The organism is Heyndrickxia sp. MSNUG, from assembly GCF_049532715.1.
Taxonomy (GTDB): Bacteria; Bacillota; Bacilli; order Bacillales; family Cytobacillaceae; genus Mesobacillus.
In genome coordinates, this window is sequence record NZ_CP150978.1 from 3,125,032 (window position 1) to 3,182,702 (window position 57,671).

Sequence of the window (57,671 nt, forward strand, 5' to 3'; positions counted from 1 at the left end):
ATGATTTCTTCTTCATACTGTTTCACATCTGGATAACCCACCTTACGATCATTAAGGAACGCAAAGAGTCTTTCTATTTGAATATGATCAGGCAGTTCTCCCTCAGCCAGCTGAAAAGCAAGCTGCTCATCTCCAGGAGAATATAGCAGCACGGCGATGGAATCCAATCCATCCCGTGCAGCACGGCCAATTTCTTGCACATATGACTCAATTTGCATCGGCATATGGAAATGTATTACATATCTGACATTCTCTTTGTTTATCCCCATCCCAAAAGCACTCGTCGCACAAATAACTTCCAGCTGGCCATGAATGAACTGCTGCTGAATCAATATCCGGCTTTCAGAATCCAGCCCCCCATGGTAAGCCATCACTTTTCTGATTCCCTGTTCTCTCAAATAAGCAGCTGTTTGCTCAGCTATCTTTTTACTGGAAAAATAAATGATGCCAGGCCCTTTCAAATATTTAACCAGCTCTATTGTTCGTTCAATTTTTTCCTGAAAATGACTGACATGTTCAACTGCAAGTGAAATCGATGGACGATCAACAGAATATACAACTTCCCTCCAATCGCTTAAAAGAAGTTTATCAGCAATATCCTGCCTTACCTCTTCTGTAGCGGTAGCAGTAAGTGCAAGCGTCAGCGGTTCTCCAATCTGCTTCCGAATGATACCCAGCTTTAGGTAATCTGGCCTGAAGTCATACCCCCATTGCGATATACAATGGGCTTCATCTACAACAAACAAAGATATATTCAAATCTTTTATCCGATTAACCACAATGTCTAAACCCAGCATTTCAGGAGAAATAAATATAAATTTGTAATGGTTTAGTCTTTCAATGGCTTTTCCCTTCTGCTGATGTGTCAAAAAAGAATTTAAAGCGATGACCCTTTTTTCCCCCATCGCCATCATTTGTTCCACTTGATCCTGCATTAGAGACAACAAAGGCGAGATAATGAGCACCTGCCCGTCAGACAAGTAGCCTGGAAGCTGATAGCATAGGGACTTCCCGGTGCCAGTCGGCAGCATCGCAATCGTATTCATTCCTCCAAGCACCGATTCGATTGCTTCTTGCTGCCCAGGACGGAAATGATCAAAATTAAAATATTTTTGTAAATAGTTCTTCAGTTCCATTCAACATCACCGTATTTTGCAAGAACAAGCCTGATCTCAAAATAAGAGACATCCACCACTTGTTCTCTGATTTGCTTTAATCTTTTTGCTCCAATTTTTCTTGCAGCTTCCAGAATCCTCTTTTGTTTCTCTGGCAAAACATATTTTTCAATTTCAAAATCCTTTACGGAGAGAACAATTTCAACAATATGGTCTTCAACCGTACTTTCTTTAAGGTTTCGTACAGCTGCTATCTCCTCAAGCGAATAACCTCTCTGAAGCATTTTAAACGTTTTTTCAGTAGATTGGGTTAAAGGAACCTTTTGTTCTGGCTGCTTGATCAATCCATTTAAAAGCGGAAAATTGGCAGGATCATTCATGATTTTGTCTAACATAGCATGTAAACTATTTAAAAATTCAAAATGATATCTTTCTGGCTCTAAACCAGTCAATTCAGCAGCCTGAACGGCGGTCAACCCAATTTTCTTAAAGCCCGTCAGCCTTAATACGATCAGCTCCGGCCTGCTTTCCTGATTTTCCAGAGTGGCAGTCAATTCCTGATACAGCCTTTCTGCAAGCTGGTATCTGTCCTCGCTCTGCTGCCTAATATATTGTTTAACCCAATGGAGAGTTTCCTTTTTATTGCGGACAGGAATAAAACTCCGTTCACGATGGACTAAATTTGAACTTACTTGAATAAGCAGAGTCAGTCTTTCCCAAAACGATTCTGTAACCTGGTGATACTTCCAGCCATTTAAAAAAATAGGTAAAGGACACTCAGCCAGCTTAAGATCCAATTCCTGTATCCCACTGGAGGTTAGAACAACTTTTGTTTCAGCTATCTCTTCAGTCAGCCCGGACTCAATGAGACTGTTTACTGCCTTTTCAAGCTGTCTTCTTGTTATTGAAGGATAAGAATAAAAAAAAGGTAAAAGCTGATATAGATGGGCATCTTGAATTGTTTGGGATGACCTCTTACCTTGAAAAAGATGAAATAAGGAATAAATAGTTCGTTCTCCATTAATTTTTTTAAAAGATATAGGATGACTGCCTCTAGGTATGTAATTTGCATAAAATCACCCTTGCTGAAAATAGAATTATTACCATGGAATTTCTTTTCTTTCCTATTGCAGGAAAATATTATAGATTTATTTTAACATGAAAATGAAGAAGAAAATGTTTTATTTTCAGCCTTAAAATCCCGCAATGCCTTATGTGATAAGCATTCTCAATACTTTTTTTATTGAAATGTTTGCGATACAGTTTTACAATAGGTATGAGGAATACGTTTTCACTTTTTCAGGAAGACGATTTATTATTGTTAAACATTTGGGAGGAATTAGATCATGGCTAAGTACACGATTGTTGACAAAGAAACTTGTATTGCATGCGGAGCTTGCGGTGCAGCTGCTCCAGACATTTATGATTACGACGATGAAGGCATTGCATTCGTAACACTTGATGAAAACGAAGGTATCGTAGAGATTCCAGACGTTTTAATTGACGATATGATGGATGCATTCGAAGGCTGCCCAACAGATTCAATCAAAGTAGCAGATGAGCCATTTAACGGAGATGCTACTAAATTCGAATAATCAATACATAATTCCCGCTTTCCGGCGGGAATTTTTTTGTCGGCAATTAGATTTCATTCTTTCTCCATGCATCTTCTCATAGAATGCTGCTGTACTTTAAGAATATGAGCATTGGAGTCATGGGCTAGTTATTAAGGCCATATAAAGACAAAAAAAGCAACGGTGCAGGCCGTTGCTTTTTATCTATTTAATCTCTGGTGAGATAAATTATGCGTTTTTAAAAGATCGCTGTCTTTCTATCCATGTTTTCATTCTAGTGAACATCAGCATGAATACAATCGACATTAAAATACCTTTAACAATATTGAAAGGCAAAATACCGGCCACAATAAGTTGTTTTGTTTCCGGGCCAGACATTGCCGGCATATTTAAAAATAAAGTATATGCAGGAAGAAAAACGAAATAATTCAATACGCTCATCAAGATTGCCATGCTGACTGTACCTGCAACAAGGGCAAATGTCATGCCTTTAGTAGTTTTCAGCCTCTGGTAAAGGTAATTGGTTGGAAGGATGAACAACACGCCTGCGACAAAATTAGCAACATGGCCAACAGGGACACCTGTTTCACTGCCAGTCATAAAATAATCAAGCATGTTCTTTAATAACTCTACTAAGATTCCCGCAGCCGGACCAAAGATCAACGCAGCAATCAATGCAGGAATATCGCTGAAATCAACCATTAAAAACTTGGGAAACGGAGGCAGCGGAAAGTTCAATAACATAAGTACATAAGAAATACTGCTTAACATCCCAATTGAAACCATTGCTTTAACACTAAACTTTTTCATAATCCTCTCTCCTTATAGAGATCCATCTCACATAAAGAAGAAAGATTCAGCATTCACACACCCATACACAAATAAATCCCCCAAGTTTTATTCTTGAGGGAGTAGTGTTAAAGGCATGCTTAATAAACGATCAAAACCTGCATTTTTTGAACGTCTGCAGAACCTCCATCTTCTCCCATCCAGACTATACTGTCGGCTTTGGAATCGCACCAAATCCTGCCCCTAAAGGCTCGCGGGCTTAGAGAAAAAAGATCTCATTACCGCCGATCGGGAATTTCACCCTGCCCCGAAGATAGACCATATTTAATTTTACAAACTTATTATACTGAAAAAAAGAATATTTGTGAAGCTGTTTGCTTGTGACGATTTTATGTCTGCTGCAATCTCCATCCTATTCTTCCATCATATTGAATATGATGAATTAAGTGCGATTAAAAAATAGCAATATCCGAACTTTTTAATCTTGTGGCCCTCTCCACATGAGAGCGTTTTCACAAAATCCTGAACATTTTTGTCATTTGACAAAAAAATATTCGTTTTGTAAAATAATCAGAATATTACATACTTTAGTTTAGGGAGTGAGTGCAGAATGTTTCAGATATTAGCAACGGATTCAATAAAAGAGGAAGGCCTCCAGCCGTTACTAGAATTGGAGAACGCACAGGTTCATATGGACAACATTGATTCTGAGAATATCGATTTAACAAAAATTGATGCCCTCTTGGTAAGAAGCGCTACAAAAGTCAACCGTGAATTGCTTGACCGCATGCCTTCGCTCAAAATTGTCGGCCGGGCTGGAGTAGGGGTGGATAATATAGATATTTCAGAGGCCACTAAAAAAGGGATAGTCGTTGTAAATGCTCCAGATGGTAATACCATTTCTACTGCTGAACATACTTTCGCAATGATGGCTGCACTTCTCAGAAATATTCCACAAGCACACTCCACTGTAAAAAATGGTGAATGGAAAAGAAACCAATATATCGGCAGTGAATTGTACGGAAAAACATTAGGTATTATTGGAATGGGGAGAATCGGTTCTGAATTGGCCAAGAGGGCTAGAGCCTTTGGAATGGCTGTAAAAGTTTTCGATCCATTTCTGACGCAGGAACGAGCGGGTGTATTGGGAGTACAACTATCTACATTTGATGATTTATTGCCACAAGCAGACATTATTTCCGTCCATACTCCATTAACAAAAGAAACGAAAGGGCTGCTAAACGAAAAAACTTTAAGTTTTACCAAAAAAGGTGTTTACCTGCTGAATTGTGCAAGGGGCGGAATTATTGACGAAATCGCTCTTGCTCAATTCATTGAAAAAGGTCACGTAGCCGGAGCTGCACTAGATGTTTTTGAAGTTGAACCTCCAGGGAATCACCCTTTGCTTAATCTGGATTCAGTTATTGTAACTCCTCATTTAGGAGCATCAACAAAGGAGGCACAATTGAATGTTGCCACCCAGGTCGCAAAGGAAATCAGGACCTTTCTTGAAAACAAACCAGTGGCCAATTCAATTAACCTGCCGGCAATGTCCAAAGAAATTTACGAAAAAATCCAACCTTTTCACCAGCTTGCCAAAGAAATGGGGAAAATCGTTTCAGAATGCCACAATAAAGGGATTAGCGAGTTGACGGTTACATATTCAGGCACCGCGGCCGAGCTGGAGACCACCTTCCTTACAAAAGCGCTCTTGTCTGGTTTCTTCCAAAACCGCATCGATGTAACTGTTAACGAAGTAAACGCCATCCATGTCGCTAAGGAACGCGGAATCATGGTTGGAGAGAAAATCACCGGCGATACATTCGGCTACGCGAATACAGTGACAGTTACAGCCCTTGGTGACGGAGAAACGTTTACAGCAAGAGGGACATACATTGAACATTACGGCCCAAGAATCGTTAATCTTGATGGTTTTAACATCGACTTCCACCCATCAGGCAACCTTCTTTATATCCAGCATATGGACCGTCCAGGGGTTATCGGGCATGTAGGGAAAGTTCTTGGCGATCATAATGTCAATATCGCAACAATGCAGGTAGGAAGAAAAGAAGCAGGGGGAGAGGCCATTATGGTCCTTTCATTCGACAAGCCGCTTCAAGAAGATATGATTGAAAAACTAAAATCATTAAAAGATATCGTTACAATAAACAGCATCATACTTCAATAATGGCTCATTAGTAATCTTTGTTGGTTTTAATAAGTTGATTTTTAGACAAACTATTTGGATAAAAACCTAAATAAAAAAACCTAATGAAATAACAAGTTCTTCCTATTTAGCCTGTTCAGACTGTAGATAAACTCGATAAAATTGGGTTTGTTTGCGGTCTTTCTTTAGGTTGGAGAAGTAATGGAACTGATATTCTTCGCTTTCCGCGGAAGAATTATTAAAAATTCCAACCATGAGGAATCAAGAAACCTAATTGGCGTCCTAATTTTCCAAATTTTATTCCATTCGGGTATCCAAAAAGCCTTATTGGCGCCTTTATTTTCCAAATTTTGTTCTATTCGGGTATCCAAGAAGCCTTATTGGCACCCTTATTTTCCATATTTTATTCTATTTAGATATCCAAGAGGCCTTATTGCTGCCCTCTTTTCCAATTTTACGCTCTTTCAGGTAACCAAGAAGCCTTATTTGCTTCGAATCAATTTACCTCTAGCCTCCGGGTCTGAGTTTTACACTTTCTGCTTTCGTTATCGATTTGTAAAAGTGGTTCGAAATATGACCATTTTGAACCACTTTTGTACACAAACAGAACAAGCCTTAGTTTAAAGACCTGTTTTGTGCAGCTACTATTTTTACCCTAATGGATAAGCCTTTCGTTCACCTTTGCTAAATGTCATAATTTCATTGTATCCCACTTCTTTAGCAAGCTTCAGCGCCTGGTCATAATCAGCACCCACATGCTCGGGTACATGTGCATCAGAGGAAAGCACTATTGGGATATTTTTATCATGGCACATCTGGAGGAGACGCTTATCGGGATATAAGGTTTGTGTTGGCTTCCTCAATCCTGCTGTACTGATTTCAACACAAGTTTTAGATTGCGCAAGAGCTGTTGTTGCTCTATCATATTGATCCAGCAGGAAATTTTCATCAGATGGAACATATTTAAAGATTTTGACAAGGTCAATATGACCGATAATATCAAATAGATTTGACTCTGCAAGGGTAACAACCTGGTCAAAGTATAATTTATACACCTCATTGATATCCCTTTTATCCCATTCCCGCCTGTATTCGGCAAGATCGATCCCAAAGTCGCCGATCCAATGGATTGAACCAATAACATAGTCGAAGTCATAGCTTTTTATGAACTTTTCCATTTCCTTATGTTTACTTGGCGTATAATCCATCTCTATCGACATCTTCACGTCAATATTATTTGACCAAGCATCTTTAAATAGCTGAACATAATCATCCATATCATAAAAGCGCCGTTCATCCACCCAGCTGTTCCGAAGAATATCTGCTGTCTGGTAAAAGTGATAGGCATGCTCAGAAATCCCAAAATGCCCAATCCCCTGTTTTTCGGCAGCAGTGGTGAATTGTTTTAAATAATCCAGGGTCAATGTTCCTCTTTCCAAATGGTTATGGTAATCCGTCAGCATTTCATTTCCATCCCCCTATAGGATCGTTTTCCCTATTATACTTTCACGAATTAAAGGGGACAAGAAATAACTATCTGGTGATCAAAATTTGCTGAGGCTGGATTACGTCTGTAGTTAAGTGATTCAAAGCTTTGAGCTCTTCAACGGATGTTTTGGTCTTTGCGGCAATCGAATGCAGAGAATCTCCTGCCGACACGATATAACGATCTTGTTCTGTAGCATTAATTAAGAGAATGTCACCAGCGGCAATTCGAAAATCTTTTATATTATTTTTCTGAGCCAAAGAATCCACCGAAGTCTGGTACTTTATTGCGATCGACCATAATGATTCCCCTTTTCGCACTACATGCTTCAAGGATTCCACAACTTCTGAAGATGGGGCTTTCACTGTTTCCTGACTTTCCCGTTTTTCCTGTTTTTCTGGGCTGCCTATTTGGATATCATCAGCCATTCGGAGCTTCGCAATTGTTTCCAGAGAGTATGCCTCCTGTTTTTCAAGGGCTGTGACTGGCTGTCCAATCGCTGCATCCCCAAGTGCGATGACTGGATTGACAGCATTTTCTTTATCGTAGGTCCACTTTTCTTTATGGATTTCAAAGTGGAGATGCACGCCCGAAGAATCACCGGTATTGCCCATCTCCCCAATAACATCTCCCTGTTTTACAGTTTGCCCTTCAATAACCTTCCTTTTATTTAAGTGAGCATAAACCGTCTCTAAATTATTCTCATGTTTGATAAACACAACATGTCCATATGTACCAGAGTAGTAGGACTTTGTGACCACACCATCCGCTACTGTATGTATAGGTGTCCTGAATTCTGAAGCAATATCAATTCCTTTATGGTGACCATGACGTGTACCATATACGTCTGATACTACACCTTCAGCTGGCCAAATCCAATCTGAAGTCAACTCCGGGATATCCAGCATTTCTGCTTGAGAGTGCTTTCCGCCGAGAAATAGCAAGCTGACACAGAGTGCCATTAACCCAGCAATGAGCAAACGCTTTATGTAATCCTGCATTTTCTTCCTCCTTAAATTTGTACTCCCTTTCCATCACTATGACAGGCTGTACGAAAAAAGAACTCCAATCGATGGAAAAGCAGCAGCTAAAAAAGCACATTCGTTATATTTGGTGATAATATGCTTTTTTATGCAAAAGAAGGAAAATTCATAAGCACAGTGTTTAAAATTTGTCAGTTAGTTTTAGAAGTTTCGTTAACGATGAACGATTAAAAAACTTAGCCGACTATTTCTTCGTGGAAAAAAATAGCCATAAAAAAAGAAAGGCTGGCTAGCCTTTCTTTTCTTTTATTCAATTACTTTTTTATTTGGAGCTACTGGTACGGGTATTGAATCGTTCAGTTTAAATGGACCAATCTGATTTGTTCCAGCATTTTCAAATTTCACAGATTGATATCCAAATTCTTTTGCAGTCATCAGAATAGCCTCGAGATTCGGTAAAAATTCGTTATTCAAAGCAATCTTATTATCTAAAATGATTTTGAGTTCAGTATGATTTTCTTCGGGTTCTATTTTTGCGGGCGAGAATTCTTTTGGCAATGATGCTGTTAGCTGCAGCTCTTCAATATCCCCACGCATTTGTTCAAATGCCAGCATGATTGAGTCAAATTGCTCTTTGGTTGGAACGAGGAACGGCTGTTTATTGCCATCCTGCTGGTAGAACATATATGCATGCATCTCATTTTCTGCCGGAGTAATGGGACCCTCTTTTAAAACACCATAATTACCCAAATCCATTCCTGGTTTTTGCTCAGTAGTAAAGGTCAGCTTATCGATTCCCTTCCCTGATAAATTCCGGGACATGGCATCTAGCAGAAGCGTGCTGGATGTGCTTCCATCCTTATAAGGGTGGTCAGCCTTTACATCCATGTTCAAAGTTTTGGAGGTTTCATTATATTTATAGGTAGCATCCACTGGATAAAATTCGCTTAACCCCCACTCTTCTTCTTTGAGCTTGGGCATTGTCTCAGTAAAGCTGTCGATCCAAGGTTTGCCCTCTTCTTTAGGAACAGTCGTGGTTATAGGAACAAGAATCTGTCCATTTTGATCAGGAATTGCATAGGTAAGGACTTCACTTTCCTGACCAACAAGCTCTTCCTTATACAAAGCATTCAGGCCGGCATATGGATTTTCAGCTACTTTAGCAGTAAACTCATTTTCCGTATTCTTTTCCTCTGTTGTAGTGTCCATCCTCAAATTTTGATCTGCCTGATCTGTTGTCTTTTTCGCGGCACTTTCTTTCTTGGACGTATCCATATCCATCGCCATATTCGACTCAGAAGATGACTTGCTGTTCATACTTTTATCTGCGGATTGGTTCCAATCCATCAACCCAGGCGAAAGAATGAATGTAAGGAAAAGCACAGCTGCCATGGCGGCACTTGGGATGACCCAGGCCGGCATCCTTCTTTTCTCGACTCTTTGGGCAATGTTTTGGTAGATGTCACGAGGGTCGCGATGATCTTTTATCTTAGGCATCTGGCCGAGGATTTCTTCTAGCTGCTTATCGCTTAACTGTGACTTTTTCACTAGTCATCCCTTCCTTTTCGATCATTTCTTCCATCAGTTTTTTTAACGTTTTTAAAGCACGGTGCTGTGTCGTTTTAACCTTACTTTCCGTCCAGGCTAACGCTTCAGCTGCTTCCGTAATCGTTAAGTCATGAATATACCGCATGATAATGACCATTCGCTGATCAACCGTACATTGATCAAGGCACTTGTACATCATCTGAATCTCTTCGCTTTGAAGCGCAAGTTCCTCAGGAAGCGGCTGGTCATCCTTTACCTGTCTTGCAGACATATCGAACGATTCGAGCAAGCGCTGTTTCCAGCCCTTTTGCTTGCGAAAATGGTCAATCGCTACATTTTTTGCGATTGAAAATAACCACGTTTTTTCACTGCTTTTGCCTTCGAATCGGTCATAAGCTTTCAAGACACGGATATACACTTCCTGGACAAGGTCTTCAGCCTGCTCTTTGCTTTTTACCATATAAAATAAAAATTGAAAAACGTCATGATGATATTTATTATATAATTCATCAAAAACGGAGTTCATTGGTCGCCTCGCCTCCGTATTCATAAGATTAGTCGTTATGTAAATAAAGAAAGTTTCATAATAACTATATTATTTTTAGATTGGAAATGAAAGGGTTTTTCGAAATCAAAGTTCTCATTTCACTGAATACAACGATCATGGACGAGAAAGATTTTTTCGAAGAGTATAGTTTAAATCAGTTTTTTGGCAGAACATTTTAGATTCTCTGTTCATTTGCCACATGTGCTTCGTTTTCTGCGGTCAGACAAGCGAAACTGTTCCTCGCTATGCACGCTTTAGGATAAAAATGCGAAAAGGCCCATCCCTATCAGGAATGAACCTTACATGAAATATTTCAACGAAAAATGTTCCTTGTGAATCAAGAATAGTCGGCAAGTAATCCTATTTTATTCAATATTTCGAGGGATAAAAAAGGAAAATGTCGTTCCATGTCCGAGTTTGCTTTTTACCGAGATATTTCCCCGATGAGCCTCGATGATATTCTTGGCAATCGCAAGCCCTAGACCAGTGCCAGATATGCCACGAGTCCTTGATTTATCAGCCTTATAGAATCTTTCAAACAGGAATGGCAGATCTTCTTCAGGAATACCGGGACCCTGGTCATTTACTTCAATATATAAACCGCGCTCATCGGTCCTTCCGCTGATCAAAATAGAAGCTGAATCTGGCACGTGCCTGATGGCATTATCAATCAAGTTAGTCAAGACCTGTTCAATTCGATCAGGATCAAAGCGGAAGTTTGACTCATCTGTATCGAGCTGTACGGATAAATCAATCCCCTTTTCCTTTGCGAGACCATGAAACTTTCGGATCACTCGGTTTACGTATGGTTCAATTTCAATTGATTCCACAGAAAGGAGAATATGTCCTGCCTCCATGCGTGCCAAGTCCAGCAGCTCATTGACGAGCCTGCCCATCCGGAGAGATTCATCATATATGACTTTGGCCATTTCCTTCTTTTCTTCATCAGTCTGGGCGATATCATCGACAATCGCTTCACTGTAACCCTGCATCATCGAAATCGGTGTTCTGAGTTCATGTGAAACATTGGCGATGAAGTCTTCCCTAAGTTTGTCCAGCTTCCGCTCTTCTGTCATATCCCTGACAACAGCCACAGCCCCACGGATAAAACGTTTATTATATAGCGGGCTGACGATGATAACCCACGTACGTCCCTGTGCCGAAATTTCTCCTACTTGCTCTTTTTCCGTATTTACTGCAAGCTGGAATAGCTCCATTACTTCTGATGGAACGGCATCATTATTCTCAGAACCAAGACCCTGTTCATAATACCAGTACCGCAGGAACATTTCTGCCGGAGGATTGGTGATCAGGATGGTTCCATCCCGGTTGAAGGTTATTACACCATCTGCCATGCTGCTCAGTATACTTGTCAGCTGCTCTTTTTCCTGACTAAGGGCATTCATATTAAACTTCAGCTGCCTGCCCATTTGATTGAAGGCGGTAGCTAATTCCCCGATCTCATCATGCGTAAGAATTGGTACTTTCGTATCAAATTTCCCTCTCGCCACTTCAAAAGCTGCTTCACGCATTTTACGAAGTGGGGCCGTTATCCGAGTTGATAGGAAAAACGCAAAAATTGTCGTAAGGACGATAGCAACACCCGCTGCCAGCAAAATGAATTTTGTCGTCAGCCTAGTTGTTTCTTCCATCACTTCAAGTGATTGATAGATGAAAACGGCTCCATTTCCTTTTCCATTTTGATGGAGCGGGACACCAATCATCAAAAATTTTGTATCATCCACCTGGCTTGAAACTTCTGGCAATGAAGTAATAATATCGACGGTTTTGTTTTTATTGAAAACCTCGGCCAATTCCTTGTCTTTCATAAAAAATGAAACAGGAACATGGGCTGCAGCGTCATCAGTTCCAGGGGAATAAAAGTACGTATTTTCATTTCTTACAACCGTTACCCGGGAATCGTCATCGACCATTTCCCAAGCAATCTCTAGTCCTAATGCTTCCTCCTGGCCTGGATGATCTTCGAGAACCTTGGCAATTTTCTCAGCAGTATCGGTGAGTCCTTTACGCGTTTCATTTATATGATAGTTTTCAAAAAACTCCAGCAGCATGACTGTCAGGATAAACAATACAAACGAAACTAACAGAAGGATGGTAATCCAAAGCTTACCTACTACACTGCGCCAAAACATCATTCATTGACTACCTCGAATTTGTAGCCAACCCCCCAGACAGTAACGATCATTTTCGCAGCCTGTTCAGATACTTTATTTAATTTCTCGCGCAGCCTTTTAACATGTGTGTCAACTGTACGCAAGTCACCGAAAAATTCATAATGCCAAACTTCCTTCAATAATTGTTCCCTGTCAAAAACCTTATCTGGTGCCTTAGCCAGGAAATAAAGGAGTTCATATTCCTTAGGGGTCAAGCTGACTTCTTTTCCATCAGCTGAAACCCTATGAGCATCATTATCAATTGTTAAATGAGGGAAAACAATTACGTCTTTAGTAGTCGTTTCCGTCTGAAGATAGCTTGTGCTTGAAGAACGTCGCAGCATTGCTTTTACACGCAGGACTACTTCACGCGGGCTGAATGGCTTAACAATATAATCATCTGTACCTACCTCGAACCCTTGCACCCTGTTCACTTCTTCACCTTTTGCAGTCAGCATGATTACTGGAGTAGACTTCTTTTCCCTCAAATCACGGCAAACCTCTAGTCCATCCTTGCCAGGCATCATTAAATCAAGAAGAATGACATCATAATCATTGGCAAGCGATTTTGCCAAAGCTTCGTTGCCATCTTCCGCTTCGTCTATAATATAATTCTCTCTTTCAAGATACATCTTCAATAAACGTCTGATTCTTTCTTCATCATCCACTACTAAAATCTTAACGTCTTTTTCCATAAGGTATATCCCTCCCTGCGAATATTTTACATAAACATACGTCTTCTTGCCATGATTTTTTAAAAAATGCCTTCACTTTACGCAGTGAAGGCATTCAAAAATTTGACACATTTTATGAACCTGCATAAGAATGCAAGCCAGCAATGACTAAGTTTACAGCTACCAGATTAAACATGATGATTATGAATCCGATCACGGCTAGCCATGCAGATTTCTCTCCATGCCATCCTTTTGAAAGGCGGAGATGAAGGAAAGCGGCGTAGAATAGCCATGTAATCAATGCCCAAACTTCTTTTGGATCCCATCCCCAGAAACGTGTCCAGGCAATTTGGGCCCAAATCATCGCAAAGATCAGTCCTCCAAGTGTGAAGACTGGAAAACCGATCAAGACTGAGCGGTAGCCAATTTCATCAACAAGGTCAAGATTGATATTTTTCGTCCATGGCTGCAGGGCTGCAGCGATTCTTTTCCTTAAAATTGCTCTTAACACCACATATAATACTATACCCGCAGCAAGAGACCAAATAACAGTATTTAATTTTTTAGCGTTTATAATTGCAGGTGTTTCAAATGAAGGCTCGAAACGATCTTTATCTGTAAGCTCAAATTGATGCGGGCCAACTAGTGCCGGAACAGTAAATTTCTCTGTTGCAGGCTGACCTTCTTTATTAACATAGTTAAAGTTCGCTTCGTAATCTGTCGCAGCGAAGTAGCTGGATACAAAGACGAATCCAAGTGTGCTGATCAAGCCAAACAATACAACTTCAAGCCACAGAGTACTTTTACTCTTCTTTGTCTGGTCAACACTTCTGACGAGATAAATCAAACCGGCCGCGAAGCTGATGGCTAGAATTGCTTGACCTATCGCTGTAGTTGTTACATGGATATGGAGCCAATAACTTTGCAGCGCAGGAATCAACGGTGTAACATCCCTTGGGAACATGCTGCCATAGGCAATGATCAATGCCGCTACAGGCAAAGTGAACAAACCTAAAAGTGGCGTTTTGTACATAAAATAAATACCTATAAATGCCCCAACCAAAGCCATTCCAAAGAACGTTGTGAATTCAAACAGGTTGCTGACCGGTGCATGGCCAGAAGCAATCCATCGTAAAATAAAGAATGTCAACTGAGACAGAAATCCTGCGATTGTTACAAAGATACCAATTTTCGCCCATCTATTAGGGCCTTCTTTCTTGTCAGCATGTCTCTTATCCTTGATTGCGCCTCCAAAAAATAAAATGCCGACTAAATAAAGGATAAATGCTGCAAACAGGAAGTTCGAGCTTAAATGAACCATTATTTTCCCCTCCTTATTCTTTCTTATCTTCCGCCAGCTGGTCTTCAGGGACACCGATTCCCGAATCGGCAAATATAGTATCTAGTTCCCTTTTTAACCCGTGCCAGTTCTTATTAGTATGGGCTGCTGTCCAAATCTGGCCATTGACCCTCCTGATCCATAATCGACGGTGGTTCCAATATGCTCCCTGGACAACCCCTATCATGAATATTAAACCGCCAAGACCGATAATCCATAAAGTGAGGTCTTTTCGCACAGTAAGTGCTGTAACATTTTTTGTTTCAACGCCATTGAATATCATCTTATATTCATTGTTGCCCATCGGCTCGATTGTCTTTCTGATCGCAACAAAACTAATTTCACCCTTAGGTTTTTCTGGTGAAAACATTTTGAAGATAAATGCAGGATTATTAGGAATACGTGACTTTGTTGCCGGCTCGCCTTCTGCATTGAATTCAAAATCAGGAAAATAGCTCATGACCTCAACTTTATAACCATTTCCTAGATCGTAATTCATCTTAGGATCATATAAGTCTACTTGGACGTCGCCAAACTGTTTACCAGTTTTTTTATTTTCAAGCTTGAATGCCATCATGTTCATTTCACCAAGCTTATAATCGACCTGGTACAGACCGAACCCATCAACTTTGAGTGGCTTGTTAACCTGGATTGACTGGTCTCGGACTTTTTCAAGTTCTGGCTTCTCTCCTGGAACTGTGTCACCCTTTTTTTGTAAAGCGTGGCATTCGTTTGATAGTTCTTCACTACAGTTCCGACTTTATTAATTGCATCCTTAAAAACTTCGTCGTCTTTATCTTTATCATAGACTTCAAAGATGAACTGATTATTCTTTAAAAAATATTGCCCTTCTGTGCCGGGAATTGCTTTTGTTTCCCCTTCCCTTAACCAAAGGATTTCATCAACATACATTCCCGGGACGAAGCGAAGCATTCCGCCAATCAAAAAGATAATCAGCCCTAAATGGTTGACATATGGACCCCATCTGGAGAAACGATTCTTTTCTGCGAGAATGTTTCCGTTTTCTTCACGGATTTTATATCTCTTTTGAGTTAAATGGTTTGTAATCTTACCCATAGCATCATCTGACAATTCACCATCCGACACACTGAACATCCTCTGGCGCTTCAGAAAACTTTCATGCCTAGAAACTCGCTGTTTAGTAAGCGACCTGTACAATGGGACTACTCTGTCCAGACTGGCAATTAAAAGTGATGTACCCAGTCCAGCTATCAAGAGCAAGTACCACCAGGAGCTATAAAGATTATGGAACCCTAATTCATAATAAAGTTTTCCTAACCATCCATACTTTTCTTCATAGTATTCCCCAGCTGGCATTAATGGAGGTATATACATTTCCTGTGGAAAAATCGTACCAAGTGAAGAAGCGACCAAGAGGGTGATGATCAGCGATACCCCCACCTTAACTGATGAAAAGAAATTCCATATCTTATCGATAACAGTCTTATTATAAGTCTGTGAACGGCGTGCGCTTCCTTCGTAACGCATATCCAGCAACTGCTTTTCTTTTTCCTTTTCTTCAAGAACTCTCCCGCAAGATTCACAAAGAATGGTACCATGTGGGTTTACATGGCCACATTCACATTTTACATCGTTCATTGTAAAAACTCCCTGTTCCCCTTACTTTAAGGTTTAATCTGTTCCATGAATTCACGGACTGTTTCTTCTGTTAATTCCCCTGTATGGCTTTTGACAACATTGCCTTCTTTGTCAATCAGAAAAGTGATTGGCAGCGGATTGATCCCATAGGCAGCCTGGACTTGTCCATCCTTGTCAATCATCACTGGGAAATTAAGTCCTTTACGCTCGATGAATTTGTTTACTACCAATTCTGTTTCACTTGAATCTATTGCCAGAACCTGGACTCCCTGGTCTTTAAATTGCTGATACTGGTTTTCAATATTAGGCATTTCCCGTTCGCAAGGCTTGCACCAAGTAGCCCAAAAATTCAAGAAAACTCCTTGTCCTTTATATTCTGAAAGCCTGTGTTTATTGCCATTCATATCAATAAGGACAAAATCAGGAGCAGGCTTGCCAACTTCAATTTTCTGGTTCTTATCTTTGTTCATATTGGCGTACAATGTATACGCTACTGCCGCAGCCAAAACCGCAAGTATAATGGTCCGAGTGAGCAGACGCTTTTTTTTCATTTTTAAACCTCCTACCGTATTCCCCATTATATCATTTCACAAATACCTATGTTGGAAACTCTTTATGATTTTTTTAATCCAAGCACACGCAGCTGTTTTACTTCATGATGAGTAAGCTCTCTTATTTCACCTGTTCGCAAGCCATTCAGTGTCAGGAAACCATATTTTTCTCTCTTTAGCTTCAGGACTGGGTGTCCGATGGCCTCGAACATTCTTCTAACCTGCCTGTTTCGTCCCTCGTGGATGGTAATCTCTACAATTGCGGAATCTTTCTTCTTATCCACACTTAATAGCTTTGTCTTTGCTGGAGCCGTCTTTCCATCCTCTAGCATAATCCCTCTTGCAAGACTTGTCAGCTTTTCTTTTGAAGGGATGCCTTTTACCTTTGCAACATAAACCTTCTCGATTTCATTGCTTGGATGCATAAGTATGTTCGCAAATTCACCGTCGTTGGTAAGTAAAAGTAAACCAGAAGTATCATAATCTAGCCTTCCGACCGGGTAAATCCTTTGTTCAATAGTTTCAAAGAAGTCTGTTACTACTTTTCTGCCTTTATCATCCTGAACGCTCGAAATGACTCCTCGCGGCTTATAGAATAAGAAATAAACCGGCTCTTCTCCCTCGATTTGCACTCCATCGACTTCGATTCTGTCGGAAGAAGTTACTTTACGTCCAAGTTCTTTTACAACACTGCCATTTACTTTGACCCTTCCTTCAAGGATCATTTCTTCAGCTTTTCTTCTTGATGCAATGCCAGCGTGGGCAATAACTTTTTGCAGTCTTTCCATGAAGGTCACTCCTAATAGTATCAATTAACTATTCCTTAGTTTTAATATCTAATCCATCCTTATGAATTATGACATAACTCGCGCTGTTTTCAAAGTAAGCAATTCCCTAAAAAATAAATTATATCCTGTTAAACTTGACTGATAATTTCAAAATTAACACTTAATTTTAATACGGCCTAAATAAAAAAGATACCCGCTGGAGAGGTATCCTCATGAAAACATTATGGTAACAACTATAATAGCTGTTGCAATGGCTACTGCATCTGCCATCAGTCCTACTTTTAAAGCATCACCCATCTTCTTGATCCCAACAGCACCAAAATAAACAGTTAGGACATAAAAAGTGGTGTCCGTACTACCTTGCAATGTAGCCGCAAGCCTGCCGATATAAGAATCCGGCCCATACACTCCAATCAGGTCACTCGTTATTCCCAAGGCTGCAGTTCCGGAAATAGGCCTGATGATGGCAAGCGGAACAATTTCAGCCGGTACCCCTATCTTCGCAAGTCCTGGCCTGATTGCATCAACCATTAGATCAAGAGCACCTGATGCCCTGAAAACAGAAATGGCAACCATCATGCCTACTAAAAATGGAATAATCGAGACGGCCATTTTGATTCCTTCTTTTCCGCCTTCAACAAAACTTTCATATGTCGGTACTTTTTTTAATGTTCCATATATTAAGATGAAGCCGATCAAGACAGGAATGAACCATAGCGATATAGCTGAAACGATTTCCATATTCATTTACCCCTTTTGGTTCTTCTATAGTAAAAATAACGGTCTATGAAAATGGCAGCCACAGCTGAAACGGCAGTAGCTACCAGCGTCGGGCCTACTATATCGGTTGGATTCTCTGAATTGTAGTTCATTCTGATTGCAATGACAGTAGTCGGAATCAAGGTAATGCTTGCTGTATTAATTGCGAGAAAGGTGATCATCGAACGACTAGCCTCTTTTTTCCCGCCATTTAATTCTTTAAGTTCTTCCATCGCTTTAATCCCAAGTGGTGTTGCTGCATTTCCAAGTCCAAACATATTTGCAATCATATTCGAAAGGATATAGCCCATCGCGGGATGATTTGCAGGAACTTCAGGGAATAATTTTGAAACAAACGGTTTAAATAAACTTGAAAGCTTCAAAAGCAAGCCAGACTCTTCAGCAATACGCATCATGCCCAGCCAAAAAACAAGAATACTGATTAATCCTATACATAATGTTACTGCTTCCTTTGCACCGGTAAATACTGCTTCATTGACTTCAGCCATTGTTCCGTTCACCATGGCAAAGCCAAGACCAATTAACGTCATGATCACCCAGATGTAATTAACCATGTTGATCCATTCCTGTCATCGAGGTAAAGATATTTTTAAAGAGATCAAATAATGAATGTTCTTTTTTCTTTTCCATTTTGTAATACACCGGCAAGCTGGCAATCTTCTTTTCATCCAGATAGACATTCGCCTTTCCAGCCAGATTATCATTACGCTGATCTGCTTCATCCTTTGGCGCTTTTTTTAATTTATATTCTACTCTTACAAGATCTTCTTCTTCAGTGGTTAGCGGATAGTCAAAAGAATGATCTAAATAAATCATATTCTTATAGTAGGGATCTTTTATGCCTTTTATTTTCCCTTTTGCCAGAATTTCTGCAATATCATAATTGTCATATGCAGATTCAAACATTTGAATATGATCATTCCAATCATCCGGAGCATTGAGAGTGACAGCAATCAATTCAAATCCATCTTTTTCGGCTGTTGAAACCAATGTCCTTTTTGCACGCTTTGTATAACCTGTTTTCCCTCCAGTACTGTGGTCATATAATTCAGTCAGCAGACGATTTTTATTTTTCCATACTCTGTCCCATGATTCTGTTGGATTAGGTGCTCTGTGGACTTTAGTACCCGCAATCTTTTTATAATACTCATTGTTCATTGCGTAACGGGTTAGCAAGGCCATATCATACGCTGTAGAAACATGATTTTCATGATCATCAAGGCCATGGGGGTTTGCGAAATTTGTGTTTTCCATTCCGATTTCTCGGGCTTTTTCGTTCATTAGGAAGGCAAATCCTTCAAGGCTTCCGCCAACATATTCTGCTATTGCTACGGCTGCATCATTTCCAGACCTCAGCATCAATCCGTAAACCAGGTCCTCCAGCTTTATTTTTTCACCCGGTTTTAAATAAATCGATGATCCCTCTGCATGAGCAGCCTTTTCGCTTACCTTGACCATGTTATTCATTTTCCCTGATTCAATTGCCAGTATTGCCGTCATGATTTTGGTGATGCTGGCAATCCGGCTTACTTTATGTGCGTCTTTTTCAAATAACACCCTGCCAGATTCCTGTTCTATCAAAATAGCACTGCTGGCACTAACTGAAATAGAAGCCTGTGCAGTACCAGGAACACTGTATAGCATTAGTGCGGTGATTAACAAAATGATTATCCATTTCCTATTCATTGATAGACCCTCGTCTCCTTTGGCAGTTTGTACAAGTTTATGCAGGACAAGGCATGATATGACTACAAGCTTCGGGTTATACTTTAAGTCAATTGGCATAAAAAAAGAAACAGCTGTATAAAGCTGTTTCTTTCTGACTGCAGACAAACTCGATGAAAATCGGGTTGTCTGCAGTCTAATTAAATTGTTTGGATGGTAAATGGAGCTGTTGATTTTCATTCCAATCAACTGGTGCCAGGAGCCAGCATCCGACCATTAACACAGCCTTTTCAATAATTATCGGGATTGGAGCATCTTTGTACGGTAATCTGTTTCGTAGTACTCCAACTCTTCTCTTATTCGCTGAAAGCTGCCCTCGAGGCCCAGCAGCAGCTCGCTTAATTCTGCAGATACTGGCTGCCTGAACTTTATAGCATTCTTCCCTGTATATGCCGACCTGCTATCCTCATACCACACATCACTTTTTGGAGAGAAGAATTCTTCAATGCACTGGTAATAAATCCTGTATAGTGTTTTTTCTGCAGCAGCCTTTGAAAATACTTCGGCCTGCAAAATGACCTTACAAGCATCGAGACCTTCTTCGCAATATACCGTCAGTTTCCTCAGGCTTGAAAGAATGGATTTATAATATTCTTCATTAGTTTGTTGTCCCTGTTGAAGTCTGGCAAGGGTTGTTTCGTTCAGAAATGCTTCCAGCTCGTGCACGCTTTTCGCCAGAAATTCCTTAACTTCTTCAATTTGTGTTTTAACGATTGTATTACCCAAAATAACACCCCCAATGGATTTTCATCAAACTTTTTTAGACTGGCTGGACAATATAATCTAAAGGCGAGCGTACTTCAAAAGCTCCTTTTTGTTCAATGCCCTCAATAATTTCAGGAAGCTTGTTAAAATCAAGACCACTGAAAATATCCGCGAATTCTCTTTGCACATTAATATATACCCTCTTACGATGGCGATATCCGGGATTTTTCAATAAAGCTGCCAGTGCAACAAGGTCTCTTAAATGAACTTCCCTTGATCCGGCCTTGAACGCTGGATCTGCTTCAAAGGGTGTGATGCTGCCAATCAATTCATCAAAATACCTGACATACAATACATGCAATGTTTTTTCTTTGCCGTCTTCAACAAAGGTGACTTCACTCCGGTTAAAAAAATCCTCAGACGTATTTGATTTCTCTTTTTCAAGTTCATACCCAACACATTGCTTAATAAGCATGTTATTCCTCCTGATGGACATTCATTCTATCAAAATAGATATGTATAAAGAAAATGCCTTCGATAACGAAAAGCATTTCCATTTAATAATTATTTAAATTTTATCATAAATTCTAAACTTTGTGCACAAAAGCTAGATATCCATATCAATCGTTTCCTGGAATTTTTCAAAGAAAAGATCTGCATCATCCTGGATATCATCTTCGTCAATCTTTTCAGGAAGCGGCGGGAGTTCCTTGATATTTTTCAAGCCGAAGTAATCAAGAAATTCCTTTGTAGTGCCATATAAAATAGCCCTTCCTGTTCCTTCCGCCCTGCCAACCTCTTTAATCAGCGCCCTGGAAGATAGGGTATGCAATGGTCTTTCTGTTTTCACACCGCGTATCTCTTCAATTTCAACCCTTGTGATTGGCTGTTTATAAGCTATTATCGCCAGTGTTTCAAGAGCTGCCTGTGATAGATGGCCGGCACCTGGTGATTCTACAAGTTTTTTTAAATAATCGGCATGCTCTTTTTTCGTGGCAAGCTGAAACACACCTGCAAGCTGAACGATCGTAATCCCTCGATTATCATCCTTTTCATATTCTATCTGCAATTCAGCCACAATCTCATTAGCCTTCAGTTCCTCCACGTCTAGCACTGCCGCTATTTGCTTGAGACTCAGTCCCTCATCTCCCGCAGCAAATAGCAGGCTTTCCAAAATACCTTTCCACTTAACAATTTCCAAGTTTTTTACTCCTTTCTTGCAGTCATAAAGATCTCAGCAAAGTTCTGTTCCTGCTGCACATCGATTTCCTTCCTTTTTATCAATTCAAGGATTGCCAAGAACGTAACGACAATGTGTTCACGATCAGAATCCGGGAACAAATCATTAAAACTCGTCCTCGTGCCCCTCGCTTTCAGGAAGTGGATGATTTCATCCATTCTTTTTTCAATAGATATTTCCTGCCGGGCAATTTTCGTAGACATCGGCTTCTGCAATTTCTTTCTTCTTAAAAGCTTTTGAAAAGCTCCAAGCATATCGTATAAAGAAATATTCAGGTCTGTATTTTCGGTTTTTATTTCCTTCGCATATTCAGTCAAATCACTCGGTGGCTTCGTATAGATAAGGCCTCGCTCTTGTTCGAGTGACTTTAAATCACTTGCGGCCTCTTTGAATTTTTTGTATTCGATCAGCCTTTCTACTAGTTCATTTCGCGGATCTTCCTCTTGTTCAAGCTCAAATTCATCAATGAGTTCTTCCTCATGCTTTGGAAGAAGCATTTTGCTTTTTATGGCCAAGAGTGTTGCTGCCATCACCAAATATTCACTTGCGACATCCAGCTGAACTTCTTTCATTGCATGGATGTACATGAGATATTGTTCAGTAATTTCCGCTACAGGTATATCGTAAATATCAATCTCCAGCCGATTGATCAAGTGCAGAAGTAAATCCAACGGGCCTTCGAAAGCCTCGATTTTCACATTATATTGCATCGTTTCCCACCAAAATTCCTATATTGAACTGCATCATTATATAAGTATAGTGGATTAGCATAAGGTTATCCATTACTAATTTCTATATGAATTTTTAAAATTCCTGATAAAACAGGGACTATCGCCCAAACCTTTAACTTAGTTTCGTCATATGCTGAAAATGTAAAGTAGGCTATTTTACTATCAGGAGGTAATGTGCATGTCAGATAAAAAAGGTCATGGATGCCACGGACTAGGAGCTGGTTTTGCTCTTATCGTAGTGCTTTTCATATTGCTAATCATTGTAGGTGCAGCCTGGCTATAAGGATATATGCCAGCCATCTAAATAGCACCCCACTATTCAGTGCCCGGCATCTGCCGGGCGTTTTCTCTTTCTTTTACTTTATGTAAGAATAGAGAAAAGCACCTTGCTATCTTTGTTATACTTTTGGCTCTGTTAAACAAGGCTGTTGATTTTCGTCCCACGCGCATCGTTCTACGTGCCTTCCACTACAACCAACAGGATTTAAAATCAACATTCAGCTATAACAGAGCATTCTTATAAAAAACACTACCTTCGTACATCAGTTTCTAATTTTATGAACCACTAAATTGTGCTAAGCTAGTGTTACTTGATGGGGGGGTTTTTAATGACTAAATATCCAAGATCATATATACAATATCTCGCCCATTTCCACGGAGACAGGGATTACTTTGAGTGCCACGAAATCCTGGAGGAATATTGGAAAGCGACGGATGCAGGCAATAAAAAATCCATCTGGGTTGCGTTCATCCTGCTGGCTGTATCAAATTACCATTACAGACGCAATAATTATGCTGGAGCGATAAGAACATTAAGAAAATCACTAGAAATTTTTTCTCTTGATGAGCAGAGCTGTCTGCGTTTAGGCCTTAATCATGAGGCTCTGATGGACATATTAAAAAAACGAGAGAAGAATTTACTGAACCAGATTCCTTATTTAAGTTATAACCTTCCTATTACAGATATGGAGGTTGTAAAGCTTTGCCAGGAGGAATGTAAAGAAAACGGCTTTAAATGGGGAGCTAAGAGTGACCTTAATGACGAGGAATTGATTAACAGACATTCTTCAAGAGACCGGAGCGAAGTCATAGCAGAGCGTAAAATGGCACTGGACGAAAGAAAAAAAGAAAAAAGGCAGTGATTTAACATCCACTGCCTTCCGCTGTATTTCCTTCTTGAATGCACTTTTCAAAAAATGCTATGGTTTCATCATTTGCTGATGCCTTCCAATCAGGAAACATCTCCTGGAGGGCATTGACCATCCTTTTGCCAATCCCCTGATGTCTATGAGATGGATTAACGGATATATGCTGAATCTGCATTATTTTTGGATCAATGAAGTTCACACCTAAAAGCCCGATGATGTCTTCATCTTCCTTCCATAAAAATAACTGCCAGGATTCGTCTGTTTCGTAATCCTTCATCGTTTGCTGCAGCTTTTTTAAATCCTTTTCATTAGGCATGAAAGACAATAGACCCATCGCAATCTTTTCGAATGCCTTTTTATAACGAATTAACATAAGTATCCCTCATTAGTGGTTTGACGGTAGTAATGGAATGATAACATGACCATTTTTTCCATTTTTCTTCTAAATTAAACCTTTATGCCCTATTCACTGATAGAGCCTAAATAAGCGAATGTGAAAAAAGCCTTTTAATAATATATGCTTTTAAGCAGTTCAGGTTCATACGATGTTGCAATTGATAATATCATACATAATCCAGGACGATTCTTCAATTAATTTTCTGTTCCTATTGTCCAGGAACAATATATAACCAGTAATAAGCCCCCCATGCAACAGCCATCAGCAATAAAAGCATAAATAACATCGAGTTATTTTTCTTCATACGGCATCCCTCCCAAACTGTAATTCTACAATAAGGCTGGGCAATTAGCCAATCTTTAAAATAATCAGCTCCGACTAAAAAAGCTGCAAATGCGCAGCTTAATTTTTTATTTTTTCTTTAATAGGCAAGTCTAATTTTACCATATCCTCAAATGTTTCACGGCGGACCACTAATGTATCCTTTGCGTCTTCAAGAAATACAACGGCAGGACGAGGCAAACGGTTATAATTATTAGCCATTGAATACCCATAAGCACCTGTGCAAAAAACAGCCAATAAATCCTGGCTGCCTGATTTAGGCAATGGAAGGTCCCAAATTAACATATCTCCTGACTCACAGCATTTTCCAGCAATTGATACTGTCTCTTCAGGCTTGTCCATCACCCTGTTCGCAAGGACCGCTTCATATTTTGCCTGATACAATGCCGGACGGATATTGTCACTCATGCCACCATCAACCGCAACATATTGGCGGACATTCGGAACATCCTTCCTCGAACCTATACGATAAAGTGTCGTACCGGCATCCCCTACAAGAGAACGCCCAGGTTCAATCCAAATTTCAGGCATTTTCATTGAATAGGAGGCAGCCTGTTTTTTAACCTCTGCGATAATTTCCACAACATACTGAGCTGCAGGAATCGGATCGTCTTCATTTGTATAACGTATCCCAAACCCTCCGCCAAGATTAAGAACCTTTGATTCGAATGAAAGTTCGTTTTTCCATTGATGCAATTTCTCAAAAATTTTCTGGGCAGCTAGTATAAATCCAGTCGTTTCAAAAATTTGCGAACCGATGTGGCAGTGAAGACCCAAAACTTCAAGGTTATTATCCTTCAATGCGCTTTGCATCGCCTCATCAGCCTGTCCGTTCTGCAAATCAAAACCAAATTTTGAATCTTCCTGACCCGTTAAAATATAGTCATGTGTATGGGCCTCAATCCCAGGGGTGACGCGAAGCAACACCTTCATTTTCCTCTTTTATCCCTACAGAGGCCTCGCAGCATTTCTAATTCATAAAAATTATCGACTACAATGCAGCCAACATTGTTTTCAATCGCCATGATAAGCTCTTCGCGGCTTTTATTGTTTCCATGAAAATGGATTCTTTCAGTAGGAAAGCCAGCTGCAAGCGCAGTATACAGTTCTCCTCCTGACACGACGTCCAGCGATAGCTCTTCCTCATCCGCCAGCTGAACCATGGCCACAGTTGAAAATGCCTTGCTAGCATATGCTACTTGAGCGGTAATTCCCGCATTATCAAATGTTTTTTTAAAGCTTCTTGCCCGTTCCCGTATTAAAGCTACATCATAGACATATAGTGGGGTTCCGTATTTCTCAGCCAATTGGACTGTATCAACACCGCCAATTTCTAAATGTCCAAGACGATTAACTTTTGCAGTTCCTTGAAATTCCATGCTGTCCCCTCATCCCTTGACAATATATGACCATTTTCGTTCATTGTTAGTCTGCTAAACGATTTTCACTCAGATCGAGCAATCCTGAGAATCTGTAATCAATCGAGCAAACTCTTGATGTTAAGTTTTTGCTCTGTTCACATTAACAACAATATTTAGAAAAAGTCTAATAAATAAATAGACAGTTCAGTCGTGAACTGTCTATTTTTTTTGCTTTAAGTCTTTAGTAAATTAAAAACACTTTACCATATTCTATTGGAACGTGCAATTGGAACTTGGTCATGAATTTGAAGGCTGTTTATAACGATTTTTAGCATGGACGATACTCGGCCTGATTTTGGAACCTGGAACAGCCCTCCTGATAATAATCTGCATGAAAGCTATTGGATGAAAAGGCATGAATGGCCACAGATAAGGGGTATTCAAAGACTTGATATTTGCGAGCATCAGCAGCCAAACTGTAGTGCCGACCATAAATCCAGGAACATGGAAAAGTGCTGTAACAATCAAAAGAAATACCCTGCCAATTTTATTTGCAATACTTAGCTCATAGCTTGGGGTCGCATATGTTCCGATAGCAGCCACTGCTACATACAGGATGACTTCGGGTACAAACATCCCTACATCAATGGCAATTTGACCGATCAGTACAGCAGCGATTAAACCCATAGCAGTTGATAAAGGCGTCGGTGTATGGATGGCAGCCATCCTCAGGAATTCGATCCCTCCGTCCGCAAGCATAATCTGCAAGAAAATCGGGATATTGGATTTGTCATTTGGACCAATGAAGTTAATTTTTTCTGGCAGAAGATCTGGATTCTGGACGAATAAATACCATAGTGGCAAAAGCAAAAGCGACGCGAGAACTCCTAGGAATCTTACCCATCTGACCATTGTCCCGACTGCTGGCGACTGCCTGTATTCCTCAGCATGCTGTAGATGGTGGAAATATGTTGTTGGTGTAATAATGACACTTGGAGATGTATCCACGTAAATCAACACATGCCCTTCCAGCAAATGGGTTGCAGCAACATCCGCACGCTCGGTGTATCTAACGAGTGGATATGGATTGTAGCCTTGTTTAACTAGAAACTCTTCAATTGTCTTATCTGCCATCGTAATTCCATCGATTTTGATCGTATTTAATTCCTTTTTGATTACTTTTATTAAATCAGGATTCGCAATATCCTTGATATAGGCGATGGCTACATCTGATTTGGAACGCTCTCCAACTTTCATCATTTCAAAACGCAGATTTTCGTCCCTAATTCTTCTTCTCGTCAAAGCGGTGTTTACAATAATATTTTCTACAAAGCCATCCCTTGAACCGCGGACTACCTTTTCAGTGTCTGGCTCCTGCGGCTGTCTTCCTGGATAACTACGTACATCGACAACAAAGGCCGTCCTCTCACCCTCGACCAAAATAACAATTAAACCTGATAAAACCTGATCAACCAGCTCATCCATTGTTTTAATTGTCTGTACGGATTGGTGCGTAATCCTATTCTCGACAATCATCTGAAGGTGCGTGGACAGCTTTTCATGGTCATTGATACCAACTAATTCTTCCACAATATGAATGATAAACTGAGTATCACATAAACCATTCACATAATAAAAGTGAACCTCTTTTTTTAGGATTTTCAGCTTTCTGACGCCAAGATCAAAGCTGTCTTCCAATCCTACCCGCTCTTTCATGTATTTTTCAGCTTCATGCAAGGAATCCGGTATAGGCAGCATATCGTGTTTATTCTTTGGCATTGAATCCGCTCCTTTCAAGGATGATTTCCACTGCTTTCTTCGTGATCGGTGCCCCGCGTTCGTAATGGTCGCGGCGAGCCATCTTGCCAATATCCCCAATCCCTATAATCAGAGGGACATTTAACTTATCTAAACAGTAAACCGTATCGCCATTGATCCTTCCCCGCTCCAGTTCCGGAAGTCCATGTTTATCAACTCCATATGGGGTAAGCTCTCCATCCCTGTCGATGCAGAAATCCACCTTGCTCCACTCTGCCATATGAGTTTTCGAAGCTACAGCAATGACTCCAAGTACATGGATATCCTCATGCTCGGCAACATATTTTAACGCCTGTTCACCTGCGCCCTCTCCAAGGAAGCCACTATCATCAAACATTACTAAAACAGGATCATTGGCTGCTTTTTTGATCAGGTTTACAAGACTTGGCCCCGAAAGGACGGACGGATTGCCATGCGAATGAGAAATACATCGCCCGCCAACGTCAGCTGCGACTCGTTCTACTGCTCGTCTGGCATAGTCATCGCCATCTGTAATTAAGATCACATTCCGTTTCTCGGCCATTCAATGCCGTCCTTTCTGATCCATCGTTTTTTTTACCGGCCGACAAAGTATATCCAGTGAAATAAGGAACCGAATACTTTGCCTAGAACAATTGCCATTAACAATATTTCAAGCTTGTCATCTACGCGAATTCTTTTTGCCAAAATAGGCAGTACATTAAGAACTTCTGTCAAAGCTGCCGCAAGCATGCCGACAAATATTCCTCCGGCCAAACCGAGCGGGATTGCCAAATACGGAGAGAAATTCAGTATAGGATCCCGAATGCTCCCGGCAGTTCCCAACAGGGCACCAAGAACTACAGACCATTCATACCATGAAATCAGGTTCATTGTTTTTGTCAATTGGGTAAGCCTTGGAATCACTCCCAGCACCGTCAAAAATGCTACAAATCCTGAGCCTACCGCCAGCCCGCTTGCAAGTCCCACCAGCATGATGAATAACACACTAATGATCATCTACGTGCTTCACGTTTTCCTTATTCTCATGGAGGATTACATATTGATCGAGCGATTGCTGGTAGTTGAACATTTCCACCTCGAGCGGGCTAGGCTCTTCATTAATCCTTTTTTTGAATACATGATTGAAAAATAAAATCATACCTAGACCAATTCCGATTGAATATGGAATTTGAAAGAGAAGAGGCTTTTTTTCCGTCTTTCCCGTCAAGATTGTATAAATGCGCTCCTGAACACTTTGCATGCTGACGTCCTCATGAAAATTCATGATAGTAAGGGCGGCACCGAAAAATAATAAAAACCATACAAGAAAGAAATACGGGATCGACATCCCCTTTTTTTTATAAATCACTTCCACAATAGTCTGGGGCGGCCCTAATGCCTGGACTTCATATTCAGGAAATTTTCCTGTGATAAACTTAATCACCTTCATCACATCAATGATGTGGATATGATCCTTAGGTGTCACCTTCAGGACCTGCAGCATAATAAGTTTGTCATAGATTTCTTCGCCAGCGATGATTTGCGCAATATCCTTTAACAAGAGTGATTCTTCTGGTTTGACTTGAACTCGATTGCGCATGCGAATATAAATCGTTTTTTCCATCAGATTCACTTCCAACACATTGTTTTCCTTGTATATTTAGTATGTTTAGCTGATGTTTTTTCATGAAGTCCAATAATTGGTTATGATAACGTTTTTTTGGCAATGGCTCTGTTAAACAAGGCTGTAGATTTTCGTTCCAGGCGCTTCGCTTTCCGCGGGGCTGGCGCTGAGCCTCCTCGTCGCTTTGCTCCTGCGGGGTCTCACCTGTCCAGCTTTAGCCCCCGCAGGACATTGAATTGCTACCTCGAATCCACCCGCGCACGATGGAAATGCGTTAGCATTTTCGGAGGAGTCTTCGCGCCTGGAACGAAGGTCAACAGGGTATAAAAATCAACATTCAGCTATAAAAGAGCCTTGGCAAAAAAAAAGCCGCATGGATATTAAATATCCATACGGCCTTTCATTTGCTGAAGTATTTTCTTTTCGAGTCGTGAGACCTGAACCTGGGAAATCCCTAGCCTCAATGCTACCTCCGACTGAGTCTGGTCTTTATAATATCTCAGGTACACAATCAGCTTTTCCCTCTCATCAAGTTCATTGATCGCTTCTTTCAAAGCGATTTTATCGAACCATCGTCCTTCTTCCCCATTATCGATCTGGTCAAGCAGGGTGATTGGGTCACCATCGTTTTCATAAACAGTTTCATGAATGGAAGCAGGTGTACGGCTAGCTTCCTGTGCCATGATTACTTCTTCAGGAGAAAGCTGGAGATACTCCGCAACTTCATTGACAGTTGGTACCCTGCCAAAATTCTTCGAAAGCTCATCTTTCGCTTTCCTGATTTTATTACCGGTCTCTTTCAATGACCTGCTCACTTTAACAGTACCATCATCCCTGATAAAGCGCTGGATTTCTCCAATAATCATTGGAACCGCGTAGGTAGAAAATTTTACGTCATATGAAAGGTCAAATTTATCAACCGATTTCAAAAGGCCAATGCTGCCAATTTGGAAAAGGTCGTCCGGGTCATACCCTCTGTTGAGGAAGCGCTGGACGACAGACCATACAAGGCGCATGTTTTTTTGGACAATCAAATCCCTGGCGGCCTGGTCTCCCTGCTGGCTTCTCAAAATCAGTTCTTTGACTTCATGGTCCTTAAGATACGTTTGGCTATTATCGTTTTTTACCTCCACATCCATAGGCAGAACTCCCTTAATTGCACAGCGCTTTGCTCTTTGACAGGTGCTTTTTCAAACGAATCTCTGTCCCAAAGCCGGGCTCTGATCTCACTTGTACTTCGTCCATGAAATTTTCCATAATCGTGAAGCCCATCCCTGATCTCTCAAGTTCAGGTTTGGACGTGTATAGAGGCTGCATCGCCTCATCGATATCAGATATACCAATTCCTTCATCCTTAATCAGCATCTCAACGGTACCTTCCTGCAATAAAACAGAGATGTACACCATTCCTTTGGCATCATTTTCATATCCATGGATAATCGAGTTCGTAACCGCTTCAGAAACAACCGTTTTGATTTCAGTCAGTTCATCCAAAGTAGGATCCAGCTGCGCAATGAAAGCAGCAACGGTTACCCTCGCAAATGACTCATTTTGGCTTAACGCGCTAAATTGAAGATTCATCTCATTCTTCATGGATCAAGCAACCCCCAATCTCTCTAATGCATATTCTTCAGTCGGTTCAAGACGAATAATCTTAAATAACCCCGACATGTCAAATAACCTTTTGATTGGCGGCGAGATCGCACAAACGACCATTTCTCCATGGAGCTGTTTAATTTGCTTATATCTTCCTAGAACTACACCAAGGCCGGAACTATCCATAAAGGAAAGATGCTCAAGGTTTAAGACAATGTGGCGGACATTTTCATTCTCAAGGGCTTTTGTTGCCTGCTCGCGAAGCTGGTCTGCTGTATGGTGGTCCAACTCACCGCTAATTCGAATACATAAGACGTCATGCTTCACTTCCATATCAATGTTAAGACTCACTATCCAAGCCTCCTTATCTGGTATAGTGAGTCAATTCTCTATTTCACAATGCAATTCCTTCTTAAGAACAAAACTAGTGTGAATTCGCTAAAACTAGATGGAATGACAGAGCATTCGACAACCCTTTAATTAGGATAGTATGTTCCATTATTTTAAGGCAGTTATCTTTGGACAGCTGATAATATTTTGTATTAAACAAGTAAATGATCGCAGTCAATTAGTTAATATTGCTGCCAACTGGTGGAAAACTATTATTTTTGGCTTCCAGCGCGTGTAAACATACCAAAGGAACGTTTATATAACGTCCACCAGTTCGCTTTTTCTACTTTTGTATCCGCAACAAGCTGTGTTTCAGCCAAAACTTTTCCGTTTTTAACCAGTTTTAGCGTACCTACCTTATCGCCTTTCTGAACTGGTGCTTTTAGGGACTTATTCAGTGTGATTTTTTGTTTTACATCTTTGATGTCTTCTCCTTTTTTCGTTAACAGTGAGACACTTTCAGATGTCACCGCGTTTACCATTTGCTTATCGCCTTTGCTGATTGCTGCTTTGCCAAGCGGATGACCTTTTTTGAACATAGGATGAGTCTGGTACTGGCTAAATGCATAATCCAGCATCTTCGTCACCTGTGCATTCCTTGCTTTGGAAGTAGGAGCTCCAAACACTACTGCGATTGCGCGCATACCTTCCTTTTGAGCAGTGGCAGTAAGACAATATTTCGCTTCATTTGTAAATCCAGTCTTCAAACCATCGACGCCGGGATAGAAACGGACAAGTTTATTTGTATTGACAAGCCAGAATTTCTTGTCTGAATCCTCGCGCAGGTAGTCTTCGTATGTTCCGGTGAATTTTGTGATTTTTTCATATTTCAATAGTTCTTTTGCCATCATGGCCATATCATATGCAGAGCTGTAATGGCCATCGACAGGCAGTCCTGTCGTATTTTTAAAAACAGTATTCTTTAGACCTAATTCCTTTAATTTATCATTCATCATTTTTACAAAAGCTTCCTCAGATCCGCCGATACGTTCGGCCATTGCAACAGCTGCATCATTGCCAGACCCAATCGCAATTCCTTTCAGCATCTGCTCAACGGTCATTTCTTCTCCTGGCTCCAGGAAGATTTGGGAACCACCCATTGAAGCTGCATACTCGCTTGTACGAACCTTCTCATCCATTTTCAGCCTGCCCTCATCGAGAGCCTCCATAATCAGAAGCATGGTCATAATTTTCGTCATGCTTGCAGGTGGAAGCTTTTCATGACTGTTTTTTTCAAATAACACTTCTCCAGTGTCTCGCTCAATCAATATTGCCGAGCTGGCTTCATTTGCAAGGCCTGGGTCCCCTTCATTGGCATATCCTTTTGGTACTATAAAAGCAGTGCTCAAAATACTTACAAGCAGTAAACTGGCTAACTTTTTCAGATTCATGGACATAACCCTCCTATCTTTATAGGGTCTATTTTTTCCAATGAATCCATTTTTATACAACTGAAAATCATAAAAAAAGAAGTGAAGGGAATCCCCTTCACTTCTTTCAATAAATTATTCGGTAATCTCTTCGTGTACCAATATTGGTGCATCAACATGTTCACTTGTTACTTTGATATTTTCATACAGCATTTCCCTTACTTCGTTTACATCTTCAAAATTGCTGTAGATCGTAAGCAAGGACTCGCCTTGTTCTACTTTGTCACCGATTTTTTTGCGAAGCATAAGGCCAACAGCCAAATCAATCTCAGATTCTTTAGTCGCTCTTCCTGCTCCAAGAAGCATTGCCGCTGTTCCAACTTCATCAGCTACGATTTCAGCAACATAGCCTGCTTCTTTCGCTTCAAGTTCAAAAGTGTATTTTGCCTGCGGAAGCCTGCTTGGATCATCGACTACAGATGCATCGCCACCCTGTGAGCTCAAGAAAACCTTGAAGGTTTCAAGGGCAGAGCCATTTTTAATGACTTCTTCAAGCATGCTGCGAGCATCACCAAGAGAGTTTGCTTTTCCAGCAAGGAATACCATATGGCTTCCGAGTGTCAGACAAAGTTCAGTTAAATCTTCAGGACCTTCACCCTTTAGAGTATCGATCGCTTCTTTTACTTCAAGCGCATTTCCGATTGCGTATCCAAGCGGCTGGCTCATGTCAGAAATGACTGCCATCGTCCTGCGTCCGACATTGTTACCGATTCTGACCATCGCTTTGGCTAATTCGCGGGAATCATCAAGTGTCTTCATGAATGCGCCTGCGCCAGTTTTAACATCCAATACGATAGCATCTGCACCTGCAGCAATTTTCTTGCTCATAATCGAACTTGCAATCAAAGGAATGCTGTCAACCGTAGCCGTTACGTCACGTAATGAATACAGCTTTTTATCAGCTGGGGTTAAATTTCCGCTTTGGCCTATAACAGCAATCTTATTTTTGTTAACAAGATTGATGAATTCTTCATTGTCGATTTCAACATGGAAGCCTTCGACGGCTTCAAGCTTGTCAATTGTTCCGCCTGTATGCCCAAGGCCACGCCCAGACATTTTTGCGACTGGAACACCAAGTGCAGCAACCAATGGACCTAATACTAGAGTTGTTGTATCACCAACACCGCCTGTTGAATGCTTATCAACCTTGACCCCTTCTATCTGGGAAAGATCAATTTGATCGCCTGATGCCACCATTGCCATTGTCAAATCAGCGCGTTCTTTTTCAGTCATTCCCTTGAAAAAAATTGCCATTGTAAGAGCACTTACTTGATAATCAGGAATTGTGCCTGCAGTGTAGCCATCAATGAAAAACTGGATTTCTTCCGTTGATAATTCATGTCCGTCACGTTTTTTTTCTATAACGTCAACCATTCTCATTATTATCACCACTTATTAAAATTTAGCCGGGCAGCAGCTATTCTTTATTTTTACCCTATTGCTTTAACAATCTCGTTTACTAATGTGAGGAAGCTGGATTTTACTTTTTCAGTTGTTTCAATTACTTCATCATGGCTTAATGGCTGGTCCAGAATGCCTGCAGCCATATTAGAAATACAAGAAATGCCAAGTACGTCTAAACCAGAGTGTCTTGCAACGATTACTTCAGGTACTGTAGACATACCGACTGCATCTCCGCCCAATGTACGTGCCAATCTCACTTCAGCAGGAGTTTCATAAACAGGTCCTGGATTTCCAACATATACGCCTTCTTTAATATTGATATTGCATCGTCCCGCTACTTCTTTCGCAATACCTCTTAAATTTTTTGAATAGGCTTCGCTCATGTCAGGGAAACGCACGCCAAAACGTGAATCATTAGGCCCAATCAAAGGGTTTGTTCCCATATTATTGATATGGTCAGTGATGATCATTAGATCGCCAGGGGTAAAGCTTTCATTCACTCCGCCTGCAGCGTTGGTAACAATTAGCTTTTCAATCCCTAACTCTTTCATGACACGCACTGGAAAAGTAACTTTGTCCATGCTATATCCTTCGTAATAATGGAAACGGCCCTGCATAGCAATAACTTCCACACCGCTAAGCTGTCCGCATACTAGCTGGCCTGCATGGCCCTCAACAGTGGATACCGGGAATCCCGGGATTTCATTATACGGAATCTTCACTGGGTTATTGATATCGTCTGCAAGGACGCCCAGTCCAGAACCAAGGATCAGCCCAATTTTCGGCTGTTGTTGCAGTTTGTTATTTATGAATGATGCTGCTGTTTGAATTTGATTGTATTCCATGAAATCCACTCCTTATTTCAATTCCTTAAGGAAGCTAATGCCGTGTTCAGGCATCTGCACCTCGAAGTTTTCCGCAACTGTTGCTCCGATATCAGCAAATGTTTTGCGGACTGGCAATTCTTTACCTTCAGCCATTCCCTTAGAATACACTAGTAGCGGCACGTATTCCCTTGTGTGGTCCGTTCCATAATGAACTGGGTCATTTCCATGGTCCGCAGTAATGATGAGCAAATCATCCTCTTTTAACTTAGAAAACACTTCAGGAAGGCGTGCATCATATTCTTCGAGTGCTTTTCCGTATCCTTCAGGATCGCGGCGGTGTCCGAATAAGGCATCAAAATCAACAAGATTCAAGAAGCTTAAACCTGTGAAGTCCTGATCCAAAGTTTCGAGAAGTTTATCCATTCCATCCATATTTGACACTGTACGAAGTGATTCAGTCACACCTTCACCGTCATATATATCAGAGATTTTGCCGATGGCCAGTACATCTAGACCAGCATCCTTCATTTCATTCATCACTGTTCTGCCAAATGGCTTTAGCGCATAGTCATGGCGGTTGGATGTTCGCTTGAAGTTCCCTGGCTCGCCAAGGAATGGCCGTGCGATGACTCTTCCAACCATATATTTTTCATCCAGCGTCAGTTCCCTGGCAATTTTGCAAATTTCATATTGTTCTTCAATTGGTACGATTTCTTCATGAGCGGCTATCTGCAATACAGAATCCGCAGAAGTGTATACAATCAGATTGCCAGTTTTCATATGTTCTTCGCCAAGTTCATCAAGGATTTCGGTACCGCTTGCAGGCTTATTTCCAATGATTTTTCTTCCTGTACGGGATTCTAGCTCTGAGATCAACTCTTCAGGGAAACCATCAGGGAACACTTGGAAAGGAGTTTGAATATTTAGTCCCATGATTTCCCAATGGCCTGTCATTGTATCCTTGCCGTTTGATGCCTCTTCCATCTTTGTGTAATATGCCAATGGTTTCTGAGCAGGCTGAATCCCTTTGATTTCTTCAATATTGCTAAGGCCCAGTTGGCCCATATTCGGCATTTTTAATCCGTTCATGTGTTCAGCGATATGACCTAATGTGTGTGATCCTTTATCTCCAAACTTTTCCGCATCTGGTGCTTCGCCAATCCCCACGGAATCCATGACGATCAAAAACACCCGCTTATATGTATGCGACATTTTTTCTCCTCCTTAGAGTTTGAATGCGTTTTCATCATATTCACAATTTTATGTTACCCTTTTTAGTTTAGGATTATCTAATGCGTTTTCATTTGTCAGAAGTCTGACATCTTCATTTTACTAAAATAAACTAAAAATACAAGTAAAAAAACTGGCTTTTTGGCCAGCTTTTTGACAATTCTATGAAACTATTAAGCTCTTGGATGAAACTTTGTGTAAACATCCTTTAATCTTGTCTTTGTTACATGTGTATAAATTTGTGTAGTCGAAATATCAGCATGTCCAAGCATTTCCTGGACAGCCCTCAGATCTGCACCATTTTCAAGTAAATGCGTGGCGAAAGAATGGCGCATTGTATGTGGGGTGAGTTCCTTTTCGATTCCTGCTTCCATGGCCAGGCGCTTTAATATCTTCCAAAAACCCTGTCTCGACAATCCTTTGCCGTGATGGTTCAAGAACAATGAGTCATCACGATGTTTTTTTGAAACAAGCTTAGGTCTGCCCTTTTCCAGATATTGCGCTATTGCGTCTGACGCTGTTTTGCCGATCGGGATAATCCGTTCCTTGCTTCCTTTTCCCATACAGCGGACAAAACCCATTGTTAAATGGACATCCGCAATTTTAAGGCCGATTAATTCACTGACTCGTATACCTGTTGCATATAGCATTTCAAGCATGGCTTTATCGCGGTAGCCAAAGTGATCAGTCAGCTTAGGGCTTTCAAGCAGAGTTTCAACCTCTTCCATACTGAGAACCTTTGGGAGAGAACGCTCATGCTGCGGACTCTCAATATGAACGGTTGGATCATGGTCCACTGCTTTCTCGCGCAGCAGAAAGTGATGAAAAGCACGAATAGATGCAATATGTCTGGCAAGTGTTTTTGAAGATTTGCCGGTATCTTTTAAATGGCTAAGGAAATGGACGATTTGCGGGCGCTGGACTGAGTTTAAATCTTCCAGCTGCTCAACATTCTTTAAATAAGTGATATAGCTATTCAAATCTCGCTTGTAGGATACGATCGTGTTCTTTGAAAGTCCTTTTTCTACTAATAAAAAGTGGATAAAGTCATCAAGCCTGTCTTCCATTTATATTACTCCCCATTCAGATAAAACAGTAACAGCCGTTCCAGCATGCCTCCATCCTTTTGGACGGTTGTGCCCGAAACTTTTATGGCTGCTCCTTCAGGTGCATCATACCGGTGGTAACTCTCATATTCTTCGTTAATCCACATGATACCATAATAGAATAGGATTGTGCATCCAGTGAACAATATAAACACTTTTAAAGTGTGCATGATCAGCCCAAACCAGGATTTCATATTTTCTGCCCCCGTAATTGGTTTAATATGATAAGCTACCGTTTTTTCAGCCGGCCATACTTATTCTTATTAATCTGTATGCCAATTTGGACAAGAAATATACCTGGCAGCCGTTTTTTAAGCAAATAAAAACCTTCTCTCTAAATGAGAAAAGGTTATTTTATCATTCCGTTTCAGCCGTTTCTTTTTCCTGGCATCGGTAACAAATGCCATGGAATGTCAGGCGGTGGTCTTTTATCTTAAAATTCCAATCTCTTTCAACGATCTCTTCTACATCCTCAAGAAGATCGTCCTGAATTTCATCAACAGCGCCACATTCAATGCAGACAAGGTGGTGATGAAAATGGGCAGCGCCTTCCTGGCGGAGATCATAACGGGACACACCGTCCCCAAAGTTTATTTTATCAACAATTTTCAGTTCAGTCAGTAATTCAAGCGTGCGGTATACTGTAGCCAATCCGATTTCAGGAGACTTTTCTTTTACAAGCAAATATACATCTTCTGCACTTAAGTGGTCTTCTTCATGTTCAAGTAAAACGCGTACGGTTGCCTCGCGCTGCGGCGTTAATTTATAGCTGGACGAATGCAGCTGTTTCTTGATTCTATCAATTCTAGTTTCCATTTCTTACTCTCACTCCCCCGCCACTGTCCTTTCATTATATCAGAAGGGTATTGAGAATCAAAATAAAATTATTACAAATAAGAAACCAGATTGTTTATCATTTAATAATAAATTTAATTAACTGAATTTATAACTGCTTTTAAAAGCGTTGGCGACAAATAAGCTTCCACCGCTGCCGCTGCTGCTAGAAAGATAATTGCTGCAACTAAAGAGAATATATAGCGAAAAAATTGCGGCATGATTGGCTGGGTGACTTTCTTCATGAATTGGTTTCGAATCATTTTCAACGAAAAGGTTACTGCCATTGCCGCAGTAATTATGAATACAGGAATTATGATGAAATTCTGTGGCAGGATGGATACAAAGGATAATAAGAAGCCGTCCCAGCCCATCTGGTTAACAAGGAAACCGACCGTAAATCCTACAACCATGCCCTTCATGAACAATAGAATTAATATAACAGGAAGACCAATGATGGAAACACCTAAAATCCAGATGAGCCCAATGAATTTCCCGTTATGTAAAAAACTTTGCAGAAATAAATCCCTGCCATCTGCAACCTTCCCCGTTGCTGCCTGTCCAAAAAATTGTGATAAATAATAGAACAAATCCTCTTTTTGAGTGAAGCTGAGGCTGTTCACAATTACTGCCCCGAAAATGACTCCCATTAAAAACAGGACAATTACAAAAAGATAGATTGAGGAATATTCTCGAAAATGGTTCGCTGCGACGTCCTGGTACTTTCTCTTCTTCATCACTCTTCCTCCTGCATATTGGTTAATACAATCATATGCCCGGACTTGTTATCTATGACTATGAGTGATGAATTTTTGAACTAGTTTAGTAATTGATAGTTTTAATAAAAAAAATCCAGCCTTCTTAGACTGGATTTTAAATATCAGCTATCTTTCCGTACTTGCCACCGCCGCCTGCTTTGAAGGCTAGCTGGCCAGAACGCGCTTTATCGATGATCGCAGCCGTCTTTTCTGGAATGACCTCTTTTAGAGAGTCAAAAGGCACTGAATGAAGGATCGACATCTCTGTGCCGAAATGGTCGAGAAGGCTTTCAAGCATTTTCGGCCCAAGCCCAGGGATGAAATCCAAAGGTACCTGATGTATGTACAGCGGCCTATACCCTTTGAATACTTCCTCCGTCTTTAATTCGGCAATCCTGTCTGCAACACCCTTCACCTTTTTAAACGATCCGCATTGACTGCAAGCTTCCTCATCTGAATGGATGTGTGTGAAACACTCGGCACATACTGTGCGATGGTACTTCCCCAGCTGTGGGTCGAGACCGTAATTGGCCTTAATACGTCTGCCTCCTTCCTGCTTCAGTGCCAGTTGCAGCTCACGAAATGAAGGCTGGTCCATTTCGATTTTCTGATATTCCCTTGCGATTTTTGCGAGAGAATGGGCGTCTGAATTAGTCAAAAAGGAATACCGGTGTAGTTCTGAAAGCTGATCCGCCATCATTGTATCAGCGCTTAAGCCCAGTTCGATTCCATCTATCAACTCCGGTTCGAAAACTTCAGAAAGAGATTGCTTTACTCCTTTGCCGTAGAGGCTTTTAAATGGAGTAAATACATGAGCTGGGATGAATATTCCACCAAGGGATTTTACCTTTTTTTGCAGTTCTCTGCCTGAAATATAAACTCTTTGTGAGCTTAAATGAATATTTTTCAAGTGCAGCGAAAGCCATTCTGAAAACTCCCTCATTGTTTTCAAATACGGAAAGTAACATAAAACATGAATCGGACCATGTGTATCCTCATCATTAATTTCCAATTCCGAACCTGGAATGATACTCATCCCTCCGTACATTAACCCGCCATCAGGATGCTCCAGCAATTCACCAGCAGCCAGCAATTCTTCCATTTCCCCGAGAACTTCAGGCGAGTGGCTGTCAATGATGCCAATCATATTAAGACCCTTATGGTCCCGCGCATGGCTAATTATATTACTGAATGTGAGGGTTTTTGCTCCTGTAATCTTTACCGCTCTGCCTGATTTCGTTCTCCCGATATGGATATGGAGATCAACAAAATAATCGCTCATCTATTTACCCAACACTTCTTGCAGCTGTAAATATTGGACTGCATAAGCCGTTTTCGCGTCATATATTTTTTGTTCTTTTATTAACTGGATCGCCTCTTCAAGTGTAACCTCGATAAGATTGACAAATTCGTCTTCATCGGCAACTGCTGGGTTTTCCTTTTTTGTCAATCCAGTTGCCTTATAGACATGTATGATTTCATCTGCAAAACCTGGAGAGGTATAGAATGAGATGAGCCATTCCATCTGTTTGCATTCGTATCCTGTTTCTTCCTCTAGCTCACGCCCAGCGCAAACTACCGGCTTTTCTCCGCTTTCCAGCTTTCCTGCAGGAATTTCAATGATGGTCCTTTCCAATGCCTTCCGATATTGCTCGACCATAACGATTTTATTTTCAGCTGTTACAGGAATTACCGCCACGGCTCCAGGATGCTTGACGATTTCTCTTTTGGAAGTGTTACCATTCGGCAGCTCCACGTCGTCTACCTGCAGGCTGATCACCTTCCCGGTAAAAATTCGCTCCGTTTTCAACGTTTTCTCTTCAAGCGGTCTCATTATTCCTTCACTCCTGTTCTAATCCGAGTTCAAATGCTCATACATTTTACCATATTTAATTGAAAGGAGTATGCAGATGAAGATTTACATCCATAATCATGGCGTTACCCTTACAGGAAAGGCTTGGGAAATCAAGCGGAAACTGAAGGAATACAGCGTGCAGCACAAACTTGTCAAGGACTGGGTCAACACGGTCAATAAAACAGCCCGCCATCCTGATTAGTTGAACCCACTCCCTTCCTTTAGCTAAAATAGAATCAGCATTAGGAACGGAGTGATTTTTTGAAAAAACGTCAATTAGGTTCATCTGATTTGTTTGTAAGTGAAATCGGACTAGGATGCATGTCACTTGGGAGTGGCCAGATAAAAGCGGAGGCAGTGATCGATGCTGCACTCGAAGAAGGCATCAATTATTTTGACACAGCAGACTTATATGATTTTGGAAAAAATGAAGAAATCGTTGGATTAGCATTAAAAAATGTACGAGATCAAGTCATCATAGCAACCAAGGCTGGAAACCGATGGACTGACGCAAAAGACAGCTGGACATGGGACCCTTCCAAAGAGTACATCAAGGAAGCCGTTAAGCAGAGTTTAAAGCGGCTTAATACTGACTATATCGACCTCTATCAGCTGCATGGGGGAACCATTGAGGATAATATTGAGCAAACGATTGAGGCTTTTGAAGAGCTAAAAACTGAGGGCTTTATCAGGCATTATGGAATTTCATCCATCAGGCCAAATGTTATCCGTGAATATATTGATAAATCCAATATTGTATCTGTGATGATGCAGTATAGTATTCTCGATCGACGTCCTGAGGAAGAAGCTTTACCTCTGCTGCAGGAAAATCGGATTAGCGTTGTCACAAGAGGAACTGTCGCTAAAGGGCTGCTTAGTGACCGTATGCTTAATAAAGCAACTCAATCCATCAAGAAAAACGGCTATCTGGATTACAACGTCGATGAATTACAGGAGATGCTGCCGGCATTAAAAGAAAAAATGGCTCCCCATAGATCTTTAACTGAAGTGGCCATTCAATATAATCTTGCGCAGCCTTCAGTTGCATCTGTCGTAGCTGGCGCAAGCTCCCCTGAACAAATAAAGGAAAATGCAAGAGCGGCCAATAGCCAGCCTTTGTCTGAGGAAGAGCTTGAGCTGATCAGGTCACTGACAAAAGCTAATAAGTATGACCAGCACAGATAATTTTTTCTGAAACTTGAATGAAACTTGAGATTTTTAATAAAAAGGAACTCCTTTCGTGATGAAATGTTCACTTAAGGTGTTCCTTTTTATTTTTTTAGCATGGCTGAAGAGTAACGGCCTGGTAAACATAAGATTTCTCAGGTGTAATTTTTAATTAAGTTATTGACGTGAAGTTAATTCCGCAGGATTTTGTCGAAATCCCGCAAGATCGCCAATTATTTCCGCAATGAATCATCCTAATTCCGCGAGATTTTGTCGAAATCCCGCAACTTGGATATCCCGTGCCTTTTCTTCCAATTCTGTAATCTAATAAGCGCCTGGAACAGCATCCCAGGCGCTTTCACTTATCAACCTTATTAAATTTCTCTAAGCAAGCATCAGCATCAGTATGGTATAACACTTGCATGCAATGCATATACTCCTTTGCCCTTTAGCGCCAGGTGCAATTTATATCTTGATCAAAGCGGCCGCCATTGCAGTGCTTTTTGCTCTAATTCCTTCACGATTGGAGACTTCTCTGTTATATAGGAATCTATATCATATTCAAACTTTTTGGCTGCCTTTTCCTTTACCTCTGCATACCTATTTGCCTCTTTTGGATGTTCCCGCAAATAATCTCGGAAGACCAAATGCTGATGCAATTCAGGATTGCCTTTTTCGTAGGCATGCAAATGTACTTTCCGGACGCCATCTTCATTACTGTTCTGAAAATAGCGCCTGCCCGGGATGCCGTTCTCACCCTTAGCCTCGTACCCGGCAGCCACAATTTGTGGTGTTGCCTCTTCTACTTCCGCCAGCTTGTCAGCTGCCAGAAGAATGTCTATGATTGGCTTTGCACTGAGGCCTGGCACTGAGGTACTGCCTATATGGTAAATGTCTACAAAAAGCGGTTGAAAAATGTTCGAAAGAAGCTGCTTCTCTTTTTCGAAAAGATCTTTCCATTCACTTTGATATGGTATTACTTCCACTCTTCTTCTTGTCATTTGAATTTCTTCCAATCCATTTCACTTTCTGAAAGCAGCTCTTCAAATGATTTGTTTTTTTCTCTTAAGCGCTGCTCTTCTTTTTTACGCTGGATCTCGGCCTGTTTTTTCTGTTCTTCCTGCTCCTTTAAATCCTTTTGCTGAGCTTTGAGCTTTTCCATGATATCCTGATTCAGCAAATCACCCAGCGTTGCTGGCTTATCCTCTTTTTTGATCGGCTGCTGACGATTTTGCTTCTTTTTCTTCACTGTGAATCCCTCTGTTCATCATTTTTTTAAAATTGGCTGTGTTAAACAAGGCTGTTGATTTTCGTTCCAGGCGCTTCGCTTTCCGCGGGGCTGGCGCTGAGCCTCCTCGTCGCTTCGCTCCTGCGGGGTCTCACCTGTCCAGCTCAGCCCGCAGGAGTCTACGCGCCTTCCACTACAATCAACAGGGTTTAAAAATCGACATTCAACTTTAACAGAGCCTAAAAATTATACCACCGAATTCTATCAAATTTAAATAACAGTGGTTCGCTTTCACTTTTTAACCCCCAGAATATGAACTGCTGCTGATTATTGTTGAATTAATGCTGCTTATTAGTAAATTTTAGCTTCTTGCTGGTGAATGGTCTGCAAAAAGAAGGAACGCCTGTTGGAAGACGTTCCCGCTTTGTTTAATATGCATCTAAAATGACTGAATCGTCTACCTGTAATTCAGGCTCTGTCGATTTTATGACTTCATCAACAGTATAGCCTGAGGCTACTTCAATCAGCTTCAATCCGAATGGTGTTACATCAATAACAGCCATATCGGTAATGATGCGGTTGACCACACCTTTTCCTGTCAGCGGAAGGCTGCAATCTTTTAGAATCTTGGCTTCTCCATTTTTATTTACATGTTCCATGATAACGATAATTTTACGTGCTCCATGGACAAGATCCATTGCACCGCCCATTCCCTTGATCATTTTACCTGGAATCATCCAGTTTGCAAGATCACCAGATTCAGAGACTTCCATTCCGCCGAGGATGGCAATATTGATATGGCCGCCGCGGATCATCGCAAATGACTCTGCTGAGTCAAAGTATGCGGAACCTGGTATCGCTGTTACCGTTTCTTTTCCAGCATTGATCAGGTCAGGGTCAACACTCTCTTCAGCCGGATATGGCCCAATGCCAAGCAAACCGTTTTCAGACTGCAAGACAACCTGCTTGTCTTCAGAAATAAAGTTTGCCACAAGTGTAGGCATCCCGATTCCTAGGTTTACGTAAAAACCGTTCTCGATTTCTTTTTCAGCGCGGCGCGCAATTTTTTCACGGACATTCCCTTTGTTTGTTATCATATGCCTTCTCCTTTCATGATCAGCTAGAGTTAACTTTTCACTGTCAGCCTTTCAATCCTCTTCTCCTGATTCCCTTCAATCAGTGACTGGACATAAATGCTTGGTGTATGGATAGAGTTTGGATCTAATTCCCCAGCTTCAAAGAGGTTCTCTACCTCAGCAATCGTGACTCTTCCCGCAGCAGCAATCATCGGGTTGAAATTCCTCGCCGTTTTATGGTAAACGAGATTGCCCATTCTATCGCCCTTCCATGCCCTGACAATACTGAAATCTGCGGTCAGTGCTTCTTCGAGCAGATATTCCTTTCCATTGAACATTCTAGTTTCTTTTCCTTCAGCGATTGGAGTTCCCACCCCAGCAGGTGTATAAAATGCAGGAATTCCTGCACCACCTGCCCTGATTTTCTCAGCAAGTGTCCCCTGTGGAATAAGCTCAACTTCAATTTCACCTGACAATACCTGTCTTTCAAACTCTTTATTTTCCCCTACATAGGACCCTACCATTTTTTTAATCTGTTTATTTTTAAGCAGCAATCCGAGTCCCCAATCATCTACACCACAGTTATTCGAAATGATCGTCAGATCCTTTACCCCTTTTTCAACAAGGGCCAAAATAGCGTTTTCCGGTATTCCGCAAAGGCCGAAACCGCCAACCATCAATGTTGCGCCATCATGGATATCCGCTACTGCTTCTTGAAAGGATGTACAAATTCTTTTCATTCGTTGCTCCCCCTTTGTATACAGCCAGTACATGGGCTTTCAGTTACCCGACAACCCCTGGTACTGGATTATTAGTATGGTAAAAAGATAAGTAACACACCAAAAACTTATGCAAGCTCTACTACAGTAGCTACGCCTTGTCCGCCGCCAATGCACAGAGTAGCCAGACCTGTCTTGGCATTTCTGCGCTTCATCTCGTGAATCAGCGTCACCAGGATTCTGGCTCCGCTCGCTCCAATTGGATGGCCAAGCGCAATCGCACCGCCATTTACGTTTAAATTATCCTTATTAAAATTAAGTTCACGATCGACGGCCAATGATTGCGCCGCAAAGGCTTCATTTGCTTCAATTAGCTCCATTTGATCGAGGGACATTCCTGCTTTGTCCAATGCTTTCTTAACCGCTGTAACTGGACCGATTCCCATAATGCTAGGATCGACGCCTGCACTAGCATTGGCCTTTATGACAACAAGCGGCTTAAGACCAAGCTCCTCTGCCTTTGCCCGGCTCATGACCACTAATGCAGCGGCTCCATCATTGATTCCTGAAGCATTTCCGGCCGTCACGCTGCCATCCTTTTTGAAGGCTGGGCGCAAACTGCCGAGCTTTTCAGCTGTTGTTCCCTTTTTCGGATACTCATCTGTATCAAATACAAGTGGGTCGCCCTTACGTTGCGGGATTTCAATCGGCACAATTTCATCCTTGAATTTCCCTTCACCTATTGCTTTTACAGCCTTATCCTGGCTGGCTGCCGCGAATTCGTCCTGCTCGCTGCGGCCGATTTCATATTTAGAGCATAGATTTTCTGCCGTCACACCCATATGGTAATCGTTGAACGCACACCACAGACCATCTGATATCATGCTGTCAACCAGCTTCTGATCACCCATCTTAAATCCGTCGCGTGCGTTTTTTAATAGATAAGGTGCCTGGCTCATGTTTTCCATACCGCCGGCAACAATGATTTCTGCATCTCCAGCAATAATGGCTTGTGCCGCCAAATGGACCGCCTTCAATCCAGAACCGCATACTTTATTAATCGTCATAGAGGAAGCGCTTTCAGGAAGTCCCGCTTTTATCGCAGCCTGCCTCGCCGGATTCTGGCCAAGTCCTGCCTGCAGAACATTGCCCATGATCACTTCATCAACCTGATCCGGCTGAACGCCTGCCTGCTTTAGTGCATCTTTAATTACCACGGCTCCAAGTTCCGGCGCAGAAATGTCCTTCAAACTTCCATTAAAGCTGCCGATCGCGGTTCTTACCGCCGATACGATCACTGCTTCGGTTTTACCCAAACTGCTCACCCTTTCTCTGTTTTCACATGGTATTAACTTCTATTGATTTTATTAAATCCCTTTTATTTTATCAAAATTTTTGTTATTCTTGCATTTTTAAAAATTTTCTATTTAAAATGGAGATATGTCATGAGGAGGGGAAAATCATATGCTAATGCTTCCTGAAAAGGTTGAAATAATCGAGGTTGGACCAAGGGATGGACTTCAAAACGAAAAAAGCTTTGTTCCCACTGTAACAAAAAAAGAATTTATTTACGCTTTAAAGAATGCTGGTCTTAAAGAGATGGAGCTGACTTCATTTGTATCGCCAAAATGGGTGCCGCAAATGGGAGATGCCGCTGAGATTGTTTCTGATTGCCTTGACGGTTCTACAAGGAACATCGTCCTTGCCCCTAATAAAAAAGGCATCGAGCGTGTCTATATGACCGATTGCCAAGCGGTTGCCGTTTTTGTCGGGGTCAGTAATACTTTCAATTTAAAGAATATCAATAAAACAACTGAAGAAAGTCTTGCTGAACTACTGCCTTTGATTGCTGAGCTTAAGGCACAAAACTATTTTGTCCGCGCATGCATTTCAACCTCGTTTTATTGCCCGTATGAAGGCAAGGTCAGCGAGGATGCCGTACTCGCACTTTGTGAAGAATTTGTTCAGGCTGGAGTCGATGAGCTGAGTGTTGCCGATACAATCGGCATGGCTGCTCCTCATGAATCATATTCTTTATTTTCCAGATTAAAAAAGGCATACCCAGATTTATTATTGACAGCCCATTTCCATGACACAAGAAAACTCGCCCTCGCCAATATTTTCGCCGCCCTTCAGGCAGGAATAACCCGGTTCGATACGTCTGCCGGCGGTCTCGGCGGCTGTCCTTTCGCTCCTGGTGCCGCTGGAAATGCTGCTACTGAAGATGTGGTATATATGCTTCACAGGATGGGGATCGAAACCGGGGTCGAACTCGACAAACTGCTCCAAGCAATTGAAATCATTAAACCCCATATTTCCAGGCCGATTGAAAGCACTTATTTTCGCATGAATTCTGTAAGCGTTTAATTTTTTTGTATAAGCTCCCTCCCTGATACTCATCTTAAAGGTGAAGGATCTTGAAGAAGGGAGAATTTATCATGAGCCAAAAACGCGATAAAGGATACAGCCAGCAAGGAAAACCTAAAGCAAATAATGTTAAGCAGCAAATAGCGGCAGAAGATCTGGAAAAAGCGACCCATCCTACAAAACGCCAGAATTCTCAGCAATAAAGAAATGCGGAAGCGCAACGGCAGTTTTCGCAGTTCAAGATTTGCCCGCAAAACCACTTACCAACCGGCAATTTACTGACCGCATTCTTTGCGGTCTTTTTTATGTTTGTCTTTTTGTATCTAATGGTAGAATAAAGAAAAAAGCATTCGGAGGGTTGAGTGTGAGAAAGGCGTTCCGTGTTTTGTTTTCATTTTTGCTCGTACTTGCCTCTCTTGGGGTTTATCTCTCAAATAAAGTGATGTTTCTGAAAAGGAAGGCTGATGAAGAAATATTCACCCGGGAAAAAGAAGCTGGCCATCTTCGCCCTGAGGAATATGAAGCCTTGCCTAAACGGGAGGTTTCAATCCCCTCATCATTTGGCTATCCGCTTAAAGCTGTTCTTGTCGAACCGCACGATACCAACAGATATATCATCATAGCGCATGGAGTGACGCAGAGCAAAACGAATTCAGTCAAGTATATGAACCTTTTCCTTGAAAGGGGCTTTAATGCTGTCATATACGATCATCGCCGCCATGGTGAATCCGGCGGAAAGACGACAAGCTATGGCCACTATGAAAAATTCGATTTGAAATCGGTTGTTGACTGGCTTAAAGAAGAAAAGGGATCTGATTTGTTCCTTGGCATCCATGGTGAATCCATGGGGGCTGCTACACTCCTCCTTTATGCTGGAATAATTGAAGATGGCGCTGATTTCTATGTTGCTGATTGCCCATTTTCTGATTTCAGCGAGCAACTCGCCTATCGAGTGAAAGCAGAGGTAAAGCTTCTGCCGACCCGGATTCTGCTGCCAATTGCCGGTTTGTTCGTGCGCATTCGTGACAAATACTCACTCAGTGATGTTTCACCTATTTCGGTCATTGAAAACATCCAAAACCCTATTCTTTTCATCCACAGCCGCAAGGACGATTTCATCCTTCCGTCCATGACCGAGGCATTGTTTGAGCAGAAAAAAGGCCCGAAGAAGCTTTATATGGCAGAAAACGGACTTCACGCCCAGTCTTACAGCCAGAATCGCGTGGAGTATGAGAAGGTGCTTGACGAGTTCCTTGAAGAATATGTATTTGTAAATGATCGAGATTTACATGGTGACTTTTCAATGAGTCCTGATGTCTGACGGTGACCAGCACATTATGGCTGTTAAGTTGCTATCTGATTTTTTCTCATAACAACTCGTTGTGCTTTTTCTCTTCGAGTTGTTCTCGGGCTCCTTCTCATAACAACTCGATGTGCTTTTTTCCTCTTCGAGTTGTTCTCGGGCTCCTTGTCATGATAACTCGTCGCGCTTTTTCCCCTTCGAGTTGTTCTCGGGCTCCTTCTCATACAACTCGATGTGCTTTTTTCCTCTTCGAGTTGTTCTCGGGCTCCTTGTCATGACAACTCGTCGCGCTTTTTTCTATTCGAGTTGTTTTAGCGCTCATACTCCAATCAACTTTTACTCATTGTTTTGCTGGCAAAACAATACTCTTTGTAAAAGAGCCTAACGTAAAAAGGCTGGCTCCTTTCGGAACCAGCCTTTTTACTGTTTTTCTCCCTGACGGTCCATCTCTTTACCGTCCGCCCCCAGCGCTCTTACTTCTTTATAATCGCCTATAGCATAATAATAACGTTCATTTCCCTTTTCGATGATGTTGATCTTGGTGAATTTTCCGTCGGCACCCGCAGCTTCTACCGATCGTATATCCGGGTTGACAATCTTTCCAAAAACAACGGGAAGCTTGTTATCCAATTTGCCATTTTCCTGATAGGTATGAAAAACGTCTGCATATAAAATCATGAAATCATTCTTATAATAAGTCCAGTGGTTATGCCCAGCATTTTCCCAGCCATCCTTTTTGCTGCCTTTAATATAGGCAACTGCCAGCGCATCAAATTTGTTGGTCCCATCCTTCTGTTGGGTTGTGTAAAAGACCAGCCAGCCATCCTTTACCTTTTGCTTGTGCACGATTTGTTTGATGTTGAACGGAATATCATTTTGGATCGCTTCTCCCGCAGTCTTATATGTGCACGCAGAGAGCAGAAGCACGCACATGGCCATTATGGCAGCTCGCCGCAATTTCTCCATAGTTCTCCCCCTATCCTTTTGCACCAAACGATTTATGTATCAAAAAAGCCTCTCTCTTATTTAACCTTTTTTCCAAATTATTGTAAAACAATAACCCTTGCTTCTTTGTTCAAGCCTTGGTTCTATCAAAAAAACTCATGCGCGGATTAAGATATTCACTTGAGCTCTTTAACTGGAAACAACCTGCTGCTGCACTATAATCAAGCGTCATTTGTTCATCAAAAAAGACTTCTTTCGCTCCTTCAATTAATACAGGTATACCATTCGTTTCTATTTCAATTTCGTTTTGTTCCTGTTCACTTTCGAGCCAGAGGGCAGCTACCCCATTCACTGCACATCCACAGCCGTCTATATCGTATTTCAGTTTTAAATATCCTTCTTTTCCTGAAATTTTTTCTTTCAGCTTATCAGCCGCAGCCTGTGTGATCTTCATCTTCATATCCGCCTGCACTCCTTCCTGATTTTTTATATTTTGGCCCTGTTAAACAAGGCTGTTGATTTTCGTTCCAGGCGCTTCGCTTTCCGCGGGGCTGGCGCTGAGCTTCCTCGCACGATGGAAATGCGTTAGCATTTTCGGAGGAGTCTACGCGCCTACCACTACAATCAACAGGGTATTAAAATCAACATTCAGCTTTAACAGAGCCTATATTTTAACATAAATAATCACCTTATCTGATGATGAAGGGTGCTTTCCCTTACAAAATAGTCTTGCAATTTTCTTGGTTAGCTTATACTATCAAAGTTAATTGTGACAATTTTGTGAAGGAGTGTTTTTTTTGACTAAAGTACAGATTAAAGTAAATGATAATGGATCATTAAGGATTACTGGCGATGTAGAATTATTGGACGGTGCCGGGAATAAATTCGAAACAAAGCCGGCTTTTTCGCTTTGCCGCTGCGGCATGAGCAAAAATATGCCGTTTTGCGACGCTTCCCACAAAGGGAATTTTGAATCAGTCGTGCGTGCTCCTCAGCCTGATGAGACTGAGTAATAGTGAGAGGGCAATGGGTTTCCCATTGCTCTTTTTTTATGGAGCAAATCCTCTCTTGGTCACCATTCATCCGCATGCCGGACATCGGCAATGGCTGAAAGCTGAATGCGATGGATTTCTTCAAATTTGTCCACGATATGAAGCTTCAGGCCGAGTTCATTCCAGTAATGGATTTTCCCGATTACCAGTTCATACTTCCGCTGACGATAATAGGTGATGCTGACCGGACGGTTATATTCCATCGCTTCGAGGATGGTTTCATTCAATTGTTCGAGCTGCTGCTCATCCAGCTGTTTTTCTTTTTCATATCTGTCTTCATGTGCCCAGTCCCGTAACAGCTTTACGTGTTCAGGAAGCATCATGGACGTCCATTTAATTCTTCCGCGGTCACGAATCATACGATTTCCTCCCTATTATCATTTAGCCTTTATGGCCTCCGACCAGCGCGGCGCGATGCCTTGCTGTACCAGCCGCAGTATAAGAAACGGCCCTTAGCAAAGCTGCCGAGCCATACCGGCTGCGAATTCGGTCCATCACATAGCCAAGTTCCTTCTTCTTCCATCCATTCTTCTCAAATAAACTCAATTGAAATTCGCTGTCAACGACAAGGTTTCCAAGTGAAATCGCAATGCTGCGCACCGTTTTTCCTGTATAATTCTCAGCAAATAGCTCCAGGCAGACACGATACAATTCCATTGTGACGTTCGTAGGTTCTTCTATCGTCCGTGAACGGTGGAAGCCTCCGCCGAATTCATCCTGGCTGTAGCCAATCCCAAAGCTAATTGTCCGTCCTGCTTTCCCATGGTTCCTTGCCCGGCGTGCCACTTCCTCGCACATTTCAAGAATGACATGCTTGATTTCCTCTACCTCTTTATAATCTCGAAGCAAAATCTGGCTTTTTCCAAAGCTGATCTGCCCTTCCATGATCGGGGCACCGATATCCGAGAAATCAATTCCCCATGCATGCCAGTAAAGCTGGTTGCCCATGACTCCGAATTTTTTCTCCAATTTTTCAAGGTCATAGCGTGCAAGCTGACCGACTGTGAAAATCCCCATGCCGTTCAGCGTTTTTTCGACACGGCGGCCTATTCCCCACATTTCGCGAAGCGGCGAGACATTCCACAGCTTTGTCTGTACGTCTTCATATGTCCACTCGGCAATTCCCTTTTTCTTCGCGTCAAGGTCAAGGCATAATTTTGACATCAGCATGTTTGGGCCAATCCCGATTGCGCAAGGAAGCTGGAACTCGCGCTCGATATCATCTTTGATTTTTTTTGCTATTGAGGCAGCGTCTCCCCAAAGCTTTGAAGCTCCATCTACTTTTATAAAGCTTTCGTCGACACTGTAGGTATGGATCGCTTCCTTTGGGACGTAGCGATTGAATACACGGGAGATTTCAGTGGAAATTCTCAGGTACGTTGACATTTGGGGATCAACGACAATAATTCTCGGATCATCGGGAATTTCAAACTTTCGCGACCCGGTTTTAATGCCAAAGTCCTTTTTTAAACGGGGCGAGGCTGCCAGCACGACGCTTCCCGGACGGTCGAGGTTCCCGACCACAGCCAGGTAGCATTCAAGAGGATCAAGATCGAGCATTACCGCGGAACAACTGGCATAGAAGCTTTTCATATCAACACAGAGAATTTTGTTTTGCGGCATTTCGCTGTAATCGACCATTTTCTGTATCTCTCCTTTCTGCTTAGTTTATGTTTCGTTTCCAACAAAAGGAACATTTGTTCTGTTTTATTATACCCATAATATTAAGCGAATATGCGTTCGGTTTCAATGGGGAATTTCCGGTGTAATGACTTAATTAAGGTTTATTTGGAGGGCCATGCCAGAGCTGGACAATTTTACAGGAGGCTGTTTTCAGCTGGCAGTTGAGAGTATAATCAAGATGAGAGGTGCGAATTATGGATAAAAAACTCATACGCAAAATGGTCCAGAAGTGCTTCGTACAGTATCGGCATGATGAATCACTGCCGTTCGGTGAAATGGAATTCGAAGAAATATATGAGAAGCTTGTTAAGCTAAAAAATGAAGATCCTGAGGCCGATTTACACGAAATCATCAATGATGCTGTTTATGAATTTTTGGCTACATAAAAAGGCTGCCCCAATGAGGGACAGCCAGAAAAATTATTTTACTTTAATATTGGCATCACCTTTAACTTTCGTTGCATAATCGGTTATTTGCAAAGTGATCAGCCCGGGGGCAGGGTTTTCTCCGAAATAAGGAATCAGTATTTGCTGCTCTCGGACCCCCTCAGAAGTCAAAACTGATAATCTACCGCTGCCAATTTGCTTTCCTTCTGAGTCAATCGCGTGTTGAAAAGGTGCTCCCCGGTCTCCAAGATAGGTGAATTTCAGATCCTCGCCTTCCCTTTCCACTCGCAGAAGACGACCGTCGCGTGGTCTTTCGATAATCTTCAGCTGATCAGGGTCGACAACAACTGTCAGTTCGTCCTTATCGAGCGCCCTTATTGAACTGAATTTCAAATAAAGTTCTTTTGGATTTTTAAAGAAGTTGCTCTGAAGATAGACCTCCTGCTTATCAGCACTAATATGGGAAGCACTTATTCCATTTGCGATTGTAGCCCATTCCTCGCCGCTCTCATCAACGATACGAAGGTCTTCGATCGCGAAAATCTGCTTAGTGTTTTTCTCATCAAAATCAACAGTAACACCAATCCTGGTTGGATAAATTGATACCTTTTCAACTGTTACCTTCTGGCCTTCAAAGCTGACCGTTTTATTTACCTCAATGATTTCTCTCTTATCCTTGTAGGCTTCCTTATCAATCGAGAAAGGAAGAACCCATGTATCAGCAAGTTTATTACGCAGCTCTCCGGTTTCCGTTCTCCCTTCAGCAAGCCGGAAGCTCAACTTCATATTTTCAGGAGCGACCTTTCCATAAAAGTAATAGGTCATTTCGTGAACAGACTCCCCTTTTTTTTGTAAATCAATAGGTCCCATAGAGAAAGAGGAGCTTAATTCCAATTCCTTTCCTTTGGCATCGGTAAGCTGGATCTTATCAATCGCAATCTCTTTGTGACCCGCAGAGGAATCAATCTTATAAAACAGCACCATCATCTGCTCATCGACAATCGCTGAATCCAAGGTGATTTTCAGGCCCTCATGTTCATCTGACACGCCGATTTTCTGGGCAAAGTCATTTTCGATTGCTGCCGTCAAGCCTTTATCAAAGCGAACTAACTCCACAATTTTTTCCATGCCCGGAATCGATGTGACATAGGAGGCGAAGGTTTCAGATGTCCTGAGCAAGGCTGTAAAAGCAAAAATCAGGATGGCGGCAGATGCTAACGTCCTCATTAGCAGCAAATTTTTCTTTTGCTTTCTTTTCCCTTTGGTTATTCCCGCTGAAATCGCTTGGTCCAGCTGGATTTCAGGAATGTCGATATTTTCGAGAGCAGCCTGCGCCCTGGTCAACCTATTTTCTTCAGCATTAAGCATAGCCCAATTCCCCTTTCTCACCCAGCTGCCCGCGAAGGTCCTTCAGCCCTTTATTAAGCCATGTCTTCACAGTGCCTTCCGGACATTCAAGAATATCGGCAATCTCCTTGATTTTAAAATCATGCACATACTTCAATTCGATGACCTGCCTGATTTTTGGTTCAAGCTTGCCAATTACTTCCTCTACCTCTAGCCAATTTGACTGGTGTTCCGCCCCCATCAGGCTGATAAAGTCATCGCTAACGAGAACGCGTTTCCGTTTCTTCAACTCATCATTGTAGTAGTTTAACAGGATCCTCGTAAGCCAGGTTGTAAAATACTGCGGCTCCTTCACCTTTCGGATGGACCGGAACGCCCTGTATGTGACTTCCTGCAATGCCTCAACCGCGTCATCGCTATTCCTTAGGTAACTCAGGGCAATCCGGTAAAGGCGAATTTTATGGAGCTGCATCAGCTCGTAAAATGCTGCTTCATCACCTTTTTTCGCCCTGACGACCAATTCTTGAAGCTCCAAAGTGTCTCCCCCTAACTTTGTATCTAACTATTAGACCTGGAAGCATGAAAAAAGTTTTAACATTTTCAAAAAGATCTTTAAATATCTGTATATTTCAATTTGGCTGAGTTTATGGCTCAAAATAAAAACCGCCAAACATGTTGCGGCGGTTTCGAAAGGTTGCTATTTTTTATTGAAGGCCTTCCTGCCAATGCGCTCAAAGGCGCGTGGAAAAAGCGCATAAAAAACGCTGCCTGCATTCATCCAGCGCGGGAGATTGATTTCCCTGGTCTTTGTCAGCATCCGGTCGACGACCTGTTTTGCTACATAGTCAGGCTTAAGCATGAAGGCTTTAACATTCTTAACATACGTACCCTGCTTATCGGCAATATTAAAGAAATTCGTTTCAATTGGCCCTGGATTGACAGACGTCACATACACATTGTCATCGGCCAGCTCCATGCGCAGGCTGTTCGTATAGCCTAGAACAGCATGTTTCGTTGCCGAATAGACACTTGATTTTGGCGTGGCTATCTTGCCGGCCTGAGAAGCGATATTGATAATATGGCCGCTGCGCCGCTCCTTCATCCCTGGAAGCACCATGGAGGTACAGGCCATCAAGCCGATGACATTCACATCAAACATCGATTTAATTTCCTCGACTTTTGCTTCGTGTGCGAGGTCAAAAATCCCGAAACCAGCATTGTTGACCAAAATGTCCACGTGGCCTAGTTCGCCTAGGACCCTAGTGAACACTGTCCGGATGGCGTCGGGATCCGACACATCCAATTGATGGACATATACTTTGACTGAGTGTGTTGATTCCAATTCTTTTTTCATTAACTCTAATTTTTCAATACCTCTCGCAAGGAGTACCAGATTCGCTCCCCGATGGGCACTAACCCTGGCAATCTCGGCACCGATCCCCCCGGAAGCGCCAGTAATGATAATATTTTTTCCTGTTAACGATGACACAAAAATTCACCTCATTTGGCTGTGTAAACGAAGGCTGTTCCTTCTTCCCTGACTGAAATTGCCTCAAGGGATTGTAAATAATCAAGCTGACCAACTGTTTCGGAAATGGTTAAATTCAACTCACGCTCGTAGACTGATGGAAATAAAAGCTTGCATATTTCAAAGACGGTAAGTTCCTTGCCTTCAAGCATTTTCCTTACCTGCATGGCCCTATCATGCTGTTTGGCAAGCCTTTTTTCAATTAGTCCATGCAATTCTGTAATCTCCGCTCCATGCCCAGTGTATACAAGTCCTATCGGATACTTCAGCAGTTTCTTTAGCGAAGCATTATATTGCACGAGCGGCTTAGGACGCTCTGATTCGCCTGGCAGAGGCGGCTCAAGCAAGGGGTTTGGCGAAATGCCTGCAAGGATGGTATCTCCTGCAATCATGACCCCGTCCTTCTCACGCAAAAGGACAATATGGCTCTGTGCATGTCCGGGAGTCTCAATTACTCGCCAGCCAGGGAGAGCAGGTGGAAAGTTGACCTCCGTTACTGTACCCGATAACGACCGGTCACATGAAAACACTAAGGTCTTTTGCATGACTTTAAGGGATGGCAGAAAATATTGCTCGGGAATTCCAAAATGCACAAAAAGCTTTTCATAAAATTTCTTATGTACACTTTCAAACTCAGGAGTCCTGTTGATCCATCTTTCATTAAGCGGGTGGCCGTATACTTCAAGTTCAGATGACAAGTAGTCAAGCAAGCCAACATGATCAGGATGATCGTGTGTGAGGATGACCTGCTCGATATCCTCAGGAGTAAGCTTAAGCTCCGCCAGCTGGGATTTAAAGGACTCCCAGGCATCCGCGGTTTTTGTACCAGCATCGACGAGTGTCAGCCTGTCTCCTTTTATTAAGTAAGCATTTACGTCACCAACCGGAAAAGGAGTCGGCAACGTCAGCTTGGCAATTCCATCTTTCCATTCTGCCATTTCATCTCACCTCAAAAATTATATTTATATAAGGTAAACAACATGTTTGTTTAAAAAATTAGTATGTAAGAAGTCATATTTACAAGACACAGCATTTTTTCAATATAAAAATAAGTTTACCTTTAAAGCTGCCAAATGTCATTATTTACAGATGGTATTTTCAGAAAAAACTAAAAATTAAACAATTTCCTCTTGACATTAGGGTTGTCCTTCTTGCATAATCACTATTAAATTTCATGACTTTAAAAAGCACTTGAGCAAGACGAGTAGACAGGAATGGCGCAAGAGAGTGGAGTCCACCGGCTGAAAGGCTCCGCCGCCCTCTTCCTGTTGAACCCTACCTTGCGAGCTGTCAGGCAAACCTGGCCGTATACCGGCGTTATCGGATTGTGAGCTGCATTTTTTTGGCACTGGCCGAAAAAGTGAATGAAGGTGGTACCACGGAAGCATGGCCTTTCGTCCTTTTATGGATGAAAGGCCTTTTTATTTTTACAGCTGAAAATATCCAGAAGCAATAAGGCTGTTAAAAAGCTTAAAAAATATTGGAGGCGACCTTGATGAAGAAGCTTGTTTTTGTTGGGGCAGGTTCGATGGCAGAAGCGATGATTTCCGGTATAGGAGCAAGCGGGCTTCTCCCGGGAGAGCATATGTGGTTAACGAATAAGCAGGATACACACAGACTCCAAACGCTGGAACAAAAATATGGGGTAAGGACTACGTATAACTATGATGAACTTTTCTCTGACGCGGATACAGTTGTCTTGGCGATGAAGCCAAAGGATGCCGCCATGGCGATTGGGGAAATTAAATCCTACCTGACTGATGGGATGCTCGTCATTTCCGTTTTAGCGGGTGTATCAATTGCGGCAATCGAGGCTGCTGCTGGGGCCTCACTCGCAGTAGCACGGGTGATGCCAAACACATCAGCTGCGATAGGAAAATCAGCGACTGCATTGGCAGTAAATGAGAATGTGACTGGTGAACAAAAATGGCGTGTAAAAGAGCTTTTCAATACGATTGGGCTGACGGCGATTGTCGAGGAATCACAACTTGATGCAGTTACCGGACTTTCAGGCAGCGGTCCTGCCTATATTTATTATCTTGTCGAAGCGATGGAAAAAAGCGCCGTAGAAATCGGACTTGAAAAGCATACAGCCAAACAACTCATCATCCAGACATTGCTTGGGGCAGCCGAAATGCTGACAAAATCGGATAAAGAGCCATCACAGCTGCGCTTTGAGGTTACAAGTCCGGGCGGTACAACCGAAGCAGGAATCAGCATACTCGAAAAGCATGGGGTACAATCTGCTTTTAT

At 41.7% G+C, this 57,671-nt stretch carries 62 protein-coding genes, 2 pseudogenes and 1 riboswitch (2 of these 65 only partly in view); of the genes and pseudogenes, 12 read left to right on the plus strand and 52 right to left on the minus strand.

Going from position 1 to position 57,671, the window contains the following annotated elements; genetic code table 11:
- Together AABM38_RS15730 and AABM38_RS15735 are read right to left on the minus strand one after the other, a co-directional pair.
- Positions 1-1,136 carry the 5' portion of a RecQ family ATP-dependent DNA helicase gene (locus AABM38_RS15730; protein ID WP_423407266.1) on the minus strand. The gene continues 358 nt to the left of window position 1, outside the view, so the window shows 1,136 of its 1,494 coding nt (coding positions 1-1,136); its start codon is at positions 1,134-1,136; the stop codon falls past the left edge of the window.
- Entirely contained in the window at positions 1,127-1,912 is a 786-nt protein-coding gene (locus tag AABM38_RS15735) for a helix-turn-helix domain-containing protein (RefSeq protein ID WP_423407267.1), read from the minus strand. Before AABM38_RS15735 ends, AABM38_RS15730 begins: the two co-directional genes overlap by 10 nt.
- Positions 1,913-2,461: 549 nt before the next feature.
- Between AABM38_RS15735 and AABM38_RS15740 the strand changes: the two genes are divergently transcribed.
- The gene (locus tag AABM38_RS15740) at positions 2,462-2,710 is read left to right on the plus strand and encodes a ferredoxin (protein WP_023627496.1); all 249 of its coding nucleotides are present in this window, start codon (positions 2,462-2,464) and stop codon (positions 2,708-2,710) included.
- Positions 2,711-2,917: 207 nt separating this feature from the next.
- Here the strand turns inward: AABM38_RS15740 and AABM38_RS15745 are convergent, their stop codons facing one another.
- Entirely contained in the window at positions 2,918-3,499 is a 582-nt protein-coding gene (locus tag AABM38_RS15745; RefSeq protein ID WP_423407268.1) for an ECF transporter S component, read from the minus strand.
- A gap of 163 nt (positions 3,500-3,662) precedes the next feature.
- Positions 3,663-3,797: riboswitch (FMN riboswitch) on the minus strand.
- 291 nt (positions 3,798-4,088) lie between these two features.
- Here AABM38_RS15745 and serA point away from each other — a divergent pair.
- Positions 4,089-5,666, plus strand: coding sequence for a phosphoglycerate dehydrogenase (serA, locus tag AABM38_RS15750; protein ID WP_423407269.1), 1,578 nt, complete (start codon positions 4,089-4,091; stop codon positions 5,664-5,666).
- 629 nt (positions 5,667-6,295) lie between these two features.
- Here the strand turns inward: serA and AABM38_RS15755 are convergent.
- From AABM38_RS15755 to AABM38_RS15835, 17 genes and pseudogenes are all read right to left on the minus strand, one after another.
- The gene (locus AABM38_RS15755; RefSeq protein WP_423407270.1) at positions 6,296-7,108 is read right to left on the minus strand and encodes a histidinol-phosphatase; all 813 of its coding nucleotides are present in this window, start codon (positions 7,106-7,108) and stop codon (positions 6,296-6,298) included.
- A gap of 70 nt (positions 7,109-7,178) precedes the next feature.
- A complete protein-coding gene (locus AABM38_RS15760) occupies positions 7,179-8,132 on the minus strand; it encodes a peptidoglycan DD-metalloendopeptidase family protein (RefSeq protein WP_423407271.1) in 954 nt (317 codons plus the stop codon).
- 288 nt (positions 8,133-8,420) lie between these two features.
- On the minus strand, positions 8,421-9,662 hold the full coding sequence (locus AABM38_RS15765; RefSeq protein WP_423407272.1) for a negative regulator of sigma-X activity: 1,242 nt from the start codon (positions 9,660-9,662) through the stop codon (positions 8,421-8,423).
- The gene (sigX, locus tag AABM38_RS15770) at positions 9,637-10,188 is read right to left on the minus strand and encodes an RNA polymerase sigma factor SigX (RefSeq protein WP_335375737.1); all 552 of its coding nucleotides are present in this window, start codon (positions 10,186-10,188) and stop codon (positions 9,637-9,639) included. The genes AABM38_RS15765 and sigX overlap by 26 nt, the downstream gene beginning before the upstream one ends.
- A 386-nt stretch (positions 10,189-10,574) precedes the next feature.
- Positions 10,575-12,365 (minus strand): ATP-binding protein, encoded by a 1,791-nt coding sequence (locus tag AABM38_RS15775; protein ID WP_423407273.1) that lies wholly within the window; start codon positions 12,363-12,365, stop codon positions 10,575-10,577.
- Positions 12,362-13,078 carry a response regulator transcription factor gene (locus AABM38_RS15780; protein WP_335375739.1) on the minus strand — a complete coding sequence of 239 codons (717 nt, stop codon included), beginning with the start codon at positions 13,076-13,078 and terminating at the stop codon, positions 12,362-12,364. Before AABM38_RS15780 ends, AABM38_RS15775 begins: the two co-directional genes overlap by 4 nt.
- Before the next feature lie 112 nt (positions 13,079-13,190).
- Positions 13,191-14,378: a c-type cytochrome biogenesis protein CcsB gene (gene ccsB / locus AABM38_RS15785; RefSeq protein WP_423407274.1), complete on the minus strand. Its 1,188-nt coding sequence runs from the start codon at positions 14,376-14,378 to the stop codon at positions 13,191-13,193.
- Between the two features lie 13 nt (positions 14,379-14,391).
- A pseudogene (resB, locus tag AABM38_RS15790) lies at positions 14,392-16,016 on the minus strand (cytochrome c biogenesis protein ResB).
- Between the two features lie 26 nt (positions 16,017-16,042).
- A complete protein-coding gene (gene resA, locus AABM38_RS15795) occupies positions 16,043-16,567 on the minus strand; it encodes a thiol-disulfide oxidoreductase ResA (RefSeq protein WP_423407275.1) in 525 nt (174 codons plus the stop codon).
- Positions 16,568-16,629: 62 nt separating this feature from the next.
- Entirely contained in the window at positions 16,630-17,355 is a 726-nt protein-coding gene (rluB, locus tag AABM38_RS15800) for a 23S rRNA pseudouridine(2605) synthase RluB (protein ID WP_335375743.1), read from the minus strand.
- Positions 17,356-17,565: 210 nt separating this feature from the next.
- Positions 17,566-18,096 (minus strand): spore maturation protein, encoded by a 531-nt coding sequence (locus tag AABM38_RS15805; protein WP_423407276.1) that lies wholly within the window; start codon positions 18,094-18,096, stop codon positions 17,566-17,568.
- Positions 18,097-18,098: 2 nt separating this feature from the next.
- Positions 18,099-18,689 carry a nucleoside recognition domain-containing protein gene (locus AABM38_RS15810; protein ID WP_423407277.1) on the minus strand — a complete coding sequence of 197 codons (591 nt, stop codon included), beginning with the start codon at positions 18,687-18,689 and terminating at the stop codon, positions 18,099-18,101.
- Positions 18,682-19,821, minus strand: coding sequence for a D-alanyl-D-alanine carboxypeptidase family protein (locus AABM38_RS15815; RefSeq protein ID WP_423407278.1), 1,140 nt, complete (start codon positions 19,819-19,821; stop codon positions 18,682-18,684). Before AABM38_RS15815 ends, AABM38_RS15810 begins: the two co-directional genes overlap by 8 nt.
- Before the next feature lie 276 nt (positions 19,822-20,097).
- Positions 20,098-20,586 (minus strand): DUF3907 family protein, encoded by a 489-nt coding sequence (locus tag AABM38_RS15820; RefSeq protein ID WP_423407279.1) that lies wholly within the window; start codon positions 20,584-20,586, stop codon positions 20,098-20,100.
- Between the two features lie 34 nt (positions 20,587-20,620).
- Positions 20,621-21,040 carry a hypothetical protein gene (locus AABM38_RS15825; RefSeq protein WP_423407280.1) on the minus strand — a complete coding sequence of 140 codons (420 nt, stop codon included), beginning with the start codon at positions 21,038-21,040 and terminating at the stop codon, positions 20,621-20,623.
- A 132-nt stretch (positions 21,041-21,172) separates the two neighbouring features.
- Complete coding sequence (scpB, locus tag AABM38_RS15830) at positions 21,173-21,766, minus strand: SMC-Scp complex subunit ScpB (RefSeq protein WP_423407281.1); 594 nt, start codon at positions 21,764-21,766, stop codon at positions 21,173-21,175.
- Positions 21,767-21,771: 5 nt separating this feature from the next.
- Positions 21,772-22,515 carry a segregation/condensation protein A gene (locus AABM38_RS15835; protein ID WP_423407282.1) on the minus strand — a complete coding sequence of 248 codons (744 nt, stop codon included), beginning with the start codon at positions 22,513-22,515 and terminating at the stop codon, positions 21,772-21,774.
- 199 nt (positions 22,516-22,714) lie between these two features.
- On the opposite strand from AABM38_RS15835, the gene AABM38_RS15840 reads away from it, so the two are divergent.
- Positions 22,715-22,819, plus strand: a complete 105-nt coding sequence (locus tag AABM38_RS15840) for a YjcZ family sporulation protein (protein WP_423407283.1) — start codon at positions 22,715-22,717, stop codon at positions 22,817-22,819.
- A 325-nt stretch (positions 22,820-23,144) separates the two neighbouring features.
- The gene (locus AABM38_RS15845) at positions 23,145-23,678 is read left to right on the plus strand and encodes a DUF309 domain-containing protein (protein ID WP_423407284.1); all 534 of its coding nucleotides are present in this window, start codon (positions 23,145-23,147) and stop codon (positions 23,676-23,678) included.
- A 1-nt stretch (position 23,679) separates the two neighbouring features.
- Here the strand turns inward: AABM38_RS15845 and AABM38_RS15850 are convergent, their stop codons facing one another.
- From AABM38_RS15850 to AABM38_RS15940, 19 genes and pseudogenes are all read right to left on the minus strand, one after another.
- Positions 23,680-24,057: a GNAT family N-acetyltransferase gene (locus tag AABM38_RS15850; RefSeq protein ID WP_423407285.1), complete on the minus strand. Its 378-nt coding sequence runs from the start codon at positions 24,055-24,057 to the stop codon at positions 23,680-23,682.
- Positions 24,058-24,483: 426 nt separating this feature from the next.
- Positions 24,484-25,802: pseudogene (gene lysA, locus AABM38_RS15855) on the minus strand (diaminopimelate decarboxylase).
- Between the two features lie 279 nt (positions 25,803-26,081).
- Positions 26,082-27,563, minus strand: coding sequence for a spore germination protein (locus tag AABM38_RS15860; protein WP_423407286.1), 1,482 nt, complete (start codon positions 27,561-27,563; stop codon positions 26,082-26,084).
- The gene (locus AABM38_RS15865) at positions 27,550-28,125 is read right to left on the minus strand and encodes a stage V sporulation protein AE (RefSeq protein ID WP_423407287.1); all 576 of its coding nucleotides are present in this window, start codon (positions 28,123-28,125) and stop codon (positions 27,550-27,552) included. Before AABM38_RS15865 ends, AABM38_RS15860 begins: the two co-directional genes overlap by 14 nt.
- Positions 28,126-28,157: 32 nt before the next feature.
- Positions 28,158-28,580, minus strand: coding sequence for a stage V sporulation protein AB (locus tag AABM38_RS15870; protein WP_335375757.1), 423 nt, complete (start codon positions 28,578-28,580; stop codon positions 28,158-28,160).
- Complete coding sequence (locus AABM38_RS15875) at positions 28,570-29,187, minus strand: stage V sporulation protein AA (RefSeq protein WP_335375758.1); 618 nt, start codon at positions 29,185-29,187, stop codon at positions 28,570-28,572. Before AABM38_RS15875 ends, AABM38_RS15870 begins: the two co-directional genes overlap by 11 nt.
- A gap of 380 nt (positions 29,188-29,567) precedes the next feature.
- Complete coding sequence (gene sigF, locus AABM38_RS15880; RefSeq protein WP_335375759.1) at positions 29,568-30,326, minus strand: RNA polymerase sporulation sigma factor SigF; 759 nt, start codon at positions 30,324-30,326, stop codon at positions 29,568-29,570.
- Between the two features lie 13 nt (positions 30,327-30,339).
- On the minus strand, positions 30,340-30,780 hold the full coding sequence (gene spoIIAB, locus AABM38_RS15885) for an anti-sigma F factor (protein WP_335375760.1): 441 nt from the start codon (positions 30,778-30,780) through the stop codon (positions 30,340-30,342).
- 3 nt (positions 30,781-30,783) lie between these two features.
- Positions 30,784-31,134: an anti-sigma F factor antagonist gene (gene spoIIAA, locus AABM38_RS15890; RefSeq protein ID WP_207499872.1), complete on the minus strand. Its 351-nt coding sequence runs from the start codon at positions 31,132-31,134 to the stop codon at positions 30,784-30,786.
- A gap of 251 nt (positions 31,135-31,385) precedes the next feature.
- The gene (locus AABM38_RS15895) at positions 31,386-32,558 is read right to left on the minus strand and encodes a D-alanyl-D-alanine carboxypeptidase family protein (RefSeq protein ID WP_423410767.1); all 1,173 of its coding nucleotides are present in this window, start codon (positions 32,556-32,558) and stop codon (positions 31,386-31,388) included.
- Between the two features lie 120 nt (positions 32,559-32,678).
- A complete protein-coding gene (locus tag AABM38_RS15900; protein ID WP_423407288.1) occupies positions 32,679-33,983 on the minus strand; it encodes a pyrimidine-nucleoside phosphorylase in 1,305 nt (434 codons plus the stop codon).
- Between the two features lie 50 nt (positions 33,984-34,033).
- A complete protein-coding gene (locus AABM38_RS15905; protein ID WP_423407289.1) occupies positions 34,034-34,852 on the minus strand; it encodes a purine-nucleoside phosphorylase in 819 nt (272 codons plus the stop codon).
- Between the two features lie 12 nt (positions 34,853-34,864).
- Entirely contained in the window at positions 34,865-36,046 is a 1,182-nt protein-coding gene (gene deoB / locus AABM38_RS15910; protein WP_423407290.1) for a phosphopentomutase, read from the minus strand.
- A gap of 191 nt (positions 36,047-36,237) precedes the next feature.
- Positions 36,238-37,131 carry a site-specific tyrosine recombinase XerD gene (gene xerD / locus AABM38_RS15915; RefSeq protein WP_423407291.1) on the minus strand — a complete coding sequence of 298 codons (894 nt, stop codon included), beginning with the start codon at positions 37,129-37,131 and terminating at the stop codon, positions 36,238-36,240.
- A gap of 5 nt (positions 37,132-37,136) precedes the next feature.
- Entirely contained in the window at positions 37,137-37,364 is a 228-nt protein-coding gene (locus tag AABM38_RS15920; RefSeq protein ID WP_423407292.1) for a YqzK family protein, read from the minus strand.
- Between the two features lie 163 nt (positions 37,365-37,527).
- Positions 37,528-37,986, minus strand: coding sequence for a Fur family transcriptional regulator (locus AABM38_RS15925; protein ID WP_207499878.1), 459 nt, complete (start codon positions 37,984-37,986; stop codon positions 37,528-37,530).
- Between the two features lie 113 nt (positions 37,987-38,099).
- A complete protein-coding gene (gene spoIIM / locus AABM38_RS15930; protein WP_423407293.1) occupies positions 38,100-38,741 on the minus strand; it encodes a stage II sporulation protein M in 642 nt (213 codons plus the stop codon).
- Positions 38,742-38,877: 136 nt separating this feature from the next.
- On the minus strand, positions 38,878-40,044 hold the full coding sequence (locus AABM38_RS15935; RefSeq protein WP_423407294.1) for an endonuclease Q family protein: 1,167 nt from the start codon (positions 40,042-40,044) through the stop codon (positions 38,878-38,880).
- A complete protein-coding gene (locus tag AABM38_RS15940) occupies positions 40,045-40,596 on the minus strand; it encodes an NUDIX domain-containing protein (RefSeq protein ID WP_423407295.1) in 552 nt (183 codons plus the stop codon).
- 76 nt (positions 40,597-40,672) lie between these two features.
- Between AABM38_RS15940 and mciZ the strand changes: the two genes are divergently transcribed.
- Both mciZ and AABM38_RS15950 read left to right on the plus strand, forming a co-directional pair.
- Positions 40,673-40,819 (plus strand): Z-ring formation inhibitor MciZ, encoded by a 147-nt coding sequence (mciZ, locus tag AABM38_RS15945; protein WP_423407296.1) that lies wholly within the window; start codon positions 40,673-40,675, stop codon positions 40,817-40,819.
- A gap of 59 nt (positions 40,820-40,878) precedes the next feature.
- Positions 40,879-41,802 (plus strand): aldo/keto reductase, encoded by a 924-nt coding sequence (locus AABM38_RS15950; protein ID WP_423407297.1) that lies wholly within the window; start codon positions 40,879-40,881, stop codon positions 41,800-41,802.
- Between the two features lie 458 nt (positions 41,803-42,260).
- Here AABM38_RS15950 and AABM38_RS15955 read toward each other — a convergent pair whose 3' ends face one another.
- From AABM38_RS15955 to AABM38_RS15975, 5 genes are all read right to left on the minus strand, one after another.
- A complete protein-coding gene (locus AABM38_RS15955) occupies positions 42,261-42,785 on the minus strand; it encodes a GrpB family protein (protein ID WP_423407298.1) in 525 nt (174 codons plus the stop codon).
- Positions 42,782-43,033: a YqkE family protein gene (locus AABM38_RS15960; RefSeq protein ID WP_423407299.1), complete on the minus strand. Its 252-nt coding sequence runs from the start codon at positions 43,031-43,033 to the stop codon at positions 42,782-42,784. Before AABM38_RS15960 ends, AABM38_RS15955 begins: the two co-directional genes overlap by 4 nt.
- Before the next feature lie 407 nt (positions 43,034-43,440).
- Positions 43,441-44,109 (minus strand): CoA transferase subunit B, encoded by a 669-nt coding sequence (locus tag AABM38_RS15965; protein WP_423407300.1) that lies wholly within the window; start codon positions 44,107-44,109, stop codon positions 43,441-43,443.
- A gap of 29 nt (positions 44,110-44,138) precedes the next feature.
- Positions 44,139-44,828: a CoA transferase subunit A gene (locus AABM38_RS15970; protein ID WP_423407301.1), complete on the minus strand. Its 690-nt coding sequence runs from the start codon at positions 44,826-44,828 to the stop codon at positions 44,139-44,141.
- A gap of 107 nt (positions 44,829-44,935) precedes the next feature.
- Positions 44,936-46,123: an acetyl-CoA C-acetyltransferase gene (locus AABM38_RS15975; protein ID WP_423407302.1), complete on the minus strand. Its 1,188-nt coding sequence runs from the start codon at positions 46,121-46,123 to the stop codon at positions 44,936-44,938.
- A gap of 148 nt (positions 46,124-46,271) precedes the next feature.
- On the opposite strand from AABM38_RS15975, the gene AABM38_RS15980 reads away from it, so the two are divergent.
- From AABM38_RS15980 to AABM38_RS15990, 3 genes are all read left to right on the plus strand, one after another.
- On the plus strand, positions 46,272-47,174 hold the full coding sequence (locus AABM38_RS15980) for a hydroxymethylglutaryl-CoA lyase (protein ID WP_423407303.1): 903 nt from the start codon (positions 46,272-46,274) through the stop codon (positions 47,172-47,174).
- Between the two features lie 71 nt (positions 47,175-47,245).
- A complete protein-coding gene (locus AABM38_RS15985; protein ID WP_423407304.1) occupies positions 47,246-47,377 on the plus strand; it encodes a hypothetical protein in 132 nt (43 codons plus the stop codon).
- Between the two features lie 161 nt (positions 47,378-47,538).
- Positions 47,539-48,495, plus strand: a complete 957-nt coding sequence (locus AABM38_RS15990; protein WP_423407305.1) for an alpha/beta hydrolase — start codon at positions 47,539-47,541, stop codon at positions 48,493-48,495.
- Positions 48,496-48,897: 402 nt separating this feature from the next.
- Here AABM38_RS15990 and AABM38_RS15995 read toward each other — a convergent pair whose 3' ends face one another.
- Positions 48,898-49,443 carry a hypothetical protein gene (locus tag AABM38_RS15995; RefSeq protein ID WP_423407306.1) on the minus strand — a complete coding sequence of 182 codons (546 nt, stop codon included), beginning with the start codon at positions 49,441-49,443 and terminating at the stop codon, positions 48,898-48,900.
- Positions 49,444-49,552: 109 nt separating this feature from the next.
- Positions 49,553-49,882 (minus strand): iron-sulfur cluster biosynthesis family protein, encoded by a 330-nt coding sequence (locus AABM38_RS16000; protein ID WP_423407307.1) that lies wholly within the window; start codon positions 49,880-49,882, stop codon positions 49,553-49,555.
- Positions 49,883-50,219: 337 nt separating this feature from the next.
- On the opposite strand from AABM38_RS16000, the gene AABM38_RS16005 reads away from it, so the two are divergent.
- The gene (locus AABM38_RS16005; RefSeq protein ID WP_207499893.1) at positions 50,220-50,435 is read left to right on the plus strand and encodes a CDGSH iron-sulfur domain-containing protein; all 216 of its coding nucleotides are present in this window, start codon (positions 50,220-50,222) and stop codon (positions 50,433-50,435) included.
- A 59-nt stretch (positions 50,436-50,494) separates the two neighbouring features.
- On the opposite strand, the gene AABM38_RS16010 is transcribed toward AABM38_RS16005, so the two are convergent.
- Positions 50,495-50,833 carry a YolD-like family protein gene (locus tag AABM38_RS16010; protein ID WP_423407308.1) on the minus strand — a complete coding sequence of 113 codons (339 nt, stop codon included), beginning with the start codon at positions 50,831-50,833 and terminating at the stop codon, positions 50,495-50,497.
- Positions 50,834-50,855: 22 nt separating this feature from the next.
- On the minus strand, positions 50,856-52,115 hold the full coding sequence (locus AABM38_RS16015) for a DNA polymerase thumb domain-containing protein (RefSeq protein ID WP_423407309.1): 1,260 nt from the start codon (positions 52,113-52,115) through the stop codon (positions 50,856-50,858).
- 236 nt (positions 52,116-52,351) lie between these two features.
- On the opposite strand from AABM38_RS16015, the gene AABM38_RS16020 reads away from it, so the two are divergent.
- Positions 52,352-52,543, plus strand: coding sequence for a YqzH family protein (locus AABM38_RS16020; protein ID WP_423407310.1), 192 nt, complete (start codon positions 52,352-52,354; stop codon positions 52,541-52,543).
- A gap of 33 nt (positions 52,544-52,576) precedes the next feature.
- Here AABM38_RS16020 and AABM38_RS16025 read toward each other — a convergent pair whose 3' ends face one another.
- From AABM38_RS16025 to AABM38_RS16040, 4 genes are all read right to left on the minus strand, one after another.
- The gene (locus AABM38_RS16025; protein ID WP_423407311.1) at positions 52,577-53,911 is read right to left on the minus strand and encodes a DUF4179 domain-containing protein; all 1,335 of its coding nucleotides are present in this window, start codon (positions 53,909-53,911) and stop codon (positions 52,577-52,579) included.
- Entirely contained in the window at positions 53,904-54,425 is a 522-nt protein-coding gene (locus tag AABM38_RS16030; protein ID WP_423407312.1) for a sigma-70 family RNA polymerase sigma factor, read from the minus strand. Before AABM38_RS16030 ends, AABM38_RS16025 begins: the two co-directional genes overlap by 8 nt.
- Before the next feature lie 162 nt (positions 54,426-54,587).
- Positions 54,588-55,379, minus strand: coding sequence for an SDR family NAD(P)-dependent oxidoreductase (locus AABM38_RS16035; protein WP_423407313.1), 792 nt, complete (start codon positions 55,377-55,379; stop codon positions 54,588-54,590).
- Positions 55,380-55,390: 11 nt separating this feature from the next.
- Positions 55,391-56,356 carry an MBL fold metallo-hydrolase gene (locus AABM38_RS16040; protein ID WP_423407314.1) on the minus strand — a complete coding sequence of 322 codons (966 nt, stop codon included), beginning with the start codon at positions 56,354-56,356 and terminating at the stop codon, positions 55,391-55,393.
- A 557-nt stretch (positions 56,357-56,913) separates the two neighbouring features.
- On the opposite strand from AABM38_RS16040, the gene proC reads away from it, so the two are divergent.
- Positions 56,914-57,671, plus strand: the 5' portion of a protein-coding gene (gene proC, locus AABM38_RS16045) for a pyrroline-5-carboxylate reductase (protein WP_423407315.1). Its footprint extends 88 nt past the window's final position; the window shows 758 of its 846 coding nt (coding positions 1-758); its start codon is at positions 56,914-56,916; its stop codon lies beyond the right edge, outside the window.

Bases quoted from the DNA above. Each gene is read 5' to 3' on its own strand.
- rluB (WP_335375743.1), bottom strand. From the start codon at position 17,355: ATGGAAAGACTGCAAAAAGTTATTGCCCACGCTGGCATTGCATCAAGA.
- AABM38_RS15920 (WP_423407292.1), bottom strand. From the start codon at position 37,364: ATGAAATCCTGGTTTGGGCTGATCATGCACACTTTAAAAGTGTTTATA.
- AABM38_RS15755 (WP_423407270.1), bottom strand. From the start codon at position 7,108: ATGCTGACGGATTACCATAACCATTTGGAAAGAGGAACATTGACCCTG.
- AABM38_RS15970 (WP_423407301.1), bottom strand. From the start codon at position 44,828: ATGAAAAGAATTTGTACATCCTTTCAAGAAGCAGTAGCGGATATCCAT.
- AABM38_RS15925 (WP_207499878.1), bottom strand. From the start codon at position 37,986: ATGGAAACTAGAATTGATAGAATCAAGAAACAGCTGCATTCGTCCAGC.
- ccsB (WP_423407274.1), bottom strand. From the start codon at position 14,378: ATGGTTCATTTAAGCTCGAACTTCCTGTTTGCAGCATTTATCCTTTAT.
- AABM38_RS15825 (WP_423407280.1), bottom strand. From the start codon at position 21,040: ATGCTTATTAAGCAATGTGTTGGGTATGAACTTGAAAAAGAGAAATCA.
- AABM38_RS15780 (WP_335375739.1), bottom strand. From the start codon at position 13,078: ATGGAAAAAGACGTTAAGATTTTAGTAGTGGATGATGAAGAAAGAATC.
- AABM38_RS15845 (WP_423407284.1), top strand. From the start codon at position 23,145: ATGACTAAATATCCAAGATCATATATACAATATCTCGCCCATTTCCAC.
- xerD (WP_423407291.1), bottom strand. From the start codon at position 37,131: ATGGAAGACAGGCTTGATGACTTTATCCACTTTTTATTAGTAGAAAAA.
- AABM38_RS15865 (WP_423407287.1), bottom strand. From the start codon at position 28,125: ATGGCCGAGAAACGGAATGTGATCTTAATTACAGATGGCGATGACTAT.
- AABM38_RS15835 (WP_423407282.1), bottom strand. From the start codon at position 22,515: ATGCAATATAATGTGAAAATCGAGGCTTTCGAAGGCCCGTTGGATTTA.
- AABM38_RS15875 (WP_335375758.1), bottom strand. From the start codon at position 29,187: ATGGAAAAAACGATTTATATTCGCATGCGCAATCGAGTTCAAGTCAAA.
- AABM38_RS15870 (WP_335375757.1), bottom strand. From the start codon at position 28,580: ATGATCATTAGTGTGTTATTCATCATGCTGGTGGGACTTGCAAGCGGG.
- AABM38_RS16015 (WP_423407309.1), bottom strand. From the start codon at position 52,115: ATGGTCGATTACAGCGAAATGCCGCAAAACAAAATTCTCTGTGTTGAT.
- AABM38_RS15860 (WP_423407286.1), bottom strand. From the start codon at position 27,563: ATGCCAAAGAATAAACACGATATGCTGCCTATACCGGATTCCTTGCAT.
- AABM38_RS15955 (WP_423407298.1), bottom strand. From the start codon at position 42,785: ATGACAAGAAGAAGAGTGGAAGTAATACCATATCAAAGTGAATGGAAA.
- AABM38_RS16010 (WP_423407308.1), bottom strand. From the start codon at position 50,833: ATGATTCGTGACCGCGGAAGAATTAAATGGACGTCCATGATGCTTCCT.
- AABM38_RS15760 (WP_423407271.1), bottom strand. From the start codon at position 8,132: ATGCAGGATTACATAAAGCGTTTGCTCATTGCTGGGTTAATGGCACTC.
- AABM38_RS15850 (WP_423407285.1), bottom strand. From the start codon at position 24,057: ATGTTAATTCGTTATAAAAAGGCATTCGAAAAGATTGCGATGGGTCTA.
- AABM38_RS15900 (WP_423407288.1), bottom strand. From the start codon at position 33,983: ATGAGAATGGTTGACGTTATAGAAAAAAAACGTGACGGACATGAATTA.
- deoB (WP_423407290.1), bottom strand. From the start codon at position 36,046: ATGTCGCATACATATAAGCGGGTGTTTTTGATCGTCATGGATTCCGTG.
- spoIIM (WP_423407293.1), bottom strand. From the start codon at position 38,741: ATGAAGAAGAGAAAGTACCAGGACGTCGCAGCGAACCATTTTCGAGAA.
- AABM38_RS15840 (WP_423407283.1), top strand. From the start codon at position 22,715: ATGTCAGATAAAAAAGGTCATGGATGCCACGGACTAGGAGCTGGTTTT.
- serA (WP_423407269.1), top strand. From the start codon at position 4,089: ATGTTTCAGATATTAGCAACGGATTCAATAAAAGAGGAAGGCCTCCAG.
- AABM38_RS15965 (WP_423407300.1), bottom strand. From the start codon at position 44,109: ATGATAACAAACAAAGGGAATGTCCGTGAAAAAATTGCGCGCCGCGCT.
- AABM38_RS15905 (WP_423407289.1), bottom strand. From the start codon at position 34,852: ATGGAATACAATCAAATTCAAACAGCAGCATCATTCATAAATAACAAA.
- sigX (WP_335375737.1), bottom strand. From the start codon at position 10,188: ATGAACTCCGTTTTTGATGAATTATATAATAAATATCATCATGACGTT.
- AABM38_RS15740 (WP_023627496.1), top strand. From the start codon at position 2,462: ATGGCTAAGTACACGATTGTTGACAAAGAAACTTGTATTGCATGCGGA.
- AABM38_RS16040 (WP_423407314.1), bottom strand. From the start codon at position 56,356: ATGGCAGAATGGAAAGATGGAATTGCCAAGCTGACGTTGCCGACTCCT.
- AABM38_RS15815 (WP_423407278.1), bottom strand. From the start codon at position 19,821: ATGAATAGGAAATGGATAATCATTTTGTTAATCACCGCACTAATGCTA.
- AABM38_RS15935 (WP_423407294.1), bottom strand. From the start codon at position 40,044: ATGAGCGATTATTTTGTTGATCTCCATATCCATATCGGGAGAACGAAA.
- spoIIAB (WP_335375760.1), bottom strand. From the start codon at position 30,780: ATGAAGAATGAGATGAATCTTCAATTTAGCGCGTTAAGCCAAAATGAG.
- AABM38_RS15995 (WP_423407306.1), bottom strand. From the start codon at position 49,443: ATGGAGAAATTGCGGCGAGCTGCCATAATGGCCATGTGCGTGCTTCTG.
- AABM38_RS15805 (WP_423407276.1), bottom strand. From the start codon at position 18,096: ATGGAAATCGTTTCAGCTATATCGCTATGGTTCATTCCTGTCTTGATC.
- AABM38_RS15980 (WP_423407303.1), top strand. From the start codon at position 46,272: ATGCTAATGCTTCCTGAAAAGGTTGAAATAATCGAGGTTGGACCAAGG.
- resA (WP_423407275.1), bottom strand. From the start codon at position 16,567: ATGAAAAAAAAGCGTCTGCTCACTCGGACCATTATACTTGCGGTTTTG.
- AABM38_RS16000 (WP_423407307.1), bottom strand. From the start codon at position 49,882: ATGAAGATGAAGATCACACAGGCTGCGGCTGATAAGCTGAAAGAAAAA.
- AABM38_RS15940 (WP_423407295.1), bottom strand. From the start codon at position 40,596: ATGAGACCGCTTGAAGAGAAAACGTTGAAAACGGAGCGAATTTTTACC.
- AABM38_RS15985 (WP_423407304.1), top strand. From the start codon at position 47,246: ATGAGCCAAAAACGCGATAAAGGATACAGCCAGCAAGGAAAACCTAAA.
- AABM38_RS16025 (WP_423407311.1), bottom strand. From the start codon at position 53,911: ATGCTTAATGCTGAAGAAAATAGGTTGACCAGGGCGCAGGCTGCTCTC.
- AABM38_RS15745 (WP_423407268.1), bottom strand. From the start codon at position 3,499: ATGAAAAAGTTTAGTGTTAAAGCAATGGTTTCAATTGGGATGTTAAGC.
- AABM38_RS15775 (WP_423407273.1), bottom strand. From the start codon at position 12,365: ATGATGTTTTGGCGCAGTGTAGTAGGTAAGCTTTGGATTACCATCCTT.
- sigF (WP_335375759.1), bottom strand. From the start codon at position 30,326: ATGGATGTGGAGGTAAAAAACGATAATAGCCAAACGTATCTTAAGGAC.
- AABM38_RS15810 (WP_423407277.1), bottom strand. From the start codon at position 18,689: ATGGTTAATTACATCTGGGTGATCATGACGTTAATTGGTCTTGGCTTT.
- mciZ (WP_423407296.1), top strand. From the start codon at position 40,673: ATGAAGATTTACATCCATAATCATGGCGTTACCCTTACAGGAAAGGCT.
- AABM38_RS16020 (WP_423407310.1), top strand. From the start codon at position 52,352: ATGGATAAAAAACTCATACGCAAAATGGTCCAGAAGTGCTTCGTACAG.